At 36.1% G+C, this 42,150-nt stretch carries 34 protein-coding genes, 4 pseudogenes and 2 riboswitches; of the genes and pseudogenes, 8 read left to right on the top strand and 30 right to left on the bottom strand.

What is annotated here, in order from left to right:
* Positions 1-197, top strand: a 197-nt coding sequence (locus ABH968_RS25890) for a hypothetical protein (RefSeq protein WP_370048638.1), incomplete at its 5' end; no start/stop codon positions are given.
* A 403-nt stretch (positions 198-600) separates the two neighbouring features.
* On the opposite strand, the gene ABH968_RS25885 is transcribed toward ABH968_RS25890, so the two are convergent.
* The 11 genes and pseudogenes from ABH968_RS25885 to ABH968_RS25835 form a co-directional block, all read right to left on the bottom strand.
* Entirely contained in the window at positions 601-1,905 is a 1,305-nt protein-coding gene (locus tag ABH968_RS25885) for a sensor histidine kinase (protein ID WP_370048637.1), read from the bottom strand.
* A gap of 498 nt (positions 1,906-2,403) precedes the next feature.
* Entirely contained in the window at positions 2,404-3,438 is a 1,035-nt protein-coding gene (locus ABH968_RS25880) for a C45 family autoproteolytic acyltransferase/hydrolase (protein WP_370048636.1), read from the bottom strand.
* Between the two features lie 129 nt (positions 3,439-3,567).
* Complete coding sequence (locus ABH968_RS25875) at positions 3,568-5,013, bottom strand: spore germination protein (RefSeq protein WP_370048634.1); 1,446 nt, start codon at positions 5,011-5,013, stop codon at positions 3,568-3,570.
* Positions 5,014-5,196: 183 nt separating this feature from the next.
* Positions 5,197-5,664, bottom strand: a complete 468-nt coding sequence (gene ribH / locus ABH968_RS25870) for a 6,7-dimethyl-8-ribityllumazine synthase (protein ID WP_370048633.1) — start codon at positions 5,662-5,664, stop codon at positions 5,197-5,199.
* Positions 5,665-5,717: 53 nt separating this feature from the next.
* A pseudogene (gene ribB / locus ABH968_RS25865) lies at positions 5,718-6,311 on the bottom strand (3,4-dihydroxy-2-butanone-4-phosphate synthase); the annotation flags it as partial.
* A gap of 29 nt (positions 6,312-6,340) precedes the next feature.
* The gene (gene ribE, locus ABH968_RS25860) at positions 6,341-6,979 is read right to left on the bottom strand and encodes a riboflavin synthase (RefSeq protein WP_370048631.1); all 639 of its coding nucleotides are present in this window, start codon (positions 6,977-6,979) and stop codon (positions 6,341-6,343) included.
* Between the two features lie 141 nt (positions 6,980-7,120).
* Positions 7,121-7,246: riboswitch (FMN riboswitch) on the bottom strand.
* Positions 7,247-7,369: 123 nt separating this feature from the next.
* Positions 7,370-7,495, bottom strand: a riboswitch (FMN riboswitch).
* A 392-nt stretch (positions 7,496-7,887) separates the two neighbouring features.
* Positions 7,888-8,643, bottom strand: coding sequence for an SDR family NAD(P)-dependent oxidoreductase (locus ABH968_RS25855; RefSeq protein WP_370048629.1), 756 nt, complete (start codon positions 8,641-8,643; stop codon positions 7,888-7,890).
* A 92-nt stretch (positions 8,644-8,735) separates the two neighbouring features.
* Positions 8,736-10,361, bottom strand: a complete 1,626-nt coding sequence (locus tag ABH968_RS25850; RefSeq protein ID WP_370048627.1) for an ABC-F family ATP-binding cassette domain-containing protein — start codon at positions 10,359-10,361, stop codon at positions 8,736-8,738.
* Between the two features lie 261 nt (positions 10,362-10,622).
* The gene (locus ABH968_RS25845; protein WP_370048625.1) at positions 10,623-10,790 is read right to left on the bottom strand and encodes a hypothetical protein; all 168 of its coding nucleotides are present in this window, start codon (positions 10,788-10,790) and stop codon (positions 10,623-10,625) included.
* Positions 10,791-10,865: 75 nt separating this feature from the next.
* A pseudogene (locus tag ABH968_RS25840) lies at positions 10,866-11,009 on the bottom strand (SDR family oxidoreductase); the annotation flags it as partial.
* A 328-nt stretch (positions 11,010-11,337) separates the two neighbouring features.
* Entirely contained in the window at positions 11,338-11,574 is a 237-nt protein-coding gene (locus tag ABH968_RS25835; protein ID WP_370048623.1) for a hypothetical protein, read from the bottom strand.
* A gap of 142 nt (positions 11,575-11,716) precedes the next feature.
* Here ABH968_RS25835 and ABH968_RS25830 point away from each other — a divergent pair, with 142 nt between their 5' ends.
* The 3 genes from ABH968_RS25830 (at position 11,717) to ABH968_RS25820 (ending at position 14,526) form a co-directional block, all read left to right on the top strand.
* Positions 11,717-12,841 (top strand): YibE/F family protein, encoded by a 1,125-nt coding sequence (locus tag ABH968_RS25830; protein ID WP_370048622.1) that lies wholly within the window; start codon positions 11,717-11,719, stop codon positions 12,839-12,841.
* The gene (locus ABH968_RS25825) at positions 12,841-13,617 is read left to right on the top strand and encodes a YibE/F family protein (RefSeq protein WP_370048621.1); all 777 of its coding nucleotides are present in this window, start codon (positions 12,841-12,843) and stop codon (positions 13,615-13,617) included. Before ABH968_RS25830 ends, ABH968_RS25825 begins: the two co-directional genes overlap by 1 nt.
* Positions 13,618-13,908: 291 nt before the next feature.
* Complete coding sequence (locus ABH968_RS25820) at positions 13,909-14,526, top strand: HAD hydrolase-like protein (protein ID WP_370048619.1); 618 nt, start codon at positions 13,909-13,911, stop codon at positions 14,524-14,526.
* A 45-nt stretch (positions 14,527-14,571) separates the two neighbouring features.
* On the opposite strand, the gene ABH968_RS25815 is transcribed toward ABH968_RS25820, so the two are convergent.
* The 3 genes from ABH968_RS25815 to ABH968_RS25805 form a co-directional block, all read right to left on the bottom strand.
* Positions 14,572-15,396 (bottom strand): methyl-accepting chemotaxis protein, encoded by an 825-nt coding sequence (locus ABH968_RS25815; RefSeq protein WP_370048617.1) that lies wholly within the window; start codon positions 15,394-15,396, stop codon positions 14,572-14,574.
* A 106-nt stretch (positions 15,397-15,502) separates the two neighbouring features.
* Entirely contained in the window at positions 15,503-16,495 is a 993-nt protein-coding gene (locus ABH968_RS25810; protein ID WP_370048640.1) for a VanW family protein, read from the bottom strand.
* Positions 16,496-16,914: 419 nt separating this feature from the next.
* Positions 16,915-17,499, bottom strand: coding sequence for a transmembrane-type terpene cyclase (locus ABH968_RS25805; RefSeq protein WP_483308130.1), 585 nt, complete (start codon positions 17,497-17,499; stop codon positions 16,915-16,917).
* 212 nt (positions 17,500-17,711) lie between these two features.
* Here ABH968_RS25805 and pgeF point away from each other — a divergent pair, with 212 nt between their 5' ends.
* On the top strand, positions 17,712-18,476 hold the full coding sequence (pgeF, locus tag ABH968_RS25800) for a peptidoglycan editing factor PgeF (protein WP_370048613.1): 765 nt from the start codon (positions 17,712-17,714) through the stop codon (positions 18,474-18,476).
* Between the two features lie 882 nt (positions 18,477-19,358).
* Here pgeF and ABH968_RS25795 read toward each other — a convergent pair.
* The 9 genes and pseudogenes from ABH968_RS25795 to ABH968_RS25755 form a co-directional block, all read right to left on the bottom strand.
* Positions 19,359-20,723, bottom strand: a complete 1,365-nt coding sequence (locus ABH968_RS25795; RefSeq protein WP_370048612.1) for an amino acid permease — start codon at positions 20,721-20,723, stop codon at positions 19,359-19,361.
* 339 nt (positions 20,724-21,062) lie between these two features.
* On the bottom strand, positions 21,063-21,272 hold the full coding sequence (locus tag ABH968_RS25790; protein ID WP_370048610.1) for a hypothetical protein: 210 nt from the start codon (positions 21,270-21,272) through the stop codon (positions 21,063-21,065).
* 57 nt (positions 21,273-21,329) lie between these two features.
* A complete protein-coding gene (locus ABH968_RS25785; protein WP_370048609.1) occupies positions 21,330-22,844 on the bottom strand; it encodes an NCS1 family transporter in 1,515 nt (504 codons plus the stop codon).
* Positions 22,845-23,066: 222 nt separating this feature from the next.
* Positions 23,067-24,329 carry an NAD-dependent dihydropyrimidine dehydrogenase subunit PreA gene (gene preA, locus ABH968_RS25780; protein WP_370048607.1) on the bottom strand — a complete coding sequence of 421 codons (1,263 nt, stop codon included), beginning with the start codon at positions 24,327-24,329 and terminating at the stop codon, positions 23,067-23,069.
* A gap of 13 nt (positions 24,330-24,342) precedes the next feature.
* The gene (locus ABH968_RS25775; protein ID WP_370048605.1) at positions 24,343-25,710 is read right to left on the bottom strand and encodes an NAD(P)-dependent oxidoreductase; all 1,368 of its coding nucleotides are present in this window, start codon (positions 25,708-25,710) and stop codon (positions 24,343-24,345) included.
* Positions 25,711-26,049: 339 nt separating this feature from the next.
* A pseudogene (hydA, locus tag ABH968_RS25770) lies at positions 26,050-27,198 on the bottom strand (dihydropyrimidinase); the annotation flags it as partial.
* A gap of 208 nt (positions 27,199-27,406) precedes the next feature.
* Positions 27,407-28,585, bottom strand: coding sequence for an RNA-guided endonuclease InsQ/TnpB family protein (locus tag ABH968_RS25765; RefSeq protein WP_370048603.1), 1,179 nt, complete (start codon positions 28,583-28,585; stop codon positions 27,407-27,409).
* 585 nt (positions 28,586-29,170) lie between these two features.
* Positions 29,171-29,425, bottom strand: a pseudogene (locus ABH968_RS25760) (amidohydrolase family protein); the annotation flags it as partial.
* Positions 29,426-29,488: 63 nt separating this feature from the next.
* A complete protein-coding gene (locus ABH968_RS25755) occupies positions 29,489-30,733 on the bottom strand; it encodes a Zn-dependent hydrolase (RefSeq protein WP_370048602.1) in 1,245 nt (414 codons plus the stop codon).
* A gap of 138 nt (positions 30,734-30,871) precedes the next feature.
* Here ABH968_RS25755 and ABH968_RS25750 point away from each other — a divergent pair, with 138 nt between their 5' ends.
* Positions 30,872-32,041 (top strand): PucR family transcriptional regulator, encoded by a 1,170-nt coding sequence (locus tag ABH968_RS25750; protein ID WP_370048600.1) that lies wholly within the window; start codon positions 30,872-30,874, stop codon positions 32,039-32,041.
* 209 nt (positions 32,042-32,250) lie between these two features.
* Here the strand turns inward: ABH968_RS25750 and ABH968_RS25745 are convergent, their stop codons facing one another.
* From ABH968_RS25745 to ABH968_RS25725, 5 genes are all read right to left on the bottom strand, one after another.
* On the bottom strand, positions 32,251-32,637 hold the full coding sequence (locus tag ABH968_RS25745; protein WP_370048598.1) for a DUF378 domain-containing protein: 387 nt from the start codon (positions 32,635-32,637) through the stop codon (positions 32,251-32,253).
* Positions 32,638-32,942: 305 nt separating this feature from the next.
* On the bottom strand, positions 32,943-33,431 hold the full coding sequence (locus tag ABH968_RS25740) for a methylated-DNA--[protein]-cysteine S-methyltransferase (RefSeq protein WP_370048597.1): 489 nt from the start codon (positions 33,429-33,431) through the stop codon (positions 32,943-32,945).
* Complete coding sequence (locus ABH968_RS25735; protein WP_370048595.1) at positions 33,418-34,191, bottom strand: DNA-3-methyladenine glycosylase family protein; 774 nt, start codon at positions 34,189-34,191, stop codon at positions 33,418-33,420. The genes ABH968_RS25740 and ABH968_RS25735 overlap by 14 nt, the downstream gene beginning before the upstream one ends.
* Before the next feature lie 148 nt (positions 34,192-34,339).
* Positions 34,340-34,903: a bifunctional transcriptional activator/DNA repair enzyme AdaA gene (locus ABH968_RS25730; RefSeq protein WP_370048593.1), complete on the bottom strand. Its 564-nt coding sequence runs from the start codon at positions 34,901-34,903 to the stop codon at positions 34,340-34,342.
* A gap of 20 nt (positions 34,904-34,923) precedes the next feature.
* On the bottom strand, positions 34,924-35,694 hold the full coding sequence (locus tag ABH968_RS25725; protein WP_370048591.1) for an isocitrate lyase/PEP mutase family protein: 771 nt from the start codon (positions 35,692-35,694) through the stop codon (positions 34,924-34,926).
* Between the two features lie 261 nt (positions 35,695-35,955).
* Here ABH968_RS25725 and ABH968_RS25720 point away from each other — a divergent pair, with 261 nt between their 5' ends.
* Positions 35,956-37,761, top strand: a complete 1,806-nt coding sequence (locus tag ABH968_RS25720; RefSeq protein WP_370048590.1) for a sensor domain-containing diguanylate cyclase — start codon at positions 35,956-35,958, stop codon at positions 37,759-37,761.
* Positions 37,762-37,814: 53 nt separating this feature from the next.
* Here the strand turns inward: ABH968_RS25720 and ABH968_RS25715 are convergent, their stop codons facing one another.
* Positions 37,815-39,281 carry a M20 family metallopeptidase gene (locus tag ABH968_RS25715; RefSeq protein ID WP_370048588.1) on the bottom strand — a complete coding sequence of 489 codons (1,467 nt, stop codon included), beginning with the start codon at positions 39,279-39,281 and terminating at the stop codon, positions 37,815-37,817.
* 28 nt (positions 39,282-39,309) lie between these two features.
* The gene (locus ABH968_RS25710) at positions 39,310-40,527 is read right to left on the bottom strand and encodes an MFS transporter (protein ID WP_370048586.1); all 1,218 of its coding nucleotides are present in this window, start codon (positions 40,525-40,527) and stop codon (positions 39,310-39,312) included.
* 173 nt (positions 40,528-40,700) lie between these two features.
* Here ABH968_RS25710 and ABH968_RS25705 point away from each other — a divergent pair, with 173 nt between their 5' ends.
* Positions 40,701-42,011 carry a hypothetical protein gene (locus tag ABH968_RS25705; RefSeq protein WP_370048584.1) on the top strand — a complete coding sequence of 437 codons (1,311 nt, stop codon included), beginning with the start codon at positions 40,701-40,703 and terminating at the stop codon, positions 42,009-42,011.
* Positions 42,012-42,150 lie beyond the last annotated feature (139 nt).

Here is a 42,150-nt window from a genome sequence, read left to right as displayed (position 1 = left end):
CCGGTAAACCCTTTTACTTCGCCGCTAAAACTCCCTCTTTCGCCGGTAAACCCTTTTACTTCGCCGCTAAAACTCCCTCTTTCGCCGGTAAACCCTTTTACTTCGCCGCTAAAACTCCCTCTTTCGCCGGTAAACCCTTTTACTTCGCCGGTCGCGAACTTCAATCAATAAAGATAAAAAAACTTTCGACTTTATAGGAAGTTTCAAAATGGCGAACTAAATTTTTTAGGAAGTCATTGTGAATGTTTTTGACGTTTTAAATGAGCGTGACTTCTGTTTCAGGATACTCGCTTTCGCACATAAAACATTTGTTGATGTCGCATTTCGTTTTTCACTATAAATTAAAGTAACATGCCATAAAATACATACTATGAGGGATGGTTGATTGTAGTGGAGGCTGGGCGACTCCTTGGGGATTAGCGTCACAGATGAGACCCTGCAGCGAAGCGAAGCGGCTCATCGGACGCCCCCAGGAAAGCGCCCCATCCGGAACGGAAATCAACCCCTCGCTTTGCCAAAGAGCCATATTTTAATTCACAATAGTTTATAGTTTATCAACCCAAAAAACTTCCTACAATTTTTTGTAGGAAGTTTAGAAATTTACTTTATTGGAATGGTTACTATTGCCGTTGTCTCTAAATGTTTGGATGAATCGATAGAAATTTTACCTTCGTACTTATTGACAATTTCATTTACAATAAACAGGCCCTGCCCTCTTATTTTACCATTTCCTGGTTTCTTAGTGGAAAATCCTTGTTTGAATATTTGCCCTGCTTCTACAATATTTGGTCCAGTATTTGTAACCTTAAATTCATATTGCTTGTCATCAGCTATACAGCAAATTGTTATTTTACGTTGCTCTTCCGATAATTCATTTGCCGCATCAATCGCATTATCTATTAAATTCGACAAGATTTTGATTAAATCCGTTGTTTTAATTTTATTAAATGCATCCTGTGATACTGAAAAATCCATATCAATATTATGATTTTGTGCAGTTAGTTTTTTCGTTTGTAATAAAATCGACAAGCCAGGGTGATCAATATTTAATTTGAGAGACTTAATAGCCTGAACCTCTTTGGATAGTGAATATAAATATTGTTTGGCCTGATCAGGTTTGTCTAATTGCAGAAATCCATGCAATACTTGTATATGATTTGTGAAATCATGTCTTAAAGAGGACACGGAACTGATTAAAGTTTTAATTTCTGCTTGATATGTATCTTCTGTCGCTCCAACTTCCTCTGCCACTTCTTTTTGATACCATCTCTGTAAGAAGAAAACAGAGCCGATAACGATTAAAATGAGTACACCATTAAAAATAAAGATAAAAAGATTGTCTTGGATCACTTTTCCCTTAATGTCATTTAATGTGTCTGCACTAATATCAATGCCTAAGTATGCAATAACCTTCCCTGTTTCATCCTTAATCGGTGCACCAACAGTTAAGTAGGAGCCATATACAGAATCTTGTATTACATCTGTTGCAAATGTTTCTCCATTATAAGCTTTTTGCACTTGTGTCTCGGGTACTGTACAGTCCATTCCGATATCAAAGCCTTCAACTTCACTTGGTAACCCCATAATCATTGCTTTGGATACCTTTGGATTATGAATCTCTAATGTATAAACAAATAAGGCACCTAGTTTTACTCTTGCATCATTTAAGTAGTTTCTTAATTGCCAATAATAATCGTTTTTCTCGGGGTTATCTAAAAATTGTTTGTACGCCTCTACATCAATTGAAGATGCAATAGAATTAGCCGCTTCCAGACTTTGGTTCGCTATTGACTCTTCTACGGTCTTTTTCATTTTTATATAGGATGTAAAGATGTTTAAACTTGTAAACAATATTAATAAGATAATTGATAGTAATAAAATTAGTTTTATTTTTCGTGTTTTCATACTAACTGGTACTTCCTCATCTATAGACATGAATAATGCCTTAATTTAGTTGGGCTTGGCTTTCGCATCAAATACAAAAATCGTTAGCCGAAGTTAACATCATGTCATACTCTCCACTAGGGAAACGATTCAATCCAATATTCCTATTATACTATAGTAAACTTCTTTTTTATGGTTGCGTCCGGAACCGGCTTGGGTAAATGCATACGATTCAGGTTTCTTCGCCTCTCTAAATAAAAATATTCGTTCTTATCTTATCATCCTAAGCCAGTTTTGACTATTACCACCCCACATTTATCGCCACTTACTTTTTGGGCTAACTCCTTCCCATTATTGACGTTGAAGAAGTCTGTCAGGAACTAATAAAATTCTAAAACAATTTTTATTTTTCGAGCGGAATATCGTTCTAGTCGCAACCATTAGTTTAATAATCCTTCCCTAGAAAGTAAACTAAAAAGGAGAAGCATTTTATCATGCCCCCTCCTTTTTATATATTGCTTATTCCATTCCATCATTGTTGTTTAGATCAATCCAACCTTTTAACCTTTTAGGAAGCGTTAGAGCTTCGTCCAAATAATCTTTAAAAGAAATTGTTATCGGTTCTGCGTCCTCTCCTATTCCAACTATAACTTCTAGAAGCTTTGGCGAATAAACTACGGTATGTAATGTGCCAAAGTATTCTTGATAGTGTTTAAAAAATAAAGGAGAATTTCCATTATTAAAATGTCGGTAAGCAGCCATTGTAGTCAAATTCTTTTCTATTAAATTATTTATAAAATGTTTTCGATTGACGGACCCTTGAATATTTTTCTTATTTTTCTCTTTCAAAGTAGTTGTTTCAAAATGATTCGTACAAATTAATGGATTTCCATATCTTGATTCTTGCTTCTGTGGGGAAGCTTCTACTACTATAGATTGACCGCTTCGATCTGTCATTGAATAATTGTAACAATAACCATGTGGGAGTTCTCTAATTAATTTAAGAGCTTCTTCAATATTTTCACATTGTTCTAACAATATTCGGACAATCGTAGAAGCGATAAAACCCTCACCATAGTACTTACTATTGACAAAATGCAGACCGACAACCAACCCATATTCATTCATTCCATCCAGTCTACCAATAATTTGTTGGCTAAATCCAACACTTGCATATCCATTCATTGGATTAGAAAATACAAGTCTTGCATCATACAATGTTGGACTAAAATCATAGTTTCTAATATAATTTCCGTTTTGCACAAAAGATGTACAGCCCATTTCTGGAAAGGTAATATTATAGCCACTATATATATCAATGACAGAATCCAACGTTTGAGCTAATCCAACGGCCAAACCTTCCATTTCTTGCAAAAGACTAGGGGAATGAAATTGTAGTAGTTGTTTTGCCATTTGGACATTTTTAAAATTCAGAGATTCATTCTGTATTGGATGAGAAGTTGACAGTAGTTCTTTACTTTGCTGAAGCCCAATTTGATAGTAACTGCCCCTTACATTTATAACTTCTACGATTAATTCTTCATAAGATCTCATTGCTTTTCTCTCCTTACCTAATGTAATTGGTTTTCTATATTCATCGTAAAGCTTCAAGTAAATATAAGGTCAAGTGAAAAAAGGCCAAAAAAGATCAGGCCTATAAAAGCCTGATCTCTACATGCTAATTTATTTTTTCCTACTCGATGTCTTTGTATCATCCTGTACATTTAAAAATTTCGGTCGCTTACGATAACCTGAAGGAGATAAGCGAACTAAAGATCTTTTAATGTCCTGCCAATCTAAATCTGCTCCCATACTTAAGTAAGGAACACCTAATACTCGTAAATTTGCAGTATAAAGAAGTATGAAAAACACCGAAACGAAAAATCCAAATAACCCTAAAAAGGCAGATGCTAAAACAATGATTAACCTGAGAATACTCATTGCTGTTACAATAGATTGGTTGACGAGTGTAAAAGCTGCAATACTTGAAGTAGCTATAACTACAATCATGGAAGGGCTCGTAACACCCGATTTAATGGCTGCGTCTCCAATAATTAATCCCCCGACAACACTTATTGAACCACTAATAACATTAGGTAGATGTATATTTGCTTCTCGAAATAATTCAAACATAAAAAGCATCATTAATATTTCAAGAATAGTTGGAAATGGAAGCCCCATTCTTGATTCAACAACTGTTGCCAATAGGATGAATGGCAATTGCTCTTGATGGTGGGTTGTTAGTGCTAGCCAAAAACCTGGTAAAAGTATACTGATTAAGATAGCTATAATTCGTAGTAAACGCTCCATTGAACTTACAATAATCGGATACTCATTATCCTCACCAGTTTTAAAAAGTAACATTGAATTAGCAGGGATAATGATGGCATATGATACACCATCAACTATGATGATAATGCGCCCTCTACTTAAAGCTTGTACAGCAAAATCAGGACGTCCAGTATAATCATGTTTAGGTAGAATTTTGGCACTCTGCTCAATTCTTTCCATCAATAAATCCCCACTAAATACAATATCCGTATCAATTCGTTGCAGCTGTAATTTTATTTTCTCAAGCATCTTTTGATTTACGACATCTTCAAAATAAAGTACAGCCACAGTTGTTCTGGATCGTTTACCAAGTTCATACGTCTCAACACTTAATGAATTAGTAGGTAATCGTTTTCGTAATAAAGCAATATTAATAAAAACATCCTCAATAAAATCATCTCTCGGACCTTTGACAACTAATTCAAGAGTTGTTTCTTTAGGCTCCCGATTCGGTTTTTTAGCGATATAACTTGAATACAGCAAATTCATATCTTCAAAATAGAGTAAAACATGTCCTTTATAAACTCTTGTAATGGCATCATCTTTACTTGATATTTTCTGAAGATGAGGAACGCGTAAATTGTTTTGTATATGTTCTTCTAACATTTCCTCCGATGTTGCAGTAAATAATGACTGAATTCGTTGCACAATAACGGTCTGCAGTAACCGCTCATTAATCATCGCTTCACATTTTATCAAATGTACTTTATGTTGCTGAAAGAAATACTCTTGGAATATCACATCAGCAGAGCGTTGAAATAGTGACTTCAAAGATTTCAAATTTAACTCTTGTTCCATTGATGAAATATTCCTCATCTCCTACTGATCCAGCTCCAAATTAGTACATTTATGAGTAATAACATAAATACACTTACGGATATTTTCCCCATTCTTTTAAAAAATATTCAAGGATACTTGATGTTAAAAATGCTTTCTCAGAATAATTCCCTATGAAATTTCCATACTATTATTAGGAAAGATTTATCCAATCATCTTCTTTAAATTTGCCATTTCAATAGCAGACATTGCCGCGTCATAGCCTTTATTTCCTGATTTTGTCCCTGCACGTTCAATCGCTTGTTCAATATTTTCAGTAGTAACAATGCCAAAAATAACAGGTACATTTGTAGTTAATGACACATTTGCAATTCCTTTTGCTGATTCATTACATACATAATCATAATGTGTTGTTGAGCCACGGATTACTGTACCTAATCCAATAATTGCATCATATTTCTTTGTTTCAGCTAACTGTTTTGCGATGAATGGAACTTCAAATGCACCAGGAACCCATGCTACATCGATAGAATTCTCATCCACACCATGACGCTTTAAACCATCTAATGCACCGTCCAATAATTTGCTTGTAATAAATTCGTTGAAACGACCTACTACTACTGCTATTTTTAAATCCGTACCAATTAATTGTGCTTCAAATTTTTTACCCATTGTTCTTTTCTCCTTTTTTATAATGTCATTGTGTTTTCTTCTATTATTTGTTGACGACGATATGTTGCTAATGCTTCAATTGAAATCATTTTTAAATGATGTTGCGCTGCATATTTAACGAGGTCATTAAAGCGTAGCATTTTGCCATTGTCGCCCATAATTTCGCAAATAACTCCCGCAGGAATACTATTACACAGCTTGGCCAAATCAATTGTTGCTTCTGTATGTCCTCTACGCTCTAATACACCATTGTCCTTTGCAATTAACGGGAATACATGGCCCGGTCTACGAAAATCCGCAGCTTTTGCTTGTGGCTCTAGCATTTTTTGTATAGTCATTGCCCGTTCAAAGGCGCTAATTCCAGTTGTTGTGTCAACATGATCTATACTAACGGTAAATGCCGTTTGATGATTATCTGTATTAATATTAACCATAGGCTTTAATGCTAATTTTTGTGCAAGCTGCTGTGAAATCGGTGTACAAATAAGACCTCTTCCATAGGTCGCCATAAAGTTAACCGTTTCCGGTGTCATAAATTCCGCAAGAGCTAGTAAGTCCCCTTCGTTTTCTCGGTCCTCGTCATCTACTACAACAATCATCCTACCTTGTTTTAAATCCTCTATTGCTTCTTCAATTGAATGTAGCAATATCGCCACCTCCTGTTCAAATATGTTGGTTAAAACCCATTTTGTGCTAAGAAGTCTCTTGTGATGGTCGGTGGTTCCTGTCCATACTTAAGTTGATGCAAAATGTATTTTCCAACTAAATCGGTTTCTACATTGACGAGATCACCAATCTTCTTCTTACCTAAAATGGTTTCCTTGTAAGTATGGGGTATCAGTGATACTGTGACACCGTTTTCCTCGACATGAAAGAGTGTTAGACTCGTTCCGTCAATTGTGATGGAGCCCTTTGGAATACAGTAGCTCGTTAACTCCGTTGATAATTCAATATCAATATAGACTGCATTTGCTAATGGCCGCTTGCGCACTATTTTCCCTACCCCGTCTACATGTCCGGATACAAAATGACCACCGAAACGTCCATTAACTGACATAGCGCGCTCTAAATTTACCGGATCTCCAACTGCGAGCTGCTGTAAATTTGTTGCGCTCACTGTTTCAGGCATTACATCCATCGTTAGCTCTTGTTCATTAAAATGTATCACTGTTAAACAAACACCATTGACCGCTATACTGTCCCCGAGCTTTACATCCTCTACCATTTTCTTTGACATAACGGTAATTTTCATACTTTGTCGATCGCTTTGCATGGTTTTTACAGTACCAATATCCTCAATAATTCCTGTAAACATTTTTTCACCTGCTTTCATTCATTTAATAATTTCCGTTCAAACAAAAAACCCCTTAGATTAAAGGGGTTTGGGAGTTCATATACATAAGACGTCAACAAATAAACCTTATGGATATAAAATTTTTCCATAGGCTGTCATCTCATCGTTCTTCTCCCATCCAGACTGTCACTGTCGGTTTTGGATTTGCACCAAATCAGCTTGCGCTCACGGACTTTGAATTTCTTCATCACCGCCGATTGGGAATTTCACCCGACCCCGAAGAACTACTGCTATTCAATTTTTAGCTAAATAAAACAAAAACTACTTCCCATTAAACGATGGGAAGTAGTTAACATAAAAGCATACTCAAATAAACCTTATAAACTCAAACGAATTTAAAAAGATCACACTTTTACCCTTCTCCCATCCAGACTATAACTGTCGGTTTTGGATTTGCACCAAATCAGCTTACGCTCACGGACTTTGAATTTCTTCATCACCGCCGATTGGGAATTTCACCCGACCCCGAAGGATATTTTTATTTAGCTATTTCTTACGATAACACTATTTTATTTTATTATCCAGATAATTGTTTATAAAATTTTTTTCTCTAATTCATTTCACATTCGCTACATAAAAACAGCCACCACCTTTGGTCATTAATAAAGACCAAAGGCGTGACTGTTCCAAAGACAAATCAATTATGCCTCGGCATAATTGCGTCCGGAATCGGCTTTGTGCTTGCACAAAGAACTCCTTTCCGATTCCGTGACATCCGCCGGAGGCTTTAACTTCTTTCAGCAGGTATTTGGACACTCGATGAAAAGTAGCTTAAATCCGCATTCATCTCTCCCACCTATAGAGGTAGGAGACTTCTGTACCTGTCGCTACGCTTTCGCTACAGAAAACATTGCTGAAAGAAGTTAAATTTATACAGTCAAACTACCGTCAACAGAGACAACAGCACCAGCCATGAAGCTTGCTTTATCTGAAGCTAAGAATAGGACCGCTTCTGCTACTTCTTCTGGTTCACCATGGCGTCCCATACGTACACGTGACATTTCTTCGGGTACGTATCCTGTTTTTTTAAGTGTTTCACCAACACTATGGAATAATGGTGTAACGATACCACCTGGACACACAGCATTAATACGAATACCTTTATTTGCATACTCGATCGCTACCCCTTTCGTTAAACCGATTACTGCATGTTTACTTGCGGAGTATACAGCGATACTGTGTTCTGGACGAATACCTGCCGATGAAGCAGTATTTATAATCGACCCTTTACCCTGCTTTTCCATTACTGGGATGACATATTTCATGCCAAGAAAAATACCTTTTACATTGATATCCATAAGACGATCGTATTCTTCCAATTCTACCGTTGTAAATGGTGCGAATTTTTGAATAATGCCAGCGTTATTGAAGAATACATCTATACAGCCATATGTGTTTACCGCTTGCTGTACATAATTCTGAACATCCTCTACTTTGGAAACATCCGCTTTAACAAAAATTCCTTCACCTCCATTTTGTTGAATTAGTTTAAGGGTCTCTTCTCCAGTTTTCTCGTTAAAATCAACTAACACAACTTTATAGCCATTTTCAGCAAATTTAATACTAGTTGCTCTACCAATTCCACTACCTGATCCAGTAATAACTGCAATTTGATTATTTGTCATATTCTCTTCCTCTTTCCGTTTTTATATTTTATTACGTAATCACAAATATTTTCTTAATAGGTGGTCCTCTTTGCCTTTCCATGTTATGGCCCTTAGTTTAATTTCATTTTCATGTAATCATCGTAATTACCGTTAAAGATACTCGTGCCAGTTGGAGAAAGCTCCACCATTTTGTGTGCTAGCTTATTAAGAAAATATCGATCATGCGAAATAAAGAAAAGTGTTCCCTCAAAATTCAAAAGAGCCTGTTCCAATACTTCTTTACTAAATAAATCAAGGTGATTAGTTGGCTCATCCATAATAAGCACGTTAGCTTTTTGCAATATGAGTTTCGTTAAAGCTACTCGTGCCCTCTCACCTCCACTGAGGGTAGATATCTTTTTAAAGACCTCTTCACCAGTAAATAAGAAATTCCCCAAAACAGTACGAACTCTAGCTTCTTCAATGTGCGGGTACATACTCCAGACCTCATGTAAAATGGTGTTATTTGGGTGTAAATTCGATTGCTCTTGATCGTAGTAACCTACCGTCACATCGTTCCCCCAAGTGATAACACCACTATCCGGACTAATCTCCTTTAACAGCGTCTTTATTAGTGTTGATTTTCCAACACCATTCGGACCAATTAATGCAACCTTATCACCACGATGTAGCTGAAAATTAATATTTTTTAATAGCGGTTGTTGCTCGCATTCTACCGTAAAGGAAACCGATAAATCTCGTACCTTTAACACTTCCTTATGAGAGTTTTTTTCCATTGAAAATGCCATCTGTGTATGTTTTAAATCCTTTAGAGGCTTCTCAATTCGTTCTATTCTCTCAAGCTGTTTTCTTTTGTTTTTTGCACTTTTAGAAGAAGTAGCCATAGTAATATTGCGTTGTATATAGTCTTCCATTTTCGAAATTTTTTGCTGTTGCAAGACATATTTTTTTTCAAGCAAGTTGCGATTTTTTTCTTTACTTTCTACATACTTAGAGTAATTGCCAACATATTTCCTGACTTCTGTTCGCTCAATCTCATAAATACCGTTAACAAGTGCATCTAAAAAATATCGATCATGCGAAATGACAAGAATGGAACCTTGGTATGAGCGTAAATACGATTCAAGCCAATTTAATGTTGTAAAATCCAAATGATTTGTCGGTTCATCTAGCATTAGTAAATCTGGCTGTTCCAGTAAAATTTTCGCTAGTGCAAGCCGAGTTTTTTGTCCACCACTTAGCTGATGAATAGGGGTATTTTTTGACGTACTTTCAAAGCCCATGCCATTAAGGATGCTGTTAATTTTAGCTTCCATTTCATAGCCACCATGCTGCATAAACCATTCTGATTTCATTGCATATCGATCCATAATTTTTTCAATTTTTTTAGGATTTTCTATGAACGACGGTTCGCTCATCTTCTTTTCAAGCTCTCGAAGTTCTATTTCAACCTCAAGAAGGTCAGGTAACGCTTCTAACATTTCAGTCCAAATTGTATTGTCTAGTTTCAACCCACTGTCTTGACGCAAATAACCAATTTTAATGCCTTTTCCGATGTAGAGCTCTCCATTATCATAAGGAAGGTCTCCCGCAATTATCTTTAATAATGTAGATTTACCAGCCCCATTAACACCAATGAGGCCAATTTTATCTCCTCGCTCAATTTTCATCGTTATATTTGACAGAACTGGATCTCCCAAATAACTTTTACTAATTCCATTCAATTGAAGTATCATTTGTTTAATCTCCTTATAGATTTTGACCATCTCTTTTGCAAAGCTAAAGACACTTAACAGATGAATGGACATATAAGGTTACACATCTCTTTTCACTCCTTTAAAACACAAAAAGACGCCGAAGAACGGCGCCTTAAAAGTGCGAAAAAAACCCTACAAGTAAGGGAAAGATTCCTTATATTTCACAATGGAACGTAAAAAAGCGCCGTACAGAACCGGCGCCATAATTGCATAAATATATTTATACAAGTTCGTCAAAAATTAATGACTACAATTGTTAAAATAAGAAGGCAAAAGCTTCCGGAATCTGTTTTCGATATGAAATTTGCTTAAAAAAGGGCAGACTTCTCCCTTTGATAGCAAATCCCCACCAAGCATGTAAGATTTTACCTCTTTTTCTGCTAAGCCTTTTGCGAATACAGTTTCCATCACTTTTACCTCCTTTCGAATTTAGTATCTACTAATCTATCACAAAACGTTAAAGAACACAAATCCCTTAATTGCCTAAGTTTCCGTCATTACACTCCCATTCACATGTAGTACTTGACCAGTAACGAAGGATGAGTCATCGGAGGCTAAATAAATATAGGTAGGTACAAGCTCAAATGGCTGTCTCGCTCGTTTCATTGGCATATCTGAGCCAAATGAGGTGTGTTACTTACCCCTTTTATTTGGAAGAAGCCGATTTCCGCTGCGGGCGAGTGACGGAGCCGCTTCCTCTATTACAACCAGCTAAAAACGGTCGTACATAATCAAAAAATCAACAATAAAACCTTTGATTGATTAATAATAAACCACTATTTTCCTAATCAACACGACTATGCACATAATATTTCTCATAAGTGATTTAATTAATAAACTTCTCAATGAATAACAATAATTTAATTATGCTATAACTAACTTAAAAGCCAGTTTAGCCTCGATTATATAAAGGAACCTCTATTCAATTAGCACGTTACTATATAATGGCACTTTTTTAATCTGCTTGACAATCAATTATGCCTCGGCGTAATTGCGTCCGGAATCGGCTTTGTGCTTGCACAAAAAATTCCTTTCCGATTCTGTGACATCCGCCGGAGGCTTTAACTTCTTTCAGCAATGTTTTCTGTAGCGAAAGCAAAGCGTCAGCTACAAATGTCTTTTGTACCGAAAGCGTAGCGACAGGTACAGGTGTTTGGACACCCGCAGAAAAGTAACTTAAATTCGCATTCATCTCACCGCCTATAGAGGTGGGATACTTCTGCTGAAAGAAGTTAAAAAATCATAATGATATTGTGAGTCATTGTTCGTGTCAACTCTAACAATGAACGCAACGAATATGATTAGATTCCCTTCTCACATTGGAGGTTTTTTTATTGCAAAACATCTTGAAGAAAAAGTCTTATAACAAAATTATATTTTATACCTTTATCGCAATTTGCTTTATCGCTTCTGTTTTTTTCGTTTATCACAATGAAGCATTTTATGATCGTCCAATTGCTGAAGTTATAAAAACGGAATTAAAAGAATCAAGCCCTGTAACGGATATGTATGAAAATGAAGATCATTTATATACTCAACTTATTACAGCTGTATTAAAAAATGGTGAAGAAAAAGGGAAGCTTATTCATTTTACAAATGACTATTCAGTATCTGGTGCCTTCGACCAAGAGTACCATGTTGGGAATAAATTATTTGTTTCCATTAAAGCAAATACGGACAAAAATGGAGATTTAACTGGGACTATTTTAGACGTAAAACGTGATCAGTTCGTCTTGATAGTAGCGTGGATTTTTATTTTTGCTTTGCTGATTGTTGGTAAAAGACAAGGATTATTTTCAATCATTAGTTTAATTGTAAATTCTCTTGTATTATCCTTCTCCTTGGATTTATATGTGCATTCAAATATAAATTTGATATTTATAAGTGGGGTATGTGTTCTTTTATTTACGATTATTTCTTTAATGCTCATTAACGGCTTGAATGAAAAAACATATGCAGGGATTGTTGCAACACTCATCGGAACATTTATTTCTTTATTAATTAGCGCTTTAGTTCTGTGGATCACAAACGAGAATGGAATTCGATATGAAGAAATGCAATTTTTAACGCGACCTTATCGAGTGATTTTTATGGCTGGGTTATTTATTGGAGCATTAGGGGCTGTAATGGATGTCTCCATTACAATGGCTTCTTCAATGTTCGCTCTATTTGAGCAAAACCAAAATATTTCTGACAAAGCACTGAGAACCTCAGGGATGGATATTGGGAAAGACATTATGGGAACGATTACAAGTATTTTGTTTTTTGTTTATATTAGTGGCTCAATTCCTATGTTAATTTTATATTTAAAAAATTCTTATCCATTAGGGCAAACACTCTCCATGAACCTTTCGTTAGAATTAGCTCGAGCCCTAGCAGGTGGAATCGGTGTTGTCTTAACGATTCCGATTAGTCTTTACACTTCTATTTTTTTCATTAATCGAAAGAGGGCAAAATAATGAATGTATTAGTATGGTTAACTGCCATTTTATTCATATTGATGATCGCTATTGGTGGAAAAAAAGGAGTACGATCTTTTCTATCTTTATTTTTAAACTTTGGAGTACTCTTTATCACTATCTTTTTAATGACCAATCAAAAGAATAGTCCAATTTTATTAACGTTCATAGCCTGTACCGTCATAAGTTGGATTAGCTTATTTTTTATAAATGGATTGAGCAGTAAAACGATGACTGCTTTCATTTCTACGATGATTACGATTGTAATTTTATTACTATTCATTGTTTTTGTAACGGACAAATCAATGATTAGAGGATTTGGGGAAGAGTCCGCAGAAGAAATTAGCATATTTTCACTTTATATCGGAGTTAATTTTGTGCAAATTGGAGCATCCGTTATTATTATGAGTACGATTGGTGCAATTTTGGATGTTGCCATTTCCATTGCTACTTCCATGCATGAGATTCTTCACCATAACCCATTAATTAGCAGAAAAAAATTATTTACATCAGGTGTAAGCATAGGAAAGGACATTTTAGGTACAGATACAAATACATTATTTTTCGCTTTCTTTGGTGGATATTTAAGCTTGCTCATATGGTTTAAAGATTTGTCTTATTCAATTGGCGAAATTATAAATTCTAAAATATTTGTGACTGAAATTATCATGATATTTTGCGCAGGCATTGGAATCGCACTTATCATTCCTATTACTTCCTCAGTAAATGCATATTATTTAACAAAAAAACGAGATACAACACAAGATGCTTCCTAATAGTCGTACCTGTCACCCAACTCAAACAACGGATGACAGGTACTTTTTTGTCCATTAACTAAATAAAAATTTAAAAGATGATTTCGTTATTGAATTCAACGCATTTTTCGGTACAATATTTACCAAAGAACCTGAAAAAATATTTGCGCTGTAAAAAAATTATTCATCAAGGGGTATTTATAATACGCTGTTTCATATCCTGTATAATCATTCCATTTTTTTATGGATAGGCAGTAACATTTTCAAGAAAAAAACGTCTTTACAACTAGATTATAAAGGAGAAAATTAGTCATGAAATATATTATCTTTGATTTTGATGGAACATTGGCAGATTCTACGGCAGTGTTTGCATCAGCTTGGAATACACTTGCGCTAAAATATAAATTTAAAGGAATTGAGCTAAAGGAAATCGAAGCATTGAAAAAATTATCTATAGCGGAACGTAGTAAATTATTCGACTTTCCTATGTATAAATTGCCCATGATTTTACCACAGTTTTATCGCTTGTATCGTCAGTCATTAAATGATGTTCATCTTTATGATGGTATTAAAGAAGTCCTTATGGATATTGATAAAAGAGGCTATAAAATCCTTATTATTTCCTCCAATTCACAGGAGAACATTTTAGAATTTCTAAAAATGAACGGCATTCAGTGTATATCAAATGTTCTTTGCTCAAACCGTATTTTTGGAAAGGATAAAGTAATGAAGAAATTTTTAAAAGACTCAAACATTACACCATCAGAAGTTTTATACATTGGTGATGAGCAAAGAGATATTATAGCCTGTAAAAAAGTAGGAGTGCCTATTATTTGGGTTGGTTGGGGATATGACGCTATTGAAGTTGTACAACAAGAGGAACCCGAATACAAAGTTGCTACACCACAAGAAATTTTAAATATCATATAAATGTAGAGGATAATAGCGATTAAATTGCTATTATCCTTTTATATGTTAGGCTTTTACCTCGCTAATATACATTAATTTTTCTGCTGTGCTGTTAATTCCTTTATAAGTATCGGTTAATTCCTGCATACTCACAGAAAATTGCTGGGTAAACGCTGCGATTTGATTTGCTGATTCATTGACTTGATCAATAGATTGTTTAATGCTTTCTAATTGATTCGTAATGCTATTGGCACTTTCATTACTACTTTGAGACATTTTCTGTATTTCAGATGCTACTACAGCAAAGCCCCGTCCATGCTCACCTGAGCGAGCAGCCTCAATGGAAGCATTTAATCCAAGAATTTTAGATTTCATGGCTAAATCTTTTACTAAATTAACAATCGTATTGATTTGTTGAATATCTCCAGTCATTGATTCCGAAAAGTTGGATAGCTCCTCCAAGCGATTTGATACATCTACACTTGCTACTGCTAACTCTTCATTCGTTGCGGTCATTTCTTCAACAGAACTAGAAAGCTCTATCGCTAATAAACGCATACCATCCATTTTTTCATTCGAAATAATGGCACTTAACACACCAACTACTTTCCCACCATCAAAAATAGGTTGTGCTGAGGCAATATATGCCATTCCGAAATCTTCAGAACCTCGCTCTTCCCTAATAAACTTTCCTGAGCTAAGAGCCTTTTCAGTTGTTGTTCCACGATACTTCACTACAGGATCACCAACTTTAATCTTTAAGTCCACTTGTTTACCTGGCTTATAGGCAATGACTTTCTCAGTATCAGCAACTATAACACAAGCATCTTCTGGATATGTTACCTGGTAAAAATCAATAGAATCTATTGCTGCCTGTAGTTTCGGATGCATTATTTTCCCCTTCCTCATAACATAATTATACTGAAATACCTCAATTTAACTATAGCATGACACCTAAAAAAAGACACCTTTAGCATAAGTGTCTTCAAAAAAACTACTATGGCTTTTTCAAAATTTCTACATATTTTTCTGCTGTTCTTATCTCAACTGTAAGAGCATTTTTACTATAGGTAGCTTTAATTAAAAATGGTACGTTAGTTGTATTTTGAAATCTAAAATCTAAGCCACCATAGGAAACTGTAGCGTCTCTTCCTTTTGGAACATACCCAACATCTAAAGAATGGTGATGACGTTCTACAAATTTTACTGGTATTTGATCAATTGCGTTAAACAAGGTTGAGGACGTTTGACAAACACCTCCCCCAATGCCCATCACAACTTTTTTGTTGATGATTTCTGGTGCAGGCTGAAAACCATTTACTTCGTCCCTTGGTCCAACGACTGTATTGAAGGAAAAATAATCTTCACTTCCAACGATAACATTGTTGATTGCCTTCGCAGAAAGTTCAATATTTTTATTTCTTCCTACATCATGGGCATTGAAGTAAGTTGTATAAGATGCAACAACTACGTTTTCTAAAGAAGGAATATCTTCAAAATAATACCCGCTTTCTGTAATATAAAGAGGCATCTCCACTTTACCACCGGTCGCTGATACTTCTAATATTTTCTCTACTAATTCACTTTCTTTTAAAACAATTAAAGGACTCCCTTTAATTACTTTTCCTTGATCGTCCAGCTTATCGAGTATCATACGATTATCATAGCCGGCTGTTTTTTCATTCCCTCTCGCTAATTTTTTTGCTAATTGCTCAATTTGTTTTGTATACGATTGTCTATCACTTTCATAGTCCATTTCTTGCGGTGATATTGTTTGAATGATGGCTTTTGTAGAAGGGTCCACAATTTCAACAACGACAGGCTTTGTTTGTTGTTGTTCAAAAGTAACAGGCTTTTTTAAATCCTCAGCTTTTTGTTCTGACTCTTGAATTTGTTGTTCTTGTTTTTTCTCATCCGTAGATTTCCCCTGACAGCCAACTAGCCCAATTGTACATATTATACATAGTGTGGTCATCCACTTCTTTTTCAACATAAAACACCTCACCTACCCTATCGTCATACTACAGAGACATCTTATTCGTGTATTGCTGATAGTGTGTTTCATTTCATTATTTTTATTTGTTTTTAAAATCAATTATGCCTCGGCATAATTGCGGCTTTGTGCTTGCACAAAGAACTCCTTACCGATTCCGTGACATCCGCCGGAGGCTTTAACTTCTTTCAGCAATGTTTTCTGTAGCGAAAGCAAAGCGTCAGCTACAAATATTTTTTGTACCGAAAGCGTAGTGACAGGTACAGGTGTTTGGACACCCGCTGAAAAGTAACTTCAATTCGCATTCATCTCACCACCTATAGAAGTGGGAGACTTCTGCTGAAAGAAGTTAAAAACACTCTACAAAGATGAGTGACTTTGTAGAGTGCAATTTTTTTATAGATGAAGGGAATTTTTTATTTTGCATATTTCACATAAAACCTATAGATTAATACTATATAAATCCAATCATAAATAAAGATTGCCATCGAGATTATAGTAATCAATGGTGTTCTAAAATACAAATAGAAGCAAACTGCTGCAAGCGCAGTACCGACCATTTTACAAACAGCTATGCCCATTGATTGTCCACTTAAGTTCCCTCTTTGTATGAATAAAGCGATAAAAAGCCCTGACATCATCAGATTTTGAAAAAATGCTGCATATATGCCTGCCGTATCTTTGAATTCATGCATCATCGCTAATATCGTGAAAAAGCTTACTACGAGTGTTATGAAAAAAGATGAATAGAATACTTTTCTCTGAATAATTTTTTTATACTCCTTATAACCATAAATTAAAAATTGCATCAGAATGAAGATATCCAAAAGAAACCACAGGAAAGTAAGGATCCTCTGCAAGTCATTTAGCGGATACATAAATGAAAAAATAAATTCCCATGAAATATTGGCGCAAATCGCAGCCATAGGCATCCCATATCTCTTATCCTTTATTCCTTGTTTGATGATTAATATATATGTAATAATCCAAAAGATCCACATGCCGAATTGGCTGATCAGTATGAATTTTTCTTGATTAATATTTACAAACTCCTTCCCTCTAATTATCATTTTTCCATACTATATGATGAAATCTATTCTTTATGTCAAAAGAAAGTAGAAAGGATATGTAAATACTCAAGATCTTAAAAATCATAAGAGTAAGCGCCTATACATTCATTAACCAATCATATATAGTAAGACGAGGTGATGATATGAAAACTAAAATTTATTTTGATAACGCACAATTTATCGCAGGCACTACCTTAAAGGATGACATCGAGCTAGAACACAACAATATGGCACTGCATACATGTGTGAATGAAGCAGATGTGTTAGAAAATCGAAAAAAATTAGCAGCTACTTTACATTGTGACTTAAATCATTTTATTTGCACTCAACAAACACATAGTGCTAATTTCCATAAAGTCACGATTTCTGATAAAGGACGCGGCGCTGAGCAAATGGACACTGCCATTAGTAATACCGATGCCCTTTATACATTAGAGCCGAATTTACTTTTATGTAGTTTTACAGCCGATTGCGTACCTGTCATTTTTTATAATGAAGTCAATGGCCTTATTGGCGTGGTGCATTCAGGCTGGCAAGGGACTGTCAAGGAAGTGACATTAAAGCTTTTCCAACATTTGATGGAGCATGAACATTGTAATCCACAAGATTTTCACATACAAATCGGTATGGCACTTAGTCAGCAGAAATTTGAGGTGGATGCAGATGTCTATGAAAAATTCCATAACCTAGGCTATGCTGAGGACTTTATGTATTACAATACACAAACAAATAAATATCATATCGATAATCAACAAACTGTCAAAAAACAATGTGAGCTTGCAGGTATCCCAACTAAACAGATTTCGATTGATTCAACATGCACATATCTCAGCCCAGAAGGTTTTTCCTACCGTCAAGATAAACAGGCTGGCAGACATTTAAGCTTTATTATGCGAAAAGAACAATAGTTTAAAGGGACAATCCAATTCTTACTGGATTGTCCCTTTTAACTAAAACGCTATTCCTAAATGCGTAAAGATGTAATGAAATTTAATCTTGAGACCCCGATAAATTTTATGAGGAGCGTCGAAACACCTTTTTTTCATCTATAGAGAGCTTACTTAGATGAAAATAATCAAACATTCCTAATAAGCAGGATCTTTTTGATAGTTTAATCAAAGCTATACTCTTTTGGTTCAGCTTGCCTACTCATACTGTTGTTGAGGAGCTGTTGATTTTTCACGGAGTGTGGCGACTCCTGCGGGATTAGCTTGCGCTGAAAGCCCCGCAGGAACGTAGTGACGAGGAGATTAATCAATTATGCATCGGCATAATTGCGTCTGGAATCGGCTTTGTGCTTAGGCCTGCGTGAGGGCCGACACGATGTCGGTCATTTCGGTAATGCCACAGGACGTGGCGTTTTTACCGATGCAGGTCAGTTAGCCGTTATCGCATGGATGCGATGATTTTAGGCTAACATCCTTTTTTAACTCCTTTCCGATTCCGTGACATCCGCCGGAGGCTTTAGGCCAACACGAAGTTGGTCACTCAGTCGTTGCCACAGGACGTGGCGTTCTTAGACTGAGTTCCTATATTTCAGCACATGTCTTTTGTACCGAAAGCGTAGCGACAGGTACAGGTGTTTGGACACCCATTGAAAGAAATTAAAGCCAAGCCCGCGGAGAGCGCCAACTCGGAGTGAAAATCAACCTTTGTTTATTGATACACATTATTTACTCTTTTGTCCCATTTTAAAGATGCTAACAATAAACAGGCAAAATGGGTAAAATCGCTGTTACAAAACAAAAAGGATGCATCTCATAGTAGAAATACACCCTTTTAACATTTCATTATTTATTAACTGGACGTTCTTTTCCAATTCTAAAAACATAATAGCTAATGATAACAAGAGCTAAGAAAATAATTCCCACAATAAGAGAAACTCTAGTATCATCATTAAACCACATACCGATTAGCACCATGACTAAAAAGGCAATCGTTATATAGTTTGTAAATGGTGCAAATGGCATTTTGAATGGGTGCTTTGACAGTTCTTCACCTTTTATTTTTCTAAATCGTATTTGACTTATTAAAATAACAAACCAAGGAATCATCCCCGGTAATACACTTGCACTGTATACATATACAAATAAATTCTTTGGCGCTATATAGCTTAAAATAACACCAATAACCAAACCAACTAGTACGCCTGCTGTGCCGAATATCGGAACGCCATTACTTGAAAGCTTCGCAAAAAATTTAGGTGCTTGTCCATTCATGGCAAGCGTATACAGCATACGTCCCGCACTATAAATTCCACTATTACAGCCTGACATTGCCGCTGTAATAACAACAAAATTAATAATTCCTGCCGCAGCGGTAATTCCAACCTTTGCAAAAGTTGCAACAAATGGACTACCAATCGTACCTAATTCATTCCACGGATAAACTGTTACAATGACAAAGATTGCACCGATATAAAATATTAAAATACGCCAAATAATACTTTGAATCGCATTTGTAATCGTTTTTTGAGGATTTTTCGCTTCTCCTGCAGTAATCCCAATAAGCTCAACGCCTTGATAGGCTGCAACTACTAATGATAACGCAAAGAAGAAGCCCGTCCAGCCACCTGTAAAGAAGCCTCCATGATTCCATAGATTCGATAATCCAATTGCCACGCCACCATTACCAATCCCAAAGAAAATAAGTCCAAAGCCTGCAAAAATCATTAAAACAATCGTCACAATTTTAATCATGGCAAACCAAAATTCAAATTCTCCAAAAGATTTAACAGAAATAAAGTTGGCAACACCTAAAATCACCATTGCAATTAAACCTGGAATCCATGCAGGTAAATCTGGATACCAATACTGCATATATGTTCCTACTGCAATAACCTCTGACATTCCAACAATAATCCATTGAAACCAGTTACTCCACGCCGTTAAATAACCAGCTAATGGGTGTATATATTTATAGCCAAACGTTGCAAAGGAACCTGTACTTGGCTCCACATAAAGCATCTCTCCCATTGCTCGCATAATGAAAAAAATAAATATACCTGCTATAGCATATGCAAGGAGCACGGAAGGCCCTGTCCACTGAATGGCACTAGCAGACCCCATGAACAAGCCCACGCCAATAGTACCTCCAAGAGCAATCATTTGGATATGACGTGCCTCTAATCCCCTTTTTAATTCTTTATTTCCCACTCAATTACGCCTCTTTCTCTAAAGTTCTTTCTACGATGAATTATCTTATAATAATAATAAATTCTGTTGAAAAACACAATTGTATTTTTAGGAAAAACACGATTATGGCAATAATAGGACAAGGATTCTGAGCATTTTGGTATTCTATCCGTTACTTTGAATGTTCTATCCGTTACTTTGAATGTTCTATCCGTCACTTCGGCTTTTATTTCAAATGGATTAGCTGTTGTAGCAACAATTTTTATCTTTATTTAGCGGTAAACGAATCAACTTAGAGCAAAAGCCTATTTGATTACGTAAAAAAACTCTATTCCATCGAATGGAATAGAGTTTACTTTATTACTGCAATAACGTCTGTTCTTGGAGCTTTGCAGAGAAATATTTGCGTGCATCTGATGTTAGAATTTGCATCAAAATAACCTCTTCTTGACGCGCAAATTCTACAAACATACCACTTAAATTTTCATAAACATATTTAATTTTAAAGCCACTATCTAAATAATGATCCACTTTTTTTATTTCCTCTGTGCTTTGTTGATGTTCTGACATGCAATCACCTCACCTTTCCGTTCATCAACCTCTTGATATTCTGTTAGGTGTTTAATATTATTCAGCACCTTTTAACAGCGGATCTGGTTGTTCAACGACATCATTCTCATCTGGAACAACTGTTGGAGCAGGCGCTTGTTGCTGTCCAAATAGTTCATCCAAATTGTGACCAACTGTAATCCCTAAATATTTTGCATCACTTGGATCTTCTAGCTCAACTTGAGGGTATTTTTTGAACCACCAATACTTCGCTAATACATAATATACAAGTGCTCCTACAAAGAACCCTATTAATGAGGAATAAGTGGAGAATACATTTGCCACTGCACCACCGATAATCCAAGCGATTAAACCAGCAAAGTTAAAGCCATTCCAATATTTAAATTGACCCTCTAAGTCATAAAGTGCTTTTACATGCACACGACGTTTACGGATTAAATAGTAATCAGCAAATAAAATACCAACGATTGCCGTTAAAATTCCTCCGATAATTAAAAGTGCATTTACTAACACATCAAATAAACTCCAAGGCTGTGCTAGAATACCAATTATTCCTGCAATAACAACCCCAACCCAAAACGGCACTTTTGGCCCACCGATATTTGAGAAGATCGTTGCCGCTGGGATAACATTTGCAGAGGTGTTAGTTGACCATTGTGCTAATACAATCATTAACAGTAAAATCCCTAAAATAAAGCCACTTGCACTTTGCTGTAGTGCATTGATAGGATCAGCAGAGGCAACAGCCATATAGCACACAGCACCAATTGTCACTATGAAAGTATTTGTAATCGGCATGACGATTAATGAGCCGACCAGCTGTGTTTTATTGCGTTTGAACCAGTTGCGTTCATTTTTTGGCGCTTTAAAGAAGCGTGAAAGTGAAGGCATATCGGCTGCTAGCGTCGACCAAAATCCCATATTCGCCATAATCACTACCATAAATGCAGTGAAGGCAGAGAATCCTGTTGTTGGCGCTTCCACCCACGTCCAAATATTTTTCCCTTGAGCTACTGCATTATCTGCCAAGGTATAATACATCCAGCAGGAAATTAAAATAATAACTGGTGCTGCTAAATCTGCAAAGCGTTCAATAGATTTAATACCTAGTGATGTATTAAATAACTGAAGTGCTGCAAAGACAATGAAACAGACAAACCAATTATCAAAACTAAAAAGTAAATTTAAAATGCCGTTTATCGCTAATGCTCCAAAATAAGTGTTCAGACCGAACCAACATGCAGCCGTTACACCTCGGACAAGTGACGGAATATGTGTGCCAAATGTACCAAACGGAGCACGCATATATACTGGGAATGATAAGCCATGTTCAATGCCTATATCACCAATTAACGTCATAAATACACCAATTAGACAAGAGCCAATTAACGTTGCTAAAATTACCATAGGCAATGGTAAGCTAATGATTGCTGAGCCACCGATTGCAAAAGCTGCTAAAACAATTGCCATCCCTATCCAAATTACTGCAAAACCAAATGTTCCAATATTTCTTTGCTGATGTGTCACTGGAAGTAAATCTGGGGATTTTAAATAATTCCCATCACGTTCCATATAATCTCTCCTTCTTTTATCAAATTTCCGTGACAACTTACATGAGGTTATTCCTTCCTTCAACGAAAATGCTGAAGGAAGGTGGAATTTCAGTTTATCTTCATTCGGCAAAATACTCCTACCTCAGAGAGTAGTGAGATGAATTCAAACACCCTACGAATGAAGATTAAGCCTCCAAACGCAATAACGCCAAGGCGAAATTGATTTTAGATTTTAGACTTTTTACTTAGATAGACTGCTAATCAGAGATTGACGTTCATTCCAAGTCATTGGTGGAACTGTAGATTTGCGTTCAACCATTGTAATAGCACCATCTACAGGACAAACGATTGAGCATAAATTACAGCCTACACAGTCCTCTTCCCGAACTTTCAGCATTGGGCGACCATCTTCTGAATATAAATCGATACATTGATGCGATGTATCTTCACATGCAATATGGCACTTGTTACAGTTAATGCAAACATCGTTATTAATTTCAGCCACGATTTTATAGTTTAAGTCCAGGTCACCCCAATTGGAATATCTAGAAACTGAGCGACCTACTAAATCCATGACAGAGGCAATGCCTTTATCGTCTAAATAGTTATTGAGTCCATCAATCATATCCTCAACAATACTAAAGCCATGATGCATTGCTGCTGTACAAACTTGCACGCCCGTAGCTCCCATTAATATAAACTCGGCAGCATCTTGCCAGTTGGAAATACCACCAATGCCCGAAATCGGAACATTGATTAATGGATTACGGGCACACTCTGCAACCATATTGAGTGCAATTGGTTTAACGGCAGGACCACAATAACCACCATGTGCACCCTTTCCTGCTACATGAGGCACTGTATTCCATGTATCTAGGTCGACACCCGCTAAGCTGTTAATCGTATTAATCATACTAATAGCATCTGCTCCACCTCTTGTAGCCGCTTCTGCCGTTACTGTAATGTCGGTAATGTTTGGCGTTAACTTCACAATTACTGGTGTTTTCGCTGCCTCTTTCACCCAGTACGTTTGCTTTTCCACCAATTCAGGTACTTGACCAGAGGCAGACCCCATTCCTCGTTCGGCCATCCCATGTGGACAACCAAAGTTAAGCTCAAGACCATCAACCCCCACATCTTCTACTCGTTTAACAATCTCATGCCATTTTTCTTGCTTTGGCTCCACCATTAAGGAAGCGATGATTGCGTGATGTGGAAACCTTTTTTTCGTTTCATAAATTTCTTGTAAATTTACCTCTAACGGACGATCCGTAATCAGTTCAATATTATTGAAGCCAGCTACTCTTTGTCCGTTAAAGCTAACAGCTGCAAAGCGGGAAGAAACATTTAAAATTGGATCCCCTAATGTTTTCCATACAGCACCACCCCACCCCGCTTCAAATGCGCGTTGTACTTGATAGCCTGAATTCGTTGGCGGTGCTGAAGCAAGCCAAAATGGATTCGGCGATTTGATGCCCGCTAAGTCAATGCGTAAGTCTGCCATATTAGTTCCTCCCTTATGCAATCTCACTTGGTTTTCTTAAACGTTCATGGATCTTGTATGCTGCGTCTTTTCCTTGCTGTACAGCTGTTACAACCATCGCCTCGCCCTGGCCATTTCCAAAGACGACATCTCCACATGCAAATACTTTGTCATTCGAAGTTCGCATTGTCGTTTCATCAATATCGACAACGCCATTTGTATGCTGTAAGCCAAAAGCTTCAATCAGTGACACAAAACGTGTTTGCCCAATTGCCTTAATAACAGCTTCCACTTCAATAATAAAATTGGACCCTTCAATCTCCTCAGGTCTTTGTCGACCATCAGCACCCGCTTCACCGAGCTTCATTTTCACACATTCAATGCCTACGACCTCACCTGACTCATTGCCAATAATTTTTTTCGGTGCTGTTAGCCACTTAAACTCCACACTATCCTGCTTGGCAAATTCATATTCAAATTTGTACGCAGTCATTTCCTTTTGTGTTCTTCTATAAAGAATTTGAACATTGTCAGCACCTAATCGCACTGCACATGTAGCACCGTCAATCGCGGTATTTCCTGCACCGATGACAGCCACTCGCTTCCCAACAATATCTTTTGTAAGCGGTCCCATTTTTGTTTTTCTGACAAACTCTATCGCATCATGAACACCGTCTAAATCTTCTCCCTCAATGCCCAGATTTGGCACAGCTCCCATACCGACTGCTAAAATAACACTGTCATATTGCTCCAAGATTTCATCAGCAAAAATATCAACACCGACAGTTGTGCTTGTTTTGATTTCCACACCAAGCTTTTCGATTTGTTCAATTTCCCAATCAACGACTTCGTTTGGTAAACGGAATGACACAATACCATAGCTCCCTAAGCCACCAGCTTTCGATTCAGCTTCATAAATAGTAACCTGATAACCAAATCGACTTAGTTCACGAGCAGCCGATAAACCAGCGGGACCTGAACCAATAATCGCTACCTTCAGTCCATTGCTTTGCCCTTGCTTAAATAGCTGAGCATTCGTTTCCATTGCCCAATCTGTTGCATAGCGCTGTAGCTCTCCGATTTTAATTGGCTTTGTTGAGGAATTTAACACACACGCCCCTTCACATAGTTCCTCCGTTGGACAAACCCTTGCACAGCTTGCACCAATTGGATTTGCTTCTAATATAGTCGTAGCAGAGCCCTTCATATTACCAGAAGCAATTTTTTTTATGAAATTTGGGATTTGAATACTCGTTGGACAGGCTTTAATACATGGTGCATTATAGCAATAAAGACAACGATTGGATTCCTCAATTGCTTCACTCTTTGTCATTCTACTAGTTAATTCCATAAAATTACGTGTTAACTGTTGGGACATTGTATTTTCTTGATTCTGAGCCATTTCCATATCCCCCTCATGTGTTCATTTTTTCCTTCTTATTACACCTTGGCGTAATTGATGTTAGAACCATTGAAAAAAGAGCCACACTTAACATTCATCTCACCACTTATAGAGGTAGATGTAGCTAAATGAAGATATTACGAGACCGATTGCTCTGTTCTCCATCCAAAGCAATCGGTCATAAAGTGAAACTTTAATCAGTAGGGGTTTTCTTCATCCCCCACTGATTATTAGTTGAACGAATCGGGCTTTTACGGGCAGTTTATCTCCCACTTAACTTCTTTGCTTTTGCTAAAATTTTGCGGTGGGAGTATTACTGCCCGTTAATGCGGGATAATGCTAAATGTTTAGTGCTTCTGTAGCTATAGCTTTTAATGGACGTTTAATATATTGCCCGCTACCTAGTACACCAACAAATTCTTTATTTTTAATGACATATTCTCCACGTACTAGTACACTTACTGGTTCACCTGTTACTTCCCATCCTTCATATGGGTTATAATCCACGTTCATATGATGTGTTTTAGCCGAAATTTCTCGTTTTACCTCTGGATCAAAAATAACGATATCGGCATCAGAACCGATTGCAATCGTTCCTTTTTGTGGGAATAAACCAAATATTTTTGCTGCACTTGTGGAAATCATATCGACAAACTCATGAATAGAAATTTTTCCTTTTGCAACACCTTCTGAATATAAAATACTGAAGCGGTCTTCAATAAAAGGTCCACCGTTAGGAATTTTAGAAAAATCATTTAATCCTAACTGCTTTTTACCCTTAAAACTAAATGAGCACTGATCCGAGCCAATTGTTTGTAGTTGTTTTGCTTTTAGAGCATTCCATAAATGATTTTGATGGTATTTCGGGCGAAGTGGTGGGGACCAAACATATTTTGCACCCTCAAAACCAGGTTGTGCTAAAGCAGATTGATCCAAAGTTAAATATGGTGGACATGTTTCACCGTAGACGTCATAGCCTTTTTCACGCGCAGCAATGATCTCATCTACCGCCTCTTTACAAGTTACATGGACAACATAAAGGGTAGCGCCAGCAATATGGGCTAACTCAATCGCACGTTTTGTCGCTTCGCCTTCTAATTCTGCTGGACGAGTGAGCGCATGATAAATCGGATCCTTATGACCTGCACGTCGCGCCTCTTCTACAAGCTCATCAATAACAGAACCATTTTCACAGTGCACCATAACAACAGCACCAAGGTCTTTCGCTATTTTAAAAGCCTTAAAAAGGGTGCGATCCGTTGCTTGAAATTCTTTCGCATAAGCCATAAACACCTTTACAGAAGTAATGCCCTCCTGCTCTAAAATTTGCGGCAATTCCGCTTCTGTTTCAGGAGTTAAATCACCAATCATTAAGTGGAATCCATAGTCGATAGCTGATTTCCCCTTCGCCTTGTCATGCCACTTTTCAACTGCAGCTGAAAGTTTTTCTTCGCCAGCCGTTAAGCAGAAGTCCAAAATAGTAGTCGTCCGATACGAAAAACATATACATTTCTAAAAAAATGTAGACATCTCTACTGTGACACAACTTATATCTTCCGACTTTCGTTTTTGTGTCTTCCTTATTCACTGAGTCTGGTTTCGCAAAAAGCTACTGCCATTTAGTATGACTCTCCAAAGGCTTAAATTCCGCAGTATCGTTGCGTACACATCTAAGGTTTAGTGTCAGTTAAATTCCTTAGATTGAGTAATTTGCTAAGTTAATGCTTGCGTTCAAATCTCTATCCAACTTCAATCCACAAGGGCAGATATATAATCTGGCTTTCAGTTTCAGATCGGATTTGATTTGTCCACAGCAAGAACAAGTTTTTGATGATGGAAACCATCTGTCAGCTTCAATAAATTCAATTCCGTATTTTTGACATTTGTATTGAATTTGCCATTTGAATTCATATAGCTTTTGCCCGGCTACCGCCTTCGCCAGATGTTTATTTTTCATCATACCTTTTACATTTAAATGTTCCATTACAATACGAGATGGCTTGGTTTTCACAATCTCATTAGAACATTGATGTAAATGATTTGTTCGGATATCGTTAAGTCGCTTATATAAATTACGGATTTCAGTGTTTTGTTTTTGAATATTTTTCATATTCCTTAAAGGTATTTTATAGATTGGCTTTCGGTTTTTAGTGTACTCTTTCGTGTTGGCTTCAAGCTTACGAGCTAGTTGTCGTTGTTCTCGTTTCAACTTTCGCTCTAATCGTTTGACTTCTTCGGTTTTGTTGATGTTCTTTTTCGACTCGCCATCAGAACAAACTGCCAATTTTTTGATCCCTACATCAATTCCTAAACTTTCGCTTGTCAAATCATATTGCTCAAATTCTTGCTCATACCCAATTGATAAGAACCAATTTCTTCCGTCAAATGAAATGCGCGGATTCGAATATTTATGACCTTTTTTAAGCTTAGGAAGCGCAATGCAAGTTTTTACACTGCCAATCTTTTCACCTCTAAAACCATCATTTGTTCGTTTTAAACTTTCGTAATTTACATAAAAACTAACTTTACTTCTTCGTCTGCTTTTGAACCTTGGCTTTTCAGTCAAGCCTTCGAACCAACGCTTTCTAGCAATATCGGCATCTTTTACCGCCTGTTTCATCACATTACTTCCGACTTCCTTAAGCCATTTATGCGTTGTTGGTTTCAGTTCGTTATTGATTTTCTTCCGAACTTCGCCCTCTTTGACTGTACGCTTCTCGTCGTTATAAATACGTTCACTTTCAGCCAAGAAATAATTGTAAGCCCATCTCGCAGTCCCCGCAGACTTCCAAAACAAAATCTCTTGTTCTTTAGTTGGTTTTAGTCTTATCTTTGTCGCACGTTTAGCAAATTCCCCAATGGACATTAATTCCATGCGTACCACCTCTCTTTCACTAAGATAAAATCTCATTACCCTATTTAGAGAGGTTGTTAACATTTTTATATTTGTATATATTTTTCTTGTTCACACTAAGGCGCAACCCTTCATGCAGTCTTTCTCTCACGAGTAGACCTCTTATGCTTTCACATAAGCGCAGACTATATCTTCATCTTATCTTCTAATAAGAGCCACATTTTTCTTCCGCCATTTGCTTGCGGTTTTACTCTCCCTCAAGGAGATAGTCGTTGAACGTCTTCCTTGTCTCATTAGAGATTTAGGAGTTCGCTGCTAAACATCCATTGCCAAAGCACTTAGCGCTACCGTTTTCCGTTGTCACGATGACCCTTTTCGGACACTGAGTAATTTTTTTCAGCTTATGCCATCCTTGTTGTTTTTTCTGCTTTCGCACCGTTACGTCTGCCGTTTCCAGCTCCGCTTTGGTCACAAGGCTTTAGGAGTTAAAAGCAATTAACGTGGAGTTCGCACCAATCGCTTGATACGAAGGGTATTCTGTTATAAATCTATGCTTCTATACAGATTTGTATAGTTTTGTCTAAATTTGTTGTAACAGTTTAGTTACCCACCGAAAGCCGCTGCAATGGTACCAGATTTCCAATCATCATCAGTCACAGTATTGTTAAATGGCATATCTAAATGTGTGTGCGGATCAATTCCTCCGGGCATCACATATTTACCGGTAGCATCAATAACTTCTGCCCCAACGTCGGATAGATTTTTGCCAATTTGAACAATTTTTCCGTTTTCAATTAAAATATCTGCCTCAAAAACATCTGCAGCTGTCGCCACTCGTCCACCTTTAATAATTTTTTTCATTGTACCCCTCACCCTTCGTAAAATAATGGAGAATGCTCAATCATAATAATGTTAGGAACTACCTTAATGTAAAGTGTAGGTCTCTCCCATACTGAACTTTGTTTGCAGCGTCAACACTGTTTCAAGTAATACATCTGCTCCTTTCGCACAATCCTCAAATGTTGTTTCCTCTTCCTCGCAATGACTCTTACCATTAATACTTGGTACGAAAATCATCGCTGATGGAACAATGCTTGCAATATATTGCGCATCATGTCCTGCCCCGCTAAACATACGATGAGAAGAATAGCCGAAGCTCTGACAAGCCCTTTCCACTTCATTACAAATATGAGTATCAAAATAGACTGTATCTCTACCCCATAGCTTAACTGGCTTAACGCTACAGCCCATATCCTCTGTAGGAAGATTATTCAGTATGTCCTCAACCTTTTGCATAACTTCTGGTTTTTGATGACGTGAATCTATCGTAAATGTCACATTGTTCGGTATAACGGTATGAATATTTGGAGAAACATTCATTCGGCCAAAGGTAAACACTAACTGTTCATCAATTTTTCCGAGCTCTTCATGTAAATACGTAATGATTTTTGAAGTTACGATCATCGGATCTTGACGCATTGTCATTGGTGTCGTTCCAGCATGATTGGACTGCCCTGAAACCATAATTTCATAGCAAACCATGCCTAATACACCTTCAACAACTCCTATTTCCAGTTGCTTCGCCTCTAGAACAGGTCCTTGCTCGATATGCAATTCGATATAAGCAAGTGCTTCATTTAAACGATTTTCTTGATCTCCCTCATAACCACTTGCTTGCAGTGCTTCTTTGAAACTAGTGCCATTTTTGTCGACAGATTGCAGCATTTTTTCTTTTTCAAATTTAGCTGAGATGACACCAGAGCTCATCATTGCAGGATCAAAACGAGCACCTTCTTCATTCGTAAAATTCACAATCATTATAGGGATATCTAGCTCAATCTCGTTTTCCTTTAACGTTCTAATGGCCTCTATTGCCGTTAAAACGCCTAATACACCATCAAATTTCCCACCCTTTTCAACGGAATCTAAATGCGACCCCATAACAATTGGAGGGACATCCTTTTTTCCAGGTAGAATGGCATAAATATTACCCATATCATCGACTTTAATGTCCATCCCTAATTCTTCACAACACTCACAAAAATAGTTTCTTGCTAATACATCCTCATTCGAAAGAGACAAACGAGTTACGCCACCATTTTCTGTAGCTCCAAATTGACTAAATTGTTCAATTAACTCTTGCAATCGTCTACTATTACACTTATACATATGCAAGTCCTCTCTTTCACAGTAGTTATACACATTCTATAAAAGATAAAAATTATGAGATATAGATAGCAAACTAAAAAAATATGTGCATCTGCACATAATATATGGTAAGTTATGTTCATAATAAGGGGGGGGAAAATGGGGACAATTCGCAAAATTGTAGAGGGGATCCAATTCCCAATGCTAACATTAGTAGCTGGACATAGCGGAACTTTTCGGAGAGTTACAGGGATTAACGTAGTAGAAAGCATCGATTTAATTATGTTTTGTAGACCTAATGAATTAGTCGTGACTACAGGTATTAATTTATCTTCAGAAGGAGATTCCTTAGAGCAACTTGTAAAACTAGCTTTCTCTAAAAAAGTAGCAGGTTTTATTATTAATACCGGCCCATATATTCCAAATATACCAGAATCAGTCATCACTTTTGCCAACGAACATGATTTCCCTATTTTTCACATGCCATGGAACTATCGAATAGCAGATCTATTAAAAACAACATTTCAATTTATCGCCAATCACCATCAAGAGCTTTCTATCGAAGAAAAGGTTCTTTATAACTTACTTTTTCACTACAAACAAAACGCCGACTACATTAAAGATCAATTAGCACTACTAGGTTTTCCACAAGGTAGGGAGTTAGCCATCATTTCATGTACAACAAATGGTGCACAAGCTAATATTGACCGTTATGAGGTCATGATCCAATTTGCATTTCAAAATAGATATAAACGCTTCTTAAAACTAAAGCATAAAAATCACCTCATCTTTTTAATCGACAGAGCACAAATCATTACGCCAAATACTCCCTTCTCAAAAGTTGTTGAAGAAATTTACGACAAAATCACGCAAAAAAATGGTTACTTGGATATTATCATTGGTAAAGGAAATTATCATAAAGAGCTTGGAAATGTTCGCAAAAGCTATGATGAGTCATTAACAGTAATCCAATTAGCAAAGCTTCATAACAATCGTTTCCTATATAAATATAAAGAAATTGGTGCCTACAAAATTATCATGGCCGTGCAAAATCAAACATTAATCAAATCATATAGCCAAGACATCTTAGGTGTGCTTTATCGCTATGATGAATTGCATAGCTCAGATTATGTACAATTTTTACGCATTTTTCTCGAGGAAAATGGTAGTACCCGTAGGATTAGTGAACGTCTATTTATTCATCGCAACACAGTACTTTATAAAATAAAAAAAATAGAAACGCTATTAGATATGGACTTAAGTAACCCATTTACAAAAACAAATCTCTACATCGCATTTTTGATTGAAGATGTATTGACACACCAATAAATTTTATCACCATAAGATTTCCGTTCGCCTTTCTAGATAATAACTGCTAATGGGACAGACGAATGTAAGAACTTCTAGTAAAAATCCGCTTCGTTATCTGGGTGCCAATCCCTTATTTCTTTGCGGATTTTTCTCCTAGCCATAAACGAAAAAACTGACGAACCAAATGTGGTCACCAGTTTTTTTGGGTACTATCGATAAACTAAGGGTTATTTTTTGTTTTTGTTTTTAGTTTTATTTTTGCTATGTGAATCCTTTTTTTCTTCTTTTAGTACATTAGTTGTTTTTAATGCAGTAAAATCTGCTTCATCACCAAACTCCATACCATAGCTTGGGTTTCTGTCTATGCGAGTATGATGATCTTGATCAAGATTTAGATCAGGATTAAGGTCTTCATCCCCATCAAATCGCATAATAAGCACAGGTAAGGATATTAGTCCCGCTAATCCAACGAATGCATAAATCCATCGTGACAATACTGCGGTTTGTCCACCAAACAAATAGGCAACTAAATCAAATCTAAAAAATCCTATAAGCCCCCAGTTGATTGCGCCAATGATGACTAACACTAAAGCGGTTCTATAAACTACGCTCACGTTTACACCTCCTTCATTTGTAATTACGAAGCTAGTTAACACTTGAAGTTCATGCTTCACATGTATAAAAAGCGTCGATACTGCAAAAAAACTGTCATAACAAGTGGTAAAATTACAAATACTTATTATTTAATTAAATCACCCATTTTGACGGTCTTATTTTTAGCAATAACCGCTTATTTATACAAAAGGCATGCCTAGGCTAAGTTATATTACAAACAAAGGGAACGTTAGAAAATCGAAGGAAATAAACCACTTTTTAAATAGCTGGCTTATTACCCATACGAGGTATGATCATCATAAATTTATTTCTTAATTCCCTTACTATTTAATTTTTCATGTTGTAGCAGCCATTCCTTTCTCCATATCCCACCTGCATAGCCTGTTAATGTTCCGTTTGAGCCAATAATTCGATGGCAAGGAATGACGATGCTTAAATTATTTTTGCCATTTGCACTTCCTACAGCTCTCACAGCTTTTTCATTGCCGATGGAAACGGCAATTTCTTTATATGTTGCTGTTTCACCATAAGCAACACTTGTTAAAGCAGTCCAAACCTCTTTTTGAAAGTTAGTACCCTCAAAATCATAAGAAAATGTAAACTCATGGCGCTCACCGATGAAATATTCATGTAGCTGTTGTTGGCAATCTAATAAAACTTGGGGTGTTTCTTTTTGAGGAACACTTACTATTTGATCTTGCTCTGAAAACATTATTGAATAGACCTCTGTATCAGAACCTACAATTTCAATGATGCCGATGGGAGAGTTAAAATCTAATTTATATTGTTTCATCGTATAGAGACCTCCATAAATAAAAAGTGGCATAAGCCTCCCAGTCTTTCCAATGTGTTGCGATGCTCTTAATTTCTTCAATAGTCGGCTTACGATTTAATGCTAATTGATTTTTCAAGGCATTATGAAGACCGACATCCGCAATAGGAAATGAGGTTGGATCTTGTATGCATTTCATAAGCACATAATCAGCTGTCCATGCACCAACGCCTCGAATCGCCATTAAGAAATTTTTACTTTTTAAAAAATCTTCTTGTTGAAGCAATATTTCTTTTGTCAATTGTCCGCTTGCCATGATTTTTGCAATATCTATAATGTACTCAGATTTTCTAAGTGTAAATTGCAAATTTCTTAAGTCATCCACCTGAATAGCGGCAACTCTTTCATATGTTGGAAACAGCCAATAAGTTTCTCCTTCAAATGTTAGGCTTTCTCCAAATTGTTCTACAAAACGTCTTTTTAATGTGTATGCGAATGTTAAATTAATTTGTTGTCCGATAATGGCCCATACGAGTACTTCGAATAAATCTGGCATGCCTATTATTCGTAAACCGTAATATTTTTTAACGAGAGGCTGCAAAATTGTATCTTCTTGAGCCATTTCATAAAAACTGCTCAAATTTTTTTCTAAATCGAACCATTGCCAAATGTACTGTGCAATTTTTTCTAAGGCGCTTTCAGATGGTACGTGTATTGGAAATTCGACTTTGATAGAATTTGATTGATGCCCTATTTTACATAAAATATTTTGTCCATCCACTTAAAGCAATTTATATATATAACTGTCTTTTATTCGATGCAGCACCTCTTTTTTAGATCTATTTAAGAATATTAGGCACTCAGTATAATTAAATGCTGCAGGTGGATTAATCACAATATAGGTTTCGTTATTGATCCAATTCATGTCCTTAACTCCTCACAAGGTTTCGATATTCACTTGGTGAACAATATTTTAAGTTCCGAAACACTTTATAAAAGTTTGATGGGCTTTGAAATCCGGCTTCATAGCAAACCTCAAGATTTGTATAACTTGTATTTTTTAAAAAATATACGGCTTTATCTATTCTTATTTTCTCTAAATAAGCTCGCGGTGTTTCACCAGTTTCTTGTTTAAATAGGCGTTCAAGATGGAATGGACTTATTCCCACATAATTAGCAATATCCTGTAATGTTAATCTTTGTTTATACTCATTTATTAAATAGGCTGTTACTTTTTTGATGAGTTGAGTATGCGGAGAGAGTTCCACTTCAGGCTGGCACCTTTTACAAGCACGATATCCAGCACTCTCAACCTTTTGAATATCGTCGTAAAATTCTACATTTATTTTTTTCGGCTTTCGTGATTTGCATGAAGGACGGCAATAGATTTTAGTAGTCTTTACAGCCGTATAAAATAGCCCATCATATGTTTGATTACAGGCCATAATTTTCTCCCACATTTCCTCAAATGAAAGATTGATTTTGTTGTTCACTATTCCATCCCCTTTGCAGCCTATTTCTCATATAAAAACGCCGTATTTTGCTTCTCCAGTAATTGGCTAGCATTCATTTTTAAATAAGCTATTATTTTGTCTGATAGTGCATTGCCGAAGCTAAAACGTTTTACCCCTAATTCTTTAAGCTTATTACAATCCGTCAGTTCAGGTAAAGAAAGTAGATTAATGGGTGCATCTATATTCAAAGTTATTTCTCTTATCTCCTCATCATCTGTTAATCCTGGAATAAATATGCCACTTGCTCCGCTCTCCACATAAGCCTTTGCTCTATTCATAGTTTCTATAAATGGATTCTGCATCAGAAAATACGTATCTGTTCTAGCATTAATAAAGAAATTTTTATAACCGTGATTATCTAACATCGTTCTCATTTCCGCTAGAAGTTTACAATGCTCGTTTAGATTTCGTAATCCCTTTTGTTTTTTGAGTGAATCTTCAATATTGATACCTGCAACTCCCAGATCCGCCGTCCTTAAAACATTTTCTAAAATTGTTTTCTGATCTTGTCCATATCCCGCCTCAATATCTGCAGAAACAGGTATTTTTACATTGTCTGCAATTGTTTTAATAATGGCTAAGTGCCGATCAAAATCAATTAACTCACCATCTGCATACCCTAGTGAATTGGCAATTCCCCAGCTTGTTGTACCAATCGCTTTGAAACCAACTTTTTCTAAAGTTAACGCAGATAATAAATCCCACGCATTTCCTATAAATAATAGTTCTTTAGCTGAATGTAGCTCATTAAATTCCTGAATTTTTGACATCATGATGCCTCCTTATTACTTATTAGCCATCATATTATCAGGAAAAACACATTCATTTCGTCCTCATTCTTGCTCTTATGGTCTTTGAAAATAATCAAAGGATTCCTAATCGAATTATCTTCTTTTTATTCGTAAAAATCCTAAACATAGAATAAAGTGTGATATATTTACATAATACTCTATTTTTAGAGCACCTTATTTTACCTTTCATCAGCATAACTAGTAACTGAAGGATAGGGATTAGGATAGGAGAAAAAATACATGATGAAAAATAAAATTATAAAAACCAACCTGTTATTTTATTTTTTTATCGTACTCATATTTACTTTTACACAATTCAGCTTACCATGTCATGCTGCAGAACTATCAGAACCTATTAAATTGGGAAAGCATTATGATATTTTGCGTGATCCGTCAAAAAAAATTACTATCGAAGATTTATTAAGTGGTACATATGACAATTCCTTTGTCACTAGTAAAGAGAATTATTTATTTTTTTGGCATACGAATGATACAATTTGGCTACGATTAGATGCCGATGAAATATTAAAGGATAAACAGGAGTCTTACTGGTTAGAGGTAACAGACAAGCTAGATAGCATTGAAATGTATTTAGTGAAAGAAGATGGCACCTATAGTGTTCAAAAAAGAGGAATTTCAAATATTGACAATCAAAACATTCATTATCGCTCTAATTTATTTCAAATCCAAGACCCATCCGTCAAAGAAATTTATATAAAATTAGATGGCGAATTACCATTAAATTCAATTTCTTATCTTTTTACAAACGATAGCTTTATCAATAAGATTATTGACTATAAATATTTAACAGGAATTTTTTATGGATTCTTATCCGCATTATTAATTTACAATTTATTTTTGTTTTTTTCGTTAAAAGAAAAGGCTTATTTTTACTATGTTATGTATATGTTTAGTTTTATCCTCTATCAAGCTACATTGAATTCTTTAGATATTGAATTAGCAAGTCAATATTTGCCTAAATGGTTTTTTATAAAATCCTCAGCGATAAGTGGTAATCTTTTACTGTTATTTATGCTTCTATTTTGCAAAGAGTTTCTTGAACTAAAAAAATATTTACCTCGATTCCACAAAATCGGAAATCTACTATTATGGATCACTATACTTTCTTTAATTGCTTCATTCATTGTCCCTGATGTTACGATTACAAATAATTTTACAATTATTTTTGCTGTAGTAGTCTTTATTTTTCTTTGGTTATCAGGAATATTTGTGTTGTTAAAAGGTCAGAAGATGGCCAGATTTTATTTGGTAGGTTGGACAGTTCTGCTTGGTTCCATTATTGTACAAGCATTGGCCTTTTTAAGTTTAATTCCATTCCATCCAGTTATATTTGAGGAAGTTCCTGCAGTTGGTGCTATTTTTGAATCTATATTTTTGTCATTAGCATTAGGCGATAAAATCAATATTATTAAAAAAGAGCATCAAGAAATGCAACAAACGCTCAATGAAACGCTCGAACATAAAGTAAAGGAACGAACACAAGAGCTAGAAAGAGCAAAACTTGAGCTTGAAAAATTAGCAAATACAGATCGCCTAACTCAAATTCCAAATCGTGTAAGGTTAGATGATGTGTTAGAAGAAGCATTTCAACATGCTCAGCATCATGAGGCCCCGTTCTCTATTATTCTACTAGATATTGATTATTTTAAAGAAGTAAATGATGAGTTTGGCCATCAAGTAGGCGACTTAGTTTTAATGAGCGTAGCAGAGATATTGCAAAATACTATTCGAGAACAAGATACAATTGGAAGATGGGGTGGCGAGGAGTTTTTAGTTATTTGTCCTCAAACTACACTAAATGATGCTGTAAAGCTTTCTGAAAAGCTTCGTCAACAATTAGAAAATCATCAATTCCCTGTTGTGCAACGAAAAACTAGTAGCTTCGGTGTAACTAGCTATGTAGATGGTGATACGCGAAATACATTATTATCAAGATGTGATAAAGCGTTATATCAAGCAAAAGAACGAGGCAGAAATTGTGTTGAATTTTTAAAGGATGATGTCACTGTCTCCTCTTCGTTATAAAAAACAAAAGAAGCGTCATTGACAGTTTTCTTGTCTTGACGCCTCTTTTTCAATTATTCGATTACGTCAGATGCGTATTTGCGGATGTGTGAAGGTTTAACATCTTGAGGAATTGGATTTTGATAAATCTCATTTCCTAAACGTTCTTTTAGCTCTTGCTTTGCTTGTGCAATTAATTCCGGTTGCGCCAGCATCGCAGCAGCAGTGGCAGCCATAACTTTCCCAGCATGAAGCATCCCTTTATGAGCGATAGATGTCGTACCTGTAGCAACGACCTGCCAAGAATGCAGTTGTGTCCCTTGTGCATGACATGTCGTTGTACATTGTGCAGTTGGAACAACCCAGCTTACATCCCCCACATCTGTTGAGCCTGGCATCGTGATAGTTGTAAATGCTTTATTGTAAGGGAATAACGTTGTTGATAATGCTGTATCCTTTTCCTTTGCAAGTAGCTCTCTAAATACTGGAATAGCGGCCAGACCTCCTCCATTCTTTTCCTGTTCGGAAAGAGTCTTTCTAATTTCCGTAGCAAATTCATAATCTTGTTCACTGAATTGTGGTGTACCAAGTTGTGTAAACTGTTCAAACATTATTTGCTGCATTGTATGGTTTGGAACTAGATTAGAGCATGCTTTGTCAAAGTTGATTTCAACATTTGTACCTGTCATTAATGTGGCACCCTCAGCAATCTTACAGACACGATCATAAATTTCATTGACTTGGCTTGTTTTTGGTGCACGTACTAAATAAAGTACACTTGCATCTGCTTGTACAATATTCGGTGATAATCCACCTGTATTTGTCACTGCATAGTGCACGCGTGCTTCTGGAATTATATGCTCACGAAGATAGTTAACTCCCACGTTCATAAGTTCAACGGCATCCAGTGCACTGCGACCTAAATGCGGCGCCTGAGCTGCGTGGGCAGAACGTCCAGTAAACTTAAAGGAAGCTTGAACATTGGCTAAGGAGCTCGTACACATCATTAAATTATGGTCAGCAGGATGCCAGCATAAAGCAAAATCTACATCATCAAAAAGACCTGCACGGACCATTAATGTTTTGCCAGAGCCACCTTCTTCTGCTGGACAACCATAAAATCTGATTGTACCAGGAATATTATGTTTTTCCATGTAATCACGTAAAGCTACTGCCGCTGCCAAGGATCCTGTACCGAGAAGATTATGTCCACAGCCATGACCATTTCCCCCTTCTTGAGTAGCAGCTTTCATTGCTGCCCCTCCTTTTTGACTTAAGCCAGAAAGGGCATCATATTCTCCTAAAAAAGCAATAACAGGTTTCCCACTTCCGTAGCTACCGATAAAAGCCGTTTCTAGGTCAGCCACTCCCTTCTCAACTTGAAAACCTTCACTTTCCAATGCCGTGCATAATAATTCAGCAGATTGAAATTCCTCAAAACGAATTTCGGCAAAGTTCCAAATTTTATCGCTGATATTTATATATTTATCTCGCTTCTCTTCAATAATTTTGGATATTTCATTTATATAAGAATTAGACATAAACCTTTCACTCCGTTTTCTATTTTTATTAAGCTGTTGGATTTGTAGTTATTGATGTTTTAGTTCTTAAAGTTGTCGCTGTTAGAATAGGAATTATAACCATAACCATTAAGAACAAGAATGCTGCTGAATAAGATCCATTAAATAGCGAGATGATGTACCCCATTATAGATGGAGATATTGCACCAGCTATCTGACCACCAAAATACATAAATCCTGTTGCAGTTCCAATAACATCATGTGAGAAATATTTAAGTGGTAAAGTTAATATCGTTGTTGTAGCAAACAAGCAGCCCGCCAATGTTAAAGCTTGAAATGTTACAATCATCGTAATTGAAGAAGCGTTCGTCATGAAAAATAAACTAATGCCTGCAATAAAAGCACCAAACATAATTAAATATTTCTCTTTACCAACAGCAAATTTATCAATTAGCCAGCCTGTTAGCACTACAGCAATTAATGCTGCTAACGCAGGAATTATTGCTAGTGCTCCCATCGAAACCATATCTAAATTTTTTGCCTTTACCATATAAGTCGGCATCCACGATGTAAGTCCCCAATTGACAATACTGACGCCAAAGTACATCAACATTAACTGCCAGAGCATTGGCATTTTTAATAATTTTTTTAGTGGCACTTTCACTTTAATAGACTTTGCCTCTTCTCTGTATTGAGTGTTTGGCTTTAATAAAAAATAAAGGACAATCGTTAATAGGAATCCTAAAACACCAAAAATAAAGAATAAATTTCTCCAGCCAATAGAAATTATTAAAGCAGCAGCTACAATAGTCGAAATCATACTACCAATAGTAGTAGCAGCTGTAAGCGTTGACTTTGCACGACCTCGTTCTGATTTTGGGAAATTGTCTGCAATTGCTAATGAGCTAGCTGCAGGAAAACTTCCTTCTCCAATCCCAAAGAGTAACCGAATCGCAATAAGTGATACAAATGACCATGCAAAGCCAGTCAAAATCGTGAAAATAGACCACAATAAAACCGAAATAAGAATCATACGTCTTGCCCCATATTTATCTGATAAATATCCCCCAACTAACTGCATCACTGCATAACTCATGAAAAAGACACTGATAATTAACCCTGCTTGCGTCTCATTTAAACTAAACTCCTCCGCAATAGGAATAATTGCTACATTCATAGATAGCTTATCCAAATAATTTACAATCCAAGTTAAAAATAAAATCCCAAGAATTATGTACTTCTGCTTACTTGTGTTAGACCTTTCCAATAAGAGTCCCCCTTGTGTTTATTTTCGGACATATTAAAGACTGTCTTTAAATGATTATAGAGGATGCTTATAAAAAAAATCAACAAAATTCAAAAAATATGCTTCCATATTGCTATAAGATGCAAATGTCAAATATACTAGAGCTAATAGAAAATCTAGGAGGAGAATTCATTTTGATTCGAATCGGTGTGATTGTAGCGCATAATTCTCTACAAGATGTTTTACCAATCAAAGAACAATTAAAAGAACGCTGCGAATTAACTTTTTTTACATATAAAAAGCTTTCTGAAATTAAACCATTATATTTAGAAAACTATTTATTTTTTGATGCAGTTGTTATGAACGGCCTAGCCCATTTAGTATTGCAAAGCTCAAATGTTATGTATCAAATACCCACCTACTACTACATGGCAAATGAGCGAGATTTTTATAAAAAGCTATTTCATATCAGTAGAAAATATCCTAGCTTGGACTTTTCTAAAGTGACATTTGACTTTAGTGGATATACAGATTTAATTAAATTAGAGGAATTATATTTAAAAAATGAAGAGGCACATATTATCCATTTAGATATTACGGATAATTTTTATGAGGAATTATTAGAAAGACATATCGAATTAAATAGATCTGGAAAGGTAGATCTATCTATTACTGCTTTTAGTAATATATTAGACAAGCTTTCTAAGCAAGGTGTGAACGCAGAGCTTATCACAGCATCTCCAGAAACTATTTTAGAAGTATTTGAAAAGGTTATTTTAGAGGTCCGACATAAACAATTATCAGAAAGTATTATGGCAATTGGTGAAATAACAGGTGATGCCTTGATTCCTTCTAAAATAGAAAATACTAATGCAGAATTTAATCAAAGCTTGTTGCATACTACGCTATTGGAATATAGTAAAAAGAATCATTTAACGATGATTATACAAAAACAAAGTGTTCATTTTGAAATTTTCACCTCTCAAAAGGATTTACTAACAATGACTAATAACTTTTCACAAGATGAATTAGTAGAGGCTTTATCGGAAAACTTACCGTTTGCCATTAATATCGGGTGGGGAATTGGTCAAAACATTGATGAAGCTCGGAAAAAAGCACATATCGCCAATCACGAAGCTCACCAACAGGAAAAGCCATCATTTATTATTACAGAAAGTGGTCAACTAATAAGTCCCAATACAGAAGAAAAAGTTGTTTTACAAATGACAGAAGAAACTCCTGAGCTACAACGATTAAGTGAAAAATTAGATATTTCCCTCCTTTTAATCCAAAAGATTCTATCTGTCATTGAAAAAACAAATACAAATGAATTATCCTCTGCTGATATTGCCTTACATTTAGGCATCACAATTAGAAGCTCAAACCGTATACTGAACGAGCTAGAAAGTAAAGGTGTCGCTGAATTAATTTATAAGAAGCATGAAAAACTTCGCGGCAGACCAAAGAAATTTTATAAGATTAACTTTCATCAAGGTGAATCGTAAAGAAGATTGAGTGTCTTTAAATAGCAATTAGCCCTCGCAATTTGTGAGGGCACTGAAAAACTTACGTTTTCATAAAAGCGAACCCTTTTCAGTAAAAATAAGGCACTTCTTGTTCAATTTTGAACAGGAAGTGCCTTAT

It is taken from the genome of Lysinibacillus sp. RC79, from assembly GCF_041262405.1.
Classification (GTDB): Bacteria; Bacillota; Bacilli; order Bacillales_A; family Planococcaceae; genus Lysinibacillus.
This window is presented reverse-complemented; position numbering and strand designations above follow the sequence as displayed.

Coding starts and splice junctions, on each gene's coding strand:
- ribH (WP_370048633.1), bottom strand. CDS start 5,664: ATGGGTAAAAAATTTGAAGCACAATTAATTGGTACGGATTTAAAAATA.
- ABH968_RS25720 (WP_370048590.1), top strand. CDS start 35,956: ATGATGAAAAATAAAATTATAAAAACCAACCTGTTATTTTATTTTTTT.
- ribE (WP_370048631.1), bottom strand. CDS start 6,979: ATGTTTACAGGAATTATTGAGGATATTGGTACTGTAAAAACCATGCAA.
- ABH968_RS25755 (WP_370048602.1), bottom strand. CDS start 30,733: ATGTATAAGTGTAATAGTAGACGATTGCAAGAGTTAATTGAACAATTT.
- ABH968_RS25825 (WP_370048621.1), top strand. CDS start 12,841: ATGAATGTATTAGTATGGTTAACTGCCATTTTATTCATATTGATGATC.
- ABH968_RS25815 (WP_370048617.1), bottom strand. CDS start 15,396: ATGCATCCGAAACTACAGGCAGCAATAGATTCTATTGATTTTTACCAG.
- ABH968_RS25855 (WP_370048629.1), bottom strand. CDS start 8,643: ATGACAAATAATCAAATTGCAGTTATTACTGGATCAGGTAGTGGAATT.
- ABH968_RS25790 (WP_370048610.1), bottom strand. CDS start 21,272: ATGTCAGAACATCAACAAAGCACAGAGGAAATAAAAAAAGTGGATCAT.
- ABH968_RS25845 (WP_370048625.1), bottom strand. CDS start 10,790: ATGGAAACTGTATTCGCAAAAGGCTTAGCAGAAAAAGAGGTAAAATCT.
- pgeF (WP_370048613.1), top strand. CDS start 17,712: ATGAAAACTAAAATTTATTTTGATAACGCACAATTTATCGCAGGCACT.
- ABH968_RS25850 (WP_370048627.1), bottom strand. CDS start 10,361: ATGATACTTCAATTGAATGGAATTAGTAAAAGTTATTTGGGAGATCCA.
- ABH968_RS25740 (WP_370048597.1), bottom strand. CDS start 33,431: ATGAAACAATATAAATTAGATTTTAACTCTCCCATCGGCATCATTGAA.
- ABH968_RS25715 (WP_370048588.1), bottom strand. CDS start 39,281: ATGTCTAATTCTTATATAAATGAAATATCCAAAATTATTGAAGAGAAG.
- ABH968_RS25820 (WP_370048619.1), top strand. CDS start 13,909: ATGAAATATATTATCTTTGATTTTGATGGAACATTGGCAGATTCTACG.
- ABH968_RS25885 (WP_370048637.1), bottom strand. CDS start 1,905: ATGAAAACACGAAAAATAAAACTAATTTTATTACTATCAATTATCTTA.
- ABH968_RS25785 (WP_370048609.1), bottom strand. CDS start 22,844: ATGGAACGTGATGGGAATTATTTAAAATCCCCAGATTTACTTCCAGTG.
- ABH968_RS25875 (WP_370048634.1), bottom strand. CDS start 5,013: ATGGAACAAGAGTTAAATTTGAAATCTTTGAAGTCACTATTTCAACGC.
- ABH968_RS25805 (WP_483308130.1), bottom strand. CDS start 17,499: ATGTGGATCTTTTGGATTATTACATATATATTAATCATCAAACAAGGA.
- ABH968_RS25765 (WP_370048603.1), bottom strand. CDS start 28,585: ATGGAATTAATGTCCATTGGGGAATTTGCTAAACGTGCGACAAAGATA.
- ABH968_RS25775 (WP_370048605.1), bottom strand. CDS start 25,710: ATGGCTCAGAATCAAGAAAATACAATGTCCCAACAGTTAACACGTAAT.
- ABH968_RS25725 (WP_370048591.1), bottom strand. CDS start 35,694: ATGTCAAAAATTCAGGAATTTAATGAGCTACATTCAGCTAAAGAACTA.
- ABH968_RS25880 (WP_370048636.1), bottom strand. CDS start 3,438: ATGAGATCTTATGAAGAATTAATCGTAGAAGTTATAAATGTAAGGGGC.
- ABH968_RS25750 (WP_370048600.1), top strand. CDS start 30,872: ATGGGGACAATTCGCAAAATTGTAGAGGGGATCCAATTCCCAATGCTA.
- preA (WP_370048607.1), bottom strand. CDS start 24,329: ATGGCAGACTTACGCATTGACTTAGCGGGCATCAAATCGCCGAATCCA.
- ABH968_RS25835 (WP_370048623.1), bottom strand. CDS start 11,574: ATGAATGCGAATTTAAGTTACTTTTCTGCGGGTGTCCAAACACCTGTA.